The sequence below is a fragment of the Streptomyces sp. NPDC002055 genome, from assembly GCF_040296705.1.
In the GTDB taxonomy this organism is placed as follows: domain Bacteria; phylum Actinomycetota; class Actinomycetes; order Streptomycetales; family Streptomycetaceae; genus Streptomyces.
Genome location: NZ_JBEOXS010000007.1, coordinates 113,861 through 170,925, shown reverse-complemented (window position 1 = coordinate 170,925; position 57,065 = coordinate 113,861). Strand labels below are relative to the sequence as shown.

General features: G+C 72.0%; 48 protein-coding genes, 1 tRNA gene, 2 pseudogenes and 1 riboswitch (2 of these 52 running past the window's edge). Of the genes and pseudogenes, 20 read left to right on the top strand and 31 right to left on the bottom strand.

Translation table 11 applies throughout. The annotated features are described in order from the left end of the window. Window positions 1-16: the start of an NAD(P)/FAD-dependent oxidoreductase gene (locus ABT112_RS06310; protein WP_351506118.1), read on the bottom strand. It extends 1,376 nt beyond the left edge of the window; only the first 16 of its 1,392 coding nucleotides appear in the window; it begins with the start codon at window positions 14-16; its stop codon lies beyond the left edge, outside the window. A gap of 570 nt (window positions 17-586) precedes the next feature. Between ABT112_RS06310 and ABT112_RS06305 the strand changes: the two genes are divergently transcribed. Both ABT112_RS06305 and ABT112_RS06300 read left to right on the top strand, forming a co-directional pair. Further along, complete coding sequence (locus ABT112_RS06305) at window positions 587-859, top strand: type II toxin-antitoxin system Phd/YefM family antitoxin (protein WP_351506116.1); 273 nt, start codon at window positions 587-589, stop codon at window positions 857-859. Beyond that, complete coding sequence (locus ABT112_RS06300) at window positions 856-1,125, top strand: type II toxin-antitoxin system RelE family toxin (protein ID WP_351506114.1); 270 nt, start codon at window positions 856-858, stop codon at window positions 1,123-1,125. Before ABT112_RS06305 ends, ABT112_RS06300 begins: the two co-directional genes overlap by 4 nt. Before the next feature lie 93 nt (window positions 1,126-1,218). On the opposite strand, the gene ABT112_RS06295 is transcribed toward ABT112_RS06300, so the two are convergent. From ABT112_RS06295 to ABT112_RS06240, 12 genes and pseudogenes are all read right to left on the bottom strand, one after another. Then, the gene (locus ABT112_RS06295) at window positions 1,219-2,193 is read right to left on the bottom strand and encodes a Ppx/GppA phosphatase family protein (RefSeq protein ID WP_351506112.1); all 975 of its coding nucleotides are present in this window, start codon (window positions 2,191-2,193) and stop codon (window positions 1,219-1,221) included. After that, on the bottom strand, window positions 2,190-2,744 hold the full coding sequence (locus ABT112_RS06290; protein WP_351506110.1) for a DUF501 domain-containing protein: 555 nt from the start codon (window positions 2,742-2,744) through the stop codon (window positions 2,190-2,192). The genes ABT112_RS06295 and ABT112_RS06290 overlap by 4 nt, the downstream gene beginning before the upstream one ends. A 59-nt stretch (window positions 2,745-2,803) precedes the next feature. Continuing rightward, entirely contained in the window at window positions 2,804-3,289 is a 486-nt protein-coding gene (locus tag ABT112_RS06285) for an FtsB family cell division protein (RefSeq protein ID WP_351506108.1), read from the bottom strand. Between the two features lie 134 nt (window positions 3,290-3,423). Beyond that, window positions 3,424-4,713 carry a phosphopyruvate hydratase gene (gene eno / locus ABT112_RS06280; protein ID WP_351506184.1) on the bottom strand — a complete coding sequence of 430 codons (1,290 nt, stop codon included), beginning with the start codon at window positions 4,711-4,713 and terminating at the stop codon, window positions 3,424-3,426. 215 nt (window positions 4,714-4,928) lie between these two features. Beyond that, window positions 4,929-5,603: a transglycosylase family protein gene (locus ABT112_RS06275; RefSeq protein ID WP_351506106.1), complete on the bottom strand. Its 675-nt coding sequence runs from the start codon at window positions 5,601-5,603 to the stop codon at window positions 4,929-4,931. A 4-nt stretch (window positions 5,604-5,607) separates the two neighbouring features. After that, window positions 5,608-5,779, bottom strand: a riboswitch (cyclic di-AMP (ydaO/yuaA leader). A 255-nt stretch (window positions 5,780-6,034) separates the two neighbouring features. Continuing rightward, entirely contained in the window at window positions 6,035-7,051 is a 1,017-nt protein-coding gene (locus tag ABT112_RS06270) for a transglycosylase family protein (protein WP_351506104.1), read from the bottom strand. 104 nt (window positions 7,052-7,155) lie between these two features. Next, complete coding sequence (locus ABT112_RS06265; RefSeq protein ID WP_351506102.1) at window positions 7,156-8,541, bottom strand: cytochrome P450 family protein; 1,386 nt, start codon at window positions 8,539-8,541, stop codon at window positions 7,156-7,158. 188 nt (window positions 8,542-8,729) lie between these two features. Then, window positions 8,730-9,500 carry a lysoplasmalogenase gene (locus ABT112_RS06260; protein ID WP_351506100.1) on the bottom strand — a complete coding sequence of 257 codons (771 nt, stop codon included), beginning with the start codon at window positions 9,498-9,500 and terminating at the stop codon, window positions 8,730-8,732. A 186-nt stretch (window positions 9,501-9,686) separates the two neighbouring features. Continuing rightward, window positions 9,687-10,091: a DUF6479 family protein gene (locus ABT112_RS06255; protein WP_351506098.1), complete on the bottom strand. Its 405-nt coding sequence runs from the start codon at window positions 10,089-10,091 to the stop codon at window positions 9,687-9,689. A 28-nt stretch (window positions 10,092-10,119) separates the two neighbouring features. Beyond that, window positions 10,120-11,091, bottom strand: a complete 972-nt coding sequence (locus tag ABT112_RS06250; protein ID WP_351506096.1) for a nucleoside triphosphate pyrophosphohydrolase — start codon at window positions 11,089-11,091, stop codon at window positions 10,120-10,122. Between the two features lie 330 nt (window positions 11,092-11,421). Further along, window positions 11,422-12,081 (bottom strand): SurA N-terminal domain-containing protein, encoded by a 660-nt coding sequence (locus ABT112_RS06245; RefSeq protein WP_351506094.1) that lies wholly within the window; start codon window positions 12,079-12,081, stop codon window positions 11,422-11,424. 438 nt (window positions 12,082-12,519) lie between these two features. After that, a pseudogene (locus tag ABT112_RS06240) lies at window positions 12,520-12,942 on the bottom strand (HNH endonuclease family protein); the annotation flags it as partial. Between the two features lie 122 nt (window positions 12,943-13,064). Here ABT112_RS06240 and ABT112_RS06235 point away from each other — a divergent pair. From ABT112_RS06235 to ABT112_RS06225, 3 genes are read left to right on the top strand one after another with little or no spacing between them, the layout of a single operon-like run. After that, complete coding sequence (locus tag ABT112_RS06235) at window positions 13,065-14,195, top strand: tyrosine-type recombinase/integrase (RefSeq protein WP_351506092.1); 1,131 nt, start codon at window positions 13,065-13,067, stop codon at window positions 14,193-14,195. Continuing rightward, window positions 14,192-16,396: a tyrosine-type recombinase/integrase gene (locus ABT112_RS06230; RefSeq protein ID WP_351506090.1), complete on the top strand. Its 2,205-nt coding sequence runs from the start codon at window positions 14,192-14,194 to the stop codon at window positions 16,394-16,396. Before ABT112_RS06235 ends, ABT112_RS06230 begins: the two co-directional genes overlap by 4 nt. After that, a complete protein-coding gene (locus ABT112_RS06225; protein ID WP_351506087.1) occupies window positions 16,393-16,992 on the top strand; it encodes a DUF6262 family protein in 600 nt (199 codons plus the stop codon). Before ABT112_RS06230 ends, ABT112_RS06225 begins: the two co-directional genes overlap by 4 nt. A gap of 90 nt (window positions 16,993-17,082) precedes the next feature. Here ABT112_RS06225 and ABT112_RS06220 read toward each other — a convergent pair. The 6 genes and pseudogenes from ABT112_RS06220 to ABT112_RS06195 all read right to left on the bottom strand — a co-directional run bounded on the left by ABT112_RS06220 (window position 17,083) and on the right by ABT112_RS06195 (window position 24,331). Further along, window positions 17,083-17,639, bottom strand: a pseudogene (locus ABT112_RS06220) (DUF6183 family protein). Continuing rightward, the gene (locus ABT112_RS06215; protein WP_351506085.1) at window positions 17,584-17,982 is read right to left on the bottom strand and encodes a DUF6183 family protein; all 399 of its coding nucleotides are present in this window, start codon (window positions 17,980-17,982) and stop codon (window positions 17,584-17,586) included. Before ABT112_RS06215 ends, ABT112_RS06220 begins: the two are co-directional and overlap by 56 nt. Before the next feature lie 247 nt (window positions 17,983-18,229). Then, window positions 18,230-18,991: an HNH endonuclease family protein gene (locus ABT112_RS06210; RefSeq protein ID WP_351506182.1), complete on the bottom strand. Its 762-nt coding sequence runs from the start codon at window positions 18,989-18,991 to the stop codon at window positions 18,230-18,232. Between the two features lie 19 nt (window positions 18,992-19,010). Next, window positions 19,011-19,463, bottom strand: coding sequence for a hypothetical protein (locus ABT112_RS06205; RefSeq protein ID WP_502975255.1), 453 nt, complete (start codon window positions 19,461-19,463; stop codon window positions 19,011-19,013). Between the two features lie 321 nt (window positions 19,464-19,784). Next, window positions 19,785-23,333 (bottom strand): transcription-repair coupling factor, encoded by a 3,549-nt coding sequence (gene mfd / locus ABT112_RS06200; protein ID WP_351506082.1) that lies wholly within the window; start codon window positions 23,331-23,333, stop codon window positions 19,785-19,787. Between the two features lie 356 nt (window positions 23,334-23,689). Next, window positions 23,690-24,331 carry a hypothetical protein gene (locus tag ABT112_RS06195; RefSeq protein ID WP_351506081.1) on the bottom strand — a complete coding sequence of 214 codons (642 nt, stop codon included), beginning with the start codon at window positions 24,329-24,331 and terminating at the stop codon, window positions 23,690-23,692. Window positions 24,332-24,865: 534 nt separating this feature from the next. Between ABT112_RS06195 and ABT112_RS06190 the strand changes: the two genes are divergently transcribed. Then, window positions 24,866-26,425 carry an MDR family MFS transporter gene (locus ABT112_RS06190; protein ID WP_502975254.1) on the top strand — a complete coding sequence of 520 codons (1,560 nt, stop codon included), beginning with the start codon at window positions 24,866-24,868 and terminating at the stop codon, window positions 26,423-26,425. 204 nt (window positions 26,426-26,629) lie between these two features. Here the strand turns inward: ABT112_RS06190 and ABT112_RS06185 are convergent, their stop codons facing one another. The 3 genes from ABT112_RS06185 to ABT112_RS06175 form a co-directional block, all read right to left on the bottom strand. After that, a complete protein-coding gene (locus tag ABT112_RS06185) occupies window positions 26,630-27,559 on the bottom strand; it encodes a coiled-coil domain-containing protein (RefSeq protein WP_351506079.1) in 930 nt (309 codons plus the stop codon). Between the two features lie 308 nt (window positions 27,560-27,867). Next, window positions 27,868-30,669 (bottom strand): SUKH-4 family immunity protein, encoded by a 2,802-nt coding sequence (locus ABT112_RS06180; protein ID WP_351506178.1) that lies wholly within the window; start codon window positions 30,667-30,669, stop codon window positions 27,868-27,870. Between the two features lie 5 nt (window positions 30,670-30,674). Next, window positions 30,675-31,652 (bottom strand): SMI1/KNR4 family protein, encoded by a 978-nt coding sequence (locus tag ABT112_RS06175; RefSeq protein ID WP_351506077.1) that lies wholly within the window; start codon window positions 31,650-31,652, stop codon window positions 30,675-30,677. A gap of 313 nt (window positions 31,653-31,965) precedes the next feature. Here ABT112_RS06175 and ABT112_RS06170 point away from each other — a divergent pair, with 313 nt between their 5' ends. Further along, window positions 31,966-32,472: a YwqJ-related putative deaminase gene (locus ABT112_RS06170; protein WP_351506075.1), complete on the top strand. Its 507-nt coding sequence runs from the start codon at window positions 31,966-31,968 to the stop codon at window positions 32,470-32,472. A 1-nt stretch (window position 32,473) separates the two neighbouring features. Then, window positions 32,474-32,977 (top strand): SUKH-3 domain-containing protein, encoded by a 504-nt coding sequence (locus ABT112_RS06165; RefSeq protein ID WP_351506073.1) that lies wholly within the window; start codon window positions 32,474-32,476, stop codon window positions 32,975-32,977. 544 nt (window positions 32,978-33,521) lie between these two features. Here the strand turns inward: ABT112_RS06165 and ABT112_RS06160 are convergent. After that, window positions 33,522-35,090: a sensor histidine kinase gene (locus ABT112_RS06160; RefSeq protein ID WP_351506071.1), complete on the bottom strand. Its 1,569-nt coding sequence runs from the start codon at window positions 35,088-35,090 to the stop codon at window positions 33,522-33,524. Between the two features lie 155 nt (window positions 35,091-35,245). On the opposite strand from ABT112_RS06160, the gene ABT112_RS06155 reads away from it, so the two are divergent. The 7 genes from ABT112_RS06155 to ABT112_RS06125 all read left to right on the top strand — a co-directional run bounded on the left by ABT112_RS06155 (window position 35,246) and on the right by ABT112_RS06125 (window position 41,020). Beyond that, a complete protein-coding gene (locus ABT112_RS06155) occupies window positions 35,246-35,926 on the top strand; it encodes a helix-turn-helix domain-containing protein (RefSeq protein WP_351506070.1) in 681 nt (226 codons plus the stop codon). A 42-nt stretch (window positions 35,927-35,968) separates the two neighbouring features. Next, window positions 35,969-36,040 (top strand) — tRNA-Gln (locus tag ABT112_RS06150). 117 nt (window positions 36,041-36,157) lie between these two features. Then, on the top strand, window positions 36,158-37,621 hold the full coding sequence (gene glmU, locus ABT112_RS06145) for a bifunctional UDP-N-acetylglucosamine diphosphorylase/glucosamine-1-phosphate N-acetyltransferase GlmU (RefSeq protein ID WP_351506068.1): 1,464 nt from the start codon (window positions 36,158-36,160) through the stop codon (window positions 37,619-37,621). Between the two features lie 89 nt (window positions 37,622-37,710). Continuing rightward, window positions 37,711-38,688, top strand: coding sequence for a ribose-phosphate diphosphokinase (locus ABT112_RS06140; protein WP_351506066.1), 978 nt, complete (start codon window positions 37,711-37,713; stop codon window positions 38,686-38,688). 417 nt (window positions 38,689-39,105) lie between these two features. Continuing rightward, complete coding sequence (locus ABT112_RS06135) at window positions 39,106-39,690, top strand: 50S ribosomal protein L25/general stress protein Ctc (protein WP_351506064.1); 585 nt, start codon at window positions 39,106-39,108, stop codon at window positions 39,688-39,690. Between the two features lie 140 nt (window positions 39,691-39,830). Then, window positions 39,831-40,421: an aminoacyl-tRNA hydrolase gene (pth, locus tag ABT112_RS06130; RefSeq protein ID WP_351506062.1), complete on the top strand. Its 591-nt coding sequence runs from the start codon at window positions 39,831-39,833 to the stop codon at window positions 40,419-40,421. Window positions 40,422-40,513: 92 nt separating this feature from the next. Then, the gene (locus tag ABT112_RS06125; protein ID WP_351506060.1) at window positions 40,514-41,020 is read left to right on the top strand and encodes a hypothetical protein; all 507 of its coding nucleotides are present in this window, start codon (window positions 40,514-40,516) and stop codon (window positions 41,018-41,020) included. 271 nt (window positions 41,021-41,291) lie between these two features. Here the strand turns inward: ABT112_RS06125 and ppc are convergent, their stop codons facing one another. Continuing rightward, window positions 41,292-44,027 carry a phosphoenolpyruvate carboxylase gene (ppc, locus tag ABT112_RS06120; RefSeq protein ID WP_351506058.1) on the bottom strand — a complete coding sequence of 912 codons (2,736 nt, stop codon included), beginning with the start codon at window positions 44,025-44,027 and terminating at the stop codon, window positions 41,292-41,294. A 212-nt stretch (window positions 44,028-44,239) separates the two neighbouring features. Here ppc and ABT112_RS06115 point away from each other — a divergent pair, with 212 nt between their 5' ends. Together ABT112_RS06115 and ABT112_RS06110 are read left to right on the top strand one after the other, a co-directional pair. Next, window positions 44,240-45,229: an acyl-CoA desaturase gene (locus ABT112_RS06115; protein ID WP_351506056.1), complete on the top strand. Its 990-nt coding sequence runs from the start codon at window positions 44,240-44,242 to the stop codon at window positions 45,227-45,229. After that, entirely contained in the window at window positions 45,226-45,912 is a 687-nt protein-coding gene (locus tag ABT112_RS06110; protein ID WP_351506054.1) for a TetR family transcriptional regulator, read from the top strand. The genes ABT112_RS06115 and ABT112_RS06110 overlap by 4 nt, the downstream gene beginning before the upstream one ends. Before the next feature lie 306 nt (window positions 45,913-46,218). Here ABT112_RS06110 and ABT112_RS06100 read toward each other — a convergent pair whose 3' ends face one another. Further along, on the bottom strand, window positions 46,219-47,034 hold the full coding sequence (locus tag ABT112_RS06100; RefSeq protein ID WP_351506052.1) for a trans-aconitate 2-methyltransferase: 816 nt from the start codon (window positions 47,032-47,034) through the stop codon (window positions 46,219-46,221). 133 nt (window positions 47,035-47,167) lie between these two features. On the opposite strand from ABT112_RS06100, the gene ABT112_RS06095 reads away from it, so the two are divergent. Continuing rightward, window positions 47,168-47,665 (top strand): MarR family winged helix-turn-helix transcriptional regulator, encoded by a 498-nt coding sequence (locus ABT112_RS06095; protein ID WP_351506050.1) that lies wholly within the window; start codon window positions 47,168-47,170, stop codon window positions 47,663-47,665. On the opposite strand, the gene ABT112_RS06090 is transcribed toward ABT112_RS06095, so the two are convergent. From ABT112_RS06090 to galT, 4 genes are all read right to left on the bottom strand, one after another. Next, window positions 47,624-48,397: a LuxR C-terminal-related transcriptional regulator gene (locus ABT112_RS06090; RefSeq protein WP_351506047.1), complete on the bottom strand. Its 774-nt coding sequence runs from the start codon at window positions 48,395-48,397 to the stop codon at window positions 47,624-47,626. The two genes, ABT112_RS06095 and ABT112_RS06090, sit on opposite strands and share 42 nt — an antisense overlap. Window positions 48,398-48,741: 344 nt before the next feature. Then, the gene (galK, locus tag ABT112_RS06085; protein WP_351506176.1) at window positions 48,742-49,899 is read right to left on the bottom strand and encodes a galactokinase; all 1,158 of its coding nucleotides are present in this window, start codon (window positions 49,897-49,899) and stop codon (window positions 48,742-48,744) included. A gap of 5 nt (window positions 49,900-49,904) precedes the next feature. Beyond that, a complete protein-coding gene (galE, locus tag ABT112_RS06080; protein ID WP_351506045.1) occupies window positions 49,905-50,921 on the bottom strand; it encodes a UDP-glucose 4-epimerase GalE in 1,017 nt (338 codons plus the stop codon). Then, complete coding sequence (gene galT / locus ABT112_RS06075) at window positions 50,918-51,976, bottom strand: galactose-1-phosphate uridylyltransferase (protein WP_351506043.1); 1,059 nt, start codon at window positions 51,974-51,976, stop codon at window positions 50,918-50,920. The genes galE and galT overlap by 4 nt, the downstream gene beginning before the upstream one ends. Window positions 51,977-52,236: 260 nt before the next feature. On the opposite strand from galT, the gene ABT112_RS06070 reads away from it, so the two are divergent. Then, a complete protein-coding gene (locus ABT112_RS06070; protein WP_351506041.1) occupies window positions 52,237-53,907 on the top strand; it encodes a sodium:solute symporter family protein in 1,671 nt (556 codons plus the stop codon). Between the two features lie 18 nt (window positions 53,908-53,925). Continuing rightward, complete coding sequence (locus tag ABT112_RS06065) at window positions 53,926-54,228, top strand: hypothetical protein (protein ID WP_351506039.1); 303 nt, start codon at window positions 53,926-53,928, stop codon at window positions 54,226-54,228. Between the two features lie 132 nt (window positions 54,229-54,360). Here the strand turns inward: ABT112_RS06065 and ABT112_RS06060 are convergent, their stop codons facing one another. Beyond that, entirely contained in the window at window positions 54,361-55,047 is a 687-nt protein-coding gene (locus ABT112_RS06060) for a helix-turn-helix transcriptional regulator (protein ID WP_351506037.1), read from the bottom strand. Between the two features lie 205 nt (window positions 55,048-55,252). Beyond that, window positions 55,253-57,065: the 3' portion of a hypothetical protein gene (locus ABT112_RS06055; RefSeq protein WP_351506035.1), read on the bottom strand. Its footprint extends 221 nt past the window's final position; 1,813 of the gene's 2,034 nt are visible here — the last part of the coding sequence; its start codon lies off the right edge, out of view; it ends in the stop codon at window positions 55,253-55,255.

Sequence of the window (57,065 nt, the reverse complement as noted above, 5' to 3'; positions counted from 1 at the left end):
GCTCCGTGGTGCTCATGATTCGAGTATCCAGCACCCCTCGGGGGGGTGCTCGTGAGCCCCTTCACAAGCATCGGGCACCCCTCTGCTACACTCCGCCGCCGCCGTGACCGAGGTCATGGCGTCGGACGGAACATCAGTGTAGGCAAGGGCGTTGAACACCCTCCTGAACTGGCCTTGTGTCCGCCGACACACCCTGCGGCCCGAAGCGGACCGACGCGGCGCAACACTCCCGAAACAGGGCGGCGACCCTGGCTTCGGAGGCGGAGCGGGCACTTATCCGGGGTTTACAGCCCTCCGAGGCGGCCGCGGGGGCACTTTTTCATGTGAAGAGTTTCACGAAGCTTTTTCGGCAGGGGTCTCCCGGACCCCCTCCGGGGGCCCTGACGGGGCGGTTTCCACCCCCGGCACCGGCACGTCGGGAGAGGTCAACGGGCCGTTCACCAGAGGCCCGGAGGGGTGCGGGAGCGTTGCGCCGCCGACGCACCTCCGGCCCTCCGGCCCCCGGGGGGCGCGACGGCCGGCAGCCCTCCCGCCGGAGGGGCCGACCGACCGGGCCGGTGTACACGATCCCGCGTACACTTTCTCCATGGATGAGAACGCGGTGACGGTGCGCGAAGCCCGCGCACACCTTGCGGACCACATCAACCGTGCCGAGCAGGGCACCCCGACCGTCATCACGCGCAACGGCGCTCCCGTGGCGGCTCTCGTACCGATCGCGGACTTCGACGCACTGGAGGAAGCGGCCGACGAGTTGCTCGCGCGCCAGGCCGAAGCGGTGCTGGCCGAGGGCGGCCCGACCGTGACCATGGCCGAGCTGCTGGCCGACCTGTTCGACGAGCGCGGCCACGACGCGGCATGAAGTACGCGTTCCGGTTCACCGCGGCGGCACAGCGGCAGCTCCGGGCCATCGACCGGCCCGCCGCCATGCGCATCCTCGCCGCCCTGACCGCACTCGGCGACGACCCGTACCGCGAGGACGCCGACATCAAGAAGCTCACCGGACCCTCGGGGCTGTACCGGCTCCGGGTCGGCAGCTACCGGGTCGCCTACCAGGTCCTGGACGGCGAGCTGGTGGTCCTCGTCGTCAAGGTCGGCGACCGTCGCGACGTCCACCGCGCCCTCTGAACATCAAGGCCCTCTGGGCGCCGGGCCCGCTGAACGCCGAGGGCCGCCCCCGAGCCCGTGGCTCCGGGGCGGCCCGTACGGCGCTGTGAATTGTCAGTGCGCGTCGGCCGCCACGCTCCACGCGATGCCGTCGAGGATGTCGTGCTCGCTGACCACGACGTCCCGGGCGCCGGTCCGCTCCATGATCGAGAGCAGTACCAGGGCGCCCGCGGCGATCACGTCGACCCGGCCCGGGTGCATCACCGGGCTCGCGGCGCGCTGCTCGTGGGTCGAGGTCAGCAGGTCGCCGGTGATCTCCCGGACCTTCTCCACCGGGATGCGCGCGTGGTGGATCGCGGCCGGGTCGTAGGAGGTCAGGCCCAGCGCGACGGCGGCGACCGTGGTCACCGAGCCCGCCAGTCCGACGAGGGTGCGGGCCTCGTGCAGCGGGACCGTCTCCTCGACCAGGTCCAGGGCGGCGGCGATGTCGGCCTTGATCGCGGTGACCTGGCCGAGGGTCGGCGGGTCGACGACCTCGCCGTCCCGGACCAGGTGCCGCTCGGTCATCCGCACACAGCCGATGTCGACCGAGCGGGCCGCGCGGACCGTGCCGTCACCCACCACGAACTCGGTCGAGCCGCCGCCGATGTCCACGACCAGGTACGGCTCCTCGAAGGGCGACGCCCCGTCGCCCGCGCCGCCGAGCTCCTTGGTGGCACCGGTGAAGGAGAACTCCGCCTCCTGGTCGCCGGTGATCACCTCCGGCTCCACCCCGAGGATGCCGACCACGCCCCGGACGAAGTCCTCGCGGTTCTCCGCGTCACGGGAGGCGGAGGTGGCGACGAAGCGGAGCCGGGCCGGGGCCTCCACGCCGAGCTCGCGTATCACCTCGGCGTACTCGCGGCAGGCGGCGAAGGTCCGCTCCAGCGCCTCGGGCGCCAGCCGTCCCGTCCGGTCCACGTCCTGCCCCAGCCGGACGATCTTCATCCGGCGGTCCAGCTCGGTCAGGCTCCCGGTGGCCGGGTCGGCGTCCGCGACGAGGAGCCGGATGGAGTTCGTCCCGCAGTCGATCGCGGCGACCCGGGTCACTGCGCCTCCTCCGCCGCCTCGGCCGGACCGTCGGCGGGGCCGCAGCCCGCGCACGGGCCCTTCCGCCACCACTCGGGCAGCATCGCGATGGCCTCGTCGCCGAGCGGGTTCACCCCGGGGCCGGCCGCCAGGGAGTGGCCGACCAGCACGTGCAGGCACTTCACCCGGTCCGGCATGCCGCCCGCGCTGGGGAAGCCCTGGAGCACCTCGATCGCGTCCCGGCGCCGGATGTAGTCCTCGTGCGCGGCCCGGTAGGCGGCCGCCAGCTCCGGGTCCTCGGCGAGCCGGGCCGTCATCTCCTTCATGACGCCGTCCGCCTCCAGCGTGCCGATGGCGGAGGCGGCGCGCGGGCAGGTCAGGTAGTACAGCGTCGGGAACGGGGTGCCGTCCTCCAGGCGCGGCGCGGTCTCCACCACGTCGGGGAGCCCGCACGGGCAGCGGTGGGCGATCGCCCGCAGCCCGCGCGGAACGCGGCCGAGCTGCTCGCCGATCGCCGTGATGTCGGCGTCGGTCGGCGGGGTGGGGTCGGTCGGGGGAGGGGGCGTGTCCATGCCTGCGCAGATCTCTTCGTCGGTTCGGTCGGTTGATCGGGAGCGGTGTCCCGCGTCGCCTATCGGGTTCGGTGCCCCGCGTCGGCGCGGTCGACGCCGTCCCAGAGCTCGCTGTACCAGGGGCGGGCGGCCGCCTCCTCGTCACGGCTGCGGACGGGGTCGGGGCCGCCCTCGCGGACCACGGTGTAGCCGGTCTCGCCGGGGCGCACATAGTGCAGGTGCTCGCGGGCCTGCCGCTCGACGTACGCCGGATCCTGCCAGCGGGCCTTCTCGTCGCGCAGCCGCTCGACCTCGGCGCGCGCCCGCTCGGCACGGCGCTGCTGTTCGGCGATCAGGGAACGCTGCGAGACGAACTGCCGCATCGGGTAGGCGAGCGCGACGACGAGGGAGCAGACCACCAGGGCCAGCAGTGCCGCCCGGCCGGTGAGCCGGCTGCGGCGCGGCGGTCCGGCGCGCCGGCCGGCCCGGTAGACCCGGGCGGCGGCCTGCTCGCCGAGAGCCTTGAGTCTGGTCGCGGTGGAGAACCGCTCCCGGTCTCCGGCCACGTCGCCTCCCCTGTCGCTCCCCGCACCGGCTCTCCGTGTCCAGTACGAACGTCCCCGGCCACGGTACGGGACCGGGGACGGGGACGTCCGGATGCCGGGCGGGGCCGTGTGCGGCGGCCCCGCCGTGGCGCGTCCTACTGGAAGCGGAACCGCGGGAAGGCGGAGCGGCCCGCGTACACCGCGGCGTCGTCGAGGATCTCCTCGATGCGCAGCAGCTGGTTGTACTTGGCGACGCGCTCGGAGCGGGCCGGGGCGCCGGTCTTGATCTGGCCGCAGTTGGTGGCGACGGCCAGGTCGGCGATGGTGACGTCCTCGGTCTCGCCGGAGCGGTGGGACATCATGCACTTGTAGCCGTTGCGCTGGGCCAGCTCGACGGCGTCCAGGGTCTCGGTCAGCGAGCCGATCTGGTTGACCTTCACCAGCAGGGCGTTGGCCGTGTTGCTCTCGATGCCGCGGGAGAGGCGCTCCGGGTTGGTGACGAACAGGTCGTCACCCACCAGCTGGACCTTGTCACCGAGCTGCTCGGTGATGGTCTTCCAGCCCTCCCAGTCCTCCTCGTTCAGCGGGTCCTCGATGGAGACCAGCGGGTACGCGGCGACCAGCTCGGCGTAGTAGGAGGTCATCTCGGCGGCGGAGAGCGACTTGCCCTCGAACGCGTACGCGCCGTCCTTGTAGAACTCGGTGGCGGCGACGTCGAGCGCGAGCGCGATGTCCTGGCCGGGGGTGTAGCCGGCCTTCTTGATGGCCTCGACGATCAGGTCGAGGGCCTCACGGTTGGAGTCCAGGTTCGGGGCGAAGCCGCCCTCGTCGCCGAGGCCGGTGGACAGGCCCCGCTCCTTCAGCACGGACTTCAGCGTGTGGTAGACCTCGGCGCCCCAGCGCAGGGCCTCGGAGAAGGACTCCGCGCCGATCGGGGCGATCATGAACTCCTGGATGTCCACGTTGGAGTCGGCGTGCGAGCCGCCGTTGAGGATGTTCATCATCGGGACCGGCAGCAGGTGGGCGTTGGGGCCACCGAGGTACCGGAAGAGCGGCAGGTCGGACGCCTCGGAGGCGGCGTGCGCGACGGCGAGCGAGACGCCGAGGATGGCGTTGGCGCCGAGCGAGGACTTGTCCGGGGTGGCGTCCAGGTCGAACATCGCCTGGTCGATCAGCCGCTGCTCGGTGGCGTCGTAGCCGACGAGCTCCGGGCCGATCTGCTCGATGACGGCGAGGACGGCCTTCTCGACACCCTTGCCGCCGTAGCGGCTCTTGTCTCCGTCGCGGAGCTCGAGGGCCTCGAACGCTCCGGTGGAGGCACCGGAGGGGACGGCGGCACGACCGGTGCTGCCGTCGTCGAGGCCGACCTCGACCTCGACCGTGGGGTTGCCTCGCGAGTCGAGGATTTCCCGGGCTACGACGACGTCGATGGACGGCACGAGCATCTCCTTCATGGGTGTGACGCAGATTCGCAGTGCCTCAGTGGCGCTGCGCCACGAGCCTAACCGGACCGGCCGCATCGGTCGGCCTCTGCCCGCCCGACGAGACAAAAAGGCGCCCATAGGCCCGCAAAGCACGCCCCGGCCGGGCGCGTCCGGGGGCAGGGCGCTCGGCCGGGGGTGGCCCGCCGCCCGGCCGGGGCCGGGCGGCGGGAGGCGGGTCAGCTCAGGTGGAGCCGCTGGCCCGGGTAGATCACATCGGCGTCGTCCACGATGTCCTTGTTCAGGTCGTAGACCTTCTTCCAGCCGCCCTTGACGTCCTCGGCCTTCGCGATGGTGCCGAGGGTGTCGCCGGACTTGACCTTGTACTCGCCGTCACCCTTCTTGACGGCCTTCGGCGCGGCCTGCTTCTGCGGGGCCGCGGCCGGGCGGTCGCTGCGGTCGGCGTGCTCCGGGGCACCGCGGTCCTCCGCGGCGCCGCCGCCGGAGGAGGAGCCGGTGTCGACACCGGCGGCCGGGCCGCCCGCGGTGAGGCCACCGGCCCCGGCGCAGGACCAGGCGCCCGGACCCTGCTGGGCGAGCAGCTTCTCGGCAGCGGCGATCTGCTGCTCCTTGGTGGCCTGGTCGGCGCGCGGGGCGTACTGGGTGCCGCCCGCGGCGGCCCAGCTGGACTGGGAGAACTGCAGGCCACCGTAGTAACCGTTACCGGTGTTGATGGACCAGTTGCCACCGGACTCGCACTGGGCGACCTTCTCCCAGGTGTCCACGGAGGCGGCGGAGGCCGAGGTGGCGCCGATCAGCGGGGCGGCCACGGCGGTGCCCGCCAGACCGGCGAGCGCGGCCATACGGACGGCCTTGGACGGACGGCGATGCTTGTTCTTGCCGGAAAGCAGCATGGAACGGTCTCCTCACCGACGCCTGCGAGGTGAGCTGTCGGGTTCGGGCTGTGAGTGCCCGGCCCGGTGCCTGCGCACCGGGCTTCACCCCTAGCCGGTCGGCCCGTTCATCCTTCAACGGACGTGTCCGGCACTTACCTTGGGTCCCCCGCTCCTGCCTACGGCGCTTTCGCGACGATTCCCTCCGGCCGCCGGCAGGATTCGGCGTGACGGTCGAAGGCGCCCGCGGTGGCGAGCGGACACGACGGTAAGCACACCGGCCCCGTGGGTTCAAAGTGCGACATCCCGCCCACCGAACCCCTCCCTGCCCGCCCGTCACTCACATCACCGCAGGTGAGGGCGGGTACAGGGACATCCGGCCGTCCAGACAGGCGCGTTGGGCCGATGAGATGCTTCTCTCACGCACCCACAACGGGCGGAAAGGGCTCGAACTACCCTTCGGAATCGCTCAGATCGAGGTCCTGGCCTGGGCGAATCATGTCCGCGTCGGAGCCGACGACGTCCTCGTTCGACGCGTACAGCGCGCTCCAACCACCGGGAAGGGCGTACTCCTGAGCGATATCCGACAAACTGTCACCCGGTTGGACGGTGTACCGGCCGTCCGCGGACGTGTCGGCCCGGTCCTCACCGCGTGAGGCGTGCCGTCCGCCGTCGCGCTCCCCGTCCCCGGACTCCTGCTCGTCGGCGGGGGCGCCACGGTGCCGGCCGGCGCCTTCGCCGCCCTGGTCCGAGCCGCCCTTGCCCGAGCCGTCCCGGTCCGAGCCGCCCTGGCCCGAGCCGTCCTTCCCGCCGGACGCGCCGTCGCCCTCGTCGGACCGGTCGGCGTCGGCCTTGTCGTCGCCGCTCTTGCCGCCGTCCGCGTCGCCGCTCTTCCCGTCGCCGCTCTTCTCGTCCTCGCGCTGCTCGCCGTCGCCCTTGTCGGTATCGGCGTCGTCGCTCTGCGCACGGTCCGCGTCGTCGTCGGCGCCGTCGGACGACGACGCGCCGTCGGAGTACTCCGGGTCGAGCGGCAGCAGGGACTCCAGCGGGCCCGGCGGCTCGGTGCTGCCGGGGTCGACATCGGGGGCCTCACCCCCTTCCTGCAGCCCCGCGTTGGTGGCGCAACTGGGCCAGGCCTCCGGCCCGCGCTCGGCGAGGATCTTCTCGGCCACCGATATCTGCTGGGAGCGGCTGGCCAGGTCGGCGCGCGGCGCGTAGTCCCGGCCGCCGTGCTCCTCCCACATCTCCTGAGTGAACTGCAGGCCGCCATAGAAGCCGTTGCCGGCGTTGGCGCTCCACAGCCCGCCGCTCTCGCACTGGGCGACCCGGTCCCAGGTATCGGCGTCCGCCGCCTGGGCGCCGGTGGCCCCGAGCAGCGGCATCGCGATGCCCGCGCCGGTCATGCCGACGGTGACGAAGATGGCGGGTGCCTGGCGGGGGCGGCGGTGTCGACCGTTCCCGGAACGCATGCGGTTGCCTTTCGAGCGAGTGACAGGGAGCCGTGGGGGGACCGCTTGAAAGTAGCGGCGGCCCACGGCAGTCACAAGACGATGTAGCCGAGATCACGTATTGGTCACGTAGTTGACAAACCTTCACTTCCTGTAGGGGTGAACTCCACCGGAAGGGTCCGCAGTCCCCGCATGATGAGCCCGCCACGCCACCGCAATTCATCTGTTTCCACCGCAAGTCGCATATCCGGCAGGCGGCGCAGCAGGGTGGCCAGCGCGGTCTGCGCCTCCAGCCGGGCGAGCGGTGCGCCCAGGCAGTAGTGGATGCCGTGGCCGTAGCCCAGGTGCTGGTTGTCGCGGCGGGCGAGGTCGAGGGTGCCGGGCGCGTCGAAGCGCTCCGGATCGCGGTCGGCCGCGGCCAGCACCACCAGCACCGGCTCCCCGGCGGCGATCCGCTGCCCGCCGAGGGTCAGCGGCTCGGTGGCGAAGCGCCAGGTGGCGAGCTCGACGGGGCCGTCGTAGCGCAGCAGCTCCTCGACGCCGGTGGCGAGCAGCTCCGTCTCGCCGGCCGCCAGGGAGCGCTGCAGCCGCTCCCGTTGAACGGGATGGCGCAGCAGCGCGTACATACCGTTGCCGATGAGATTCACCGTGGTCTCGAAGCCGGCGAACAGCAGGATGAACGCCATCGCGGCCGCCTCGCCCTCGGTCAGGTGCTCACCGTGGTCGCTGGCGCGGATCAGGCCGGAGATGAGGTCGTCGCCCGGTTCCGCCCGTTTGCGGTGGATCAGTTCGGCCAGGTAGGAGCGCATCTTCTTGACCGAGCGGGCCACTCCCCCGCGCGGTCCGCCGCCGTGCCGGATCATCATCCCGGCCCAGTCGCGGAAGTCGTCCTGGTCCTCGGCCGGTACGCCCAGCAGGTCGCAGATGGCGTAGATGGGGAGGGGAAAGGCGAAGTCGTGGATGAGGTCCGCGGAGCCGTTCCCGGCGAAGCCGTCGATGAGCCGGTCGGTCAGTTCCTGCACCCGGGGCGCGAACTCCGCCACCCGGCGCGGGGTGAAGGCCTTGGAGACCAGGCGGCGCAGCCGGGTGTGGTCCGGCGGGTCGATGTTGAGCAGATGGGTCATCAGATCGGCGCTGCGCTCGCCGGGAATGCCGACCTTGCCCTTGGCGTGGGCGGACTCGCTGTGGTGGACGGGGTTCTTGGAGAGCCGGGCGTCCGCGAGGGCCTGCCGGGCGTCGGTGTACCGGGTCACCAGCCAGGCCTCGACGCCGCTGGGCAGCGCGGTCCGGTGCACGGGACTGTGCTCGCGCAGCCAGGCGTACGCCGGATACGGGTCCGCGGCGAACTCCCAGCCGAAGAGCTGGGGCGGGGAGTCCGGGTCCGAGGCGTCCTGGGCCCGAGCGGCGGAGGTCTCGGGGGCCGGGGCGGTGGCGTCTTGGGCGGTGGCGTCCGGAGTCGAGGCGTCCGGGGCGGTGGCGTCCGGGGTCGGATCGGGGTTTTCCTGGGGCACGCTCCACCGTAACCGCCCGGCCGGGAGGCCCCGCCGCCCCGTCCGCGGGGACGCCGGAGCCGGGGCCTTGCGAGCCGGGCCGGGAACGGGGGTCCTGGGAGCCACGGCCGGAGGCCGGTGTCCCGGGAGCCGGGGCCGGGATCCCCGGGAGGCTTGGGAGGCTTGGGAGGCTTGGGAGCCGGAGGACGTTACGCGGTCTGCCGGGCGTCGTGGTGCTCCAGCCAGCCGGAGGTGAGGAGGTACTGGCCGAGGAGGTACCCGGCCATGATCAGCACCTCCTGGGAGGGGACCTCCCGGCCCGCCTCCTTGAGCCCGATCAGCAGGTCCGAGCCCAGGAAGGCGGCGGCGCCCGCACCGACCCGGCCCCCCACGCCGAGCGCGGTGACCGTCATCGCGACCAGCGCGAGGCTGTAGCCGGCCACCGGCAGCCGCAGCTGCTTGTCGAGGGTCGGCGCGAGGGCGGCGTTCACCGCGGCCCAGCCCGCCAGACAGCCGACCGCCGGCCAGGGCTTCCGCGCGATGCCGCGGAGTGCGCCGAGTCCGGTGCAGCCCGCGGTGTAGCTGACCTGGGTGCCCAGGAACGCCGCCATTCCGAGGAGGAAGGCGGGCTTGTGCTCGTCGAAGAGAAGCGCCGTGTCACCGGCGGCGGCGAAGGCGAGTCCGGCGACGAGAGCCTTGGGGACCGGCGCGGAGGTGTCGGGGCGGCGGCGCAGCACATGGACCGCGAGCGCGGGCATGAGCAGCGGCTTCGCGGCCCGGCGCAGGCCACGCGGGCTGCTGTTCACGCCCACCAGGTCGGCCGCGGAGAGCACTCCGAACGCCGCGAGCGCACCGCGCCCGTGGCCGTCGGGCCGGGTCAGCTGCTGTGCGGCCGCGGCCGCCGCCCGGAGTACGCCCTGCCGCCGGAAGCCGCCCTGCCCGGTCCGCCTGCGCTGCCCGCCCTGCCCGAAGATCGCCATGGCAGGCAGTCTCGCGATGCCGCTGATGCCCCGTCAACGGTGGGGTGATGTGATGTGCCGCTCCCACCGGGCCGTCGGGCGGGTGGGCCGTCGGCCCACGGGCGCAGCTCTCCCCCGGCCCGCGGCCCGAGGCGGCCGGGGTCCCGCCGGGCGTGCGTGCCGTCCGGGCGCGTCACGCGCGCCGGGTCATCCCGTGCCGTGGCCGCTGCCGCCGTGGTCCCACTTCCGGGGCTCCCCGTCGTCCTTGGTCCGCGACCCGGAGCCGAATTCGTACGGCATGTGCCGGATGCCGTCCCGCGGGACCTCGTCCCCTTCGCGGTACTCGGACACATCCGTGCGCGGCCGGGCCACGTCCTGGTGGCCGGGCCCGTGGTTGGGCGGGGCCTCCCCGCTCCGGTGTTCGCCCTGGGTCTCCCAGGCACCGCCGCGCGGCTGGGGCTGCTGCGGCGGGTCGGGCTCCCGCGAGCGGATGCGGTAACCCAGCCACACGGCCCCGATCAGCAGAATCACCACGATGATTCCGACCACCAGCGGGGCGATGCCGACCAGGTAGTCCCGGAGTGCGATGTCCGAGCTCAGCTGCTGGTACATATCGGACGAGTACCCGGGTCGCGGGGGGTCAGTCGACTTGTTCGGCCATCCGGATGGCGTCCCGGTAGGCGCGGGCCGCCGCCCGCAGCGCCGATTCCGGATCGACGCCCTCCGCCTCCGCCCGGACGGCCAGGGACAGCAGCCGCTCGCCGAGATCGCCGCCGCCCACGGACACCGGCGCGGCCACCTCCAGCCCCGCCGTCCGTACCCGGGAGGCCAGCTTGGTGGCGAGGGCCAGCGCGGGCTGCCCCAGCGGGATGCCGTCCGTCACGGACTCCCGCTGCTTCTCGGCGGCCTTCGTGCGGCGCCAGTGCGCCTTGACGTCCTCGGCGCTCTCGGCGGTCTCCGTCCCGAAGACATGGGGGTGCCGGTGGATCAGCTTCTCCACGATGGTGCCCGCCACGTCGTCGATGGAGAACGGCTCCTCCGCGTCCTCCTGCGCGATGCGCGCATGGAACACGACCTGGAGCAGGACGTCGCCCAGCTCCTCCCGGAGCTCCTCGCGGTCCCCCGCCTCGATGGCCTCCACCAGCTCGTAGGCCTCTTCGATGCCGTACTTCGCCAGGCCCTCGTGGGTCTGGGCGCTGCTCCACGGGCACTCGGCCCGGATGGTGTCCATGACCTGCACCAGGTCCAGGAGGCGGGCGCCCGGCAGGTCGTAGGAGGCGGGGAGCAGTTCCAGGTCGGGCATCTGCACCCGCCCCGATCCGGCGAGCCGGGCGAGCCCGTCGGTCAGCCGGGCGTCGCCCTCACCAGGCGGGATGACGACGAGGGTGCGGCCGCCCGCGCTGTCGTCGACCAGCTCCTGGGCGTCCGGTGCCGCCTCCTCGACCATGACCCCGGCCTCGCGCAGATACGGCAGCTGCGGGTGGGCCGGGTCGGCGCACAGCACCCGGTCGGCGCCGTGCAGCACCTGCCAGGCGGGCCAGGACAGCAGCCCGGGGGCGACCCGGTGGCTGGTGGTGAGAAGGACGATTCGGCCGGGGGCATCTGCAGTCACGCGTCGAACGTAACCCACCGGGCGGGGGCGCCAGGCCCCCGGTCGGGGCCGGGCCGGGTGCCCGGTGATCGCGGTGCGCCCTCGGGCACGGGTGCTCCGCGGGCCCTGCGTTCCCCCCGGCCCCTGCGTTCCCCGGTCTCTGCGTTCCCCGGTCCCGGTGCGTGCGGTGGTCCGGGGGCCACGGGCCCGATGGCTGGTGGTCCGGGGCCCGGTGCGGTCCGGGGGCCGGTGCGGTCCGGGGGCCGGTGCGGTCCGGGGGCCACGGGCCCGCAGTGCGGTGACCCGGGGCCCGGCGGCTGCGGCGGCTGCGGCGGCTGCGGCGGTGCGGCGTCAGGCCGGCTCGGCGGGGGCCGGCGGGGCCTTGCGGAGCCAGCTCTCCTTCACCGTGCCGAGCAGCACCTTCTTCTCGTCCCAGGTGCCGTAGCGCGGATTGACGTCGATGCCCATCGTGGCGGAGGCCCGCTGCAGGGCCCGGCCGAGCTTGCTCTGGCCCTTCGGGTCGTTGGGCTCCACGCCGAGCGAGCGCGCCAGCCGGTCCATCACCAGCTGGTTGCGGACGGTGTCCGTCACCTGGCCGGGGCCGATGGCGTACTGCTGGAGCCAGAGGGCCCGCAGCCGCGCCGCGCCGCCCGCGCCCTGTTCGGCTGCGGTCTGCGCCTGCTGGATGTCGCGCCGGCTGACCGCGATCCCGGCGTCCTCGGCCGCCCGGGCCAGCACCTTGTCGAAGATCATGCTGTTCAGGGTGGCCCGGCTGAGCTGCCCGGTGTCCTGGATGAGCTGCGCGGACTGCGGGACCTTGCGCTGCGCCTCCCGTACGCCCTCCACCGTGTCCTGGAGCTGGGACACCGTGATCCGGTCGCCGTCGACCACGGCCGCGGCCCCGGGGTGCGGAGTGCTGCCGCAGGCGGTGAGCAGCGGGGACGCGGTGAGCAGTGCGGCGGCGGTCACGGAGAGCGCGGTCCGGCGGTTCCTCGGGCGGTACGGCAGCATCAAGCCTCCCGGCAAAGATCGGCACAGCGTGCGGGCGAAACCCTCCATGAGGGAGGTGGCGTGCGACGAGCGGGCATATCGATCCGGCGTTGATCGATGTTAGGGAGTCCGCGGGACCGTAGCCACTGATTCGACCAACGATTCCGCGGTCACTTGGGTACGCGGCCCGTCCGGAACGCCCGGTACCGGTGCAGGGGCCGGTCCGGGGACCGGGCACGGGGGCGGTACTCGGACCGGGCACGGGGTGGTACGTCCGGGCACGGGACAGTCCGGGCACCGGGCACCGGGCGGTACTCGGACCGGGCCGGCTCAGGGAGCTCCGCCGGGTCGGGGCGGGGGCCGTGCCGGATCCGGGGCAGTACCGGACGGGAAGCCCGGTGCCGGACGCCGGGCGCACCGGCACCCGGGGTGCCGCTCACCGGGTCCGGCGTGCCCGGGTCACCCGCCGCACTGCCGCAGCATCATCCGCTTGTCGGCCGGCGTCACCGGGAGGTCGTACTTCAGCGACACCTGGGCGAAGCGCACCGCGTAGGAGCAGCGGATGCGCTTGTTCGGCGGGAGCCAGGACGCGGGGCCGGAGTCGCGCTTGGCGCTGTTGGCCGGTCCGTCGACCGGTATCAGGTTCAGCGGATCGTTGGCGATGGCCTGGCGCCTGCCCTCCGGCCAGCGGGCGGCGCCCAGCTGCCAGTCGTACGAGAGCGGCATGACGTGGTCGATCTGGACGGCGATGGCGCGGGACTTGGTCCAGTCGATCGTTCTGCCGGTGTACGGGTCGTGCAGGGTCAGGGAGGTGACGACGCAGTCCGAGCCGGCACGGAAGCGGACCCGCTCCCCGTCGCGCTGGAGGAGATCGTTCCGGGTTATCTGCAGCTCCTTCATCGCTGCGATGCACATGAGGCACAGCCGTAACCCACTCCTGTCCCTCACCGTTATCGGTCATGCCGTGAGGGACATGAGCGACTTCGGAGACAGGAAGCAGGTCCATGACGTTATGCACAGAGAAGGCCGTCTCGCCCACCACCGGCGAGACCACCTGGCTCCTGGTCGACGAAGAGACGTACGCGCCTCACCCCGAAGCCCGTGAGTTCTCCCTGTACCTGCGCGGAGCCGGGCGGTCACCGCAGACACAGCGCGCGTACATCCCTAGAATCGGCCGCTTCCTCAATTGGTGCGCAGAGCGGGGTACCGACTGGACGGCCGTCCGGCTCGGGGACATGAGTCTGTTCAAGTTCCACGTCGAGCAGACCCCGACCCAGTACGGGCGGCCTCCCTCCGGCAAGACGGTCAACGCCACGCTCACTGCGGTGTGTGAGTTCCTCCGCTTCTGCGCGGTTCAAGGACATGTGGCTCACGAAGTCGCCGAGCGTCTCAGCGAGCCGCGCTTCCTCTCCCACGCCCCGGCTGGCTTCGATCCCGGCGAGGGCGGCCAGCACCTGATGGTCAAAGCCCGCGTCCTGAAGGCGCCGGAGATCGAGCGGGCACCACAGACGCTTACTGGCGTCCAGACGGAGCAGGTCATCGACGCCGCTCGCACTGCGCGTGACCGGCTGCTGCTGACCGTCCTGGTGGAAGCGGGCCTGCGCATCGGCGAAGCCCTTGGACTGCGGCGTGAGGACATGCATCTGCTCCCCGACTCCACGCGCCTGGGCTGTCGAACCGGTGGCGCGCACCTGCACGTCAGGCCCCGTCAGGACAACGTCAACGGGGCGCGGGCCAAGGCCGGACGCCCTCGCATGGTTCCGCTCACACCGGAAGTGGTGCACCGATACCGCGATCATCTCGCCGAGCGTGAACAGGTAGTCGGCGCCACCGACTGTGACTACGTCTTCCTCAACCTCGTCGGCGTCCACGCGGGGCGTCCGCTCTCGTACTCCAATACCAAGCAAGTGATTGAACGGATCGGGAGGCGCTGTGGTCTGACCGCCCGGCCGCACATGATGCGGCACACAGCCGCCACCCGCTGGATCCGCAACGGGGTCGCCCCGGACGTCGTACAGACCCTCCTGGGGCACGCCTCCTCGGCGAGCACGGCCGTGTACCTGCACGCCCAGGACGAGGATCTCCGCACGGCCGTCGAGGCCGTCGAAAGTCTCGCGTCGGAGCTGCTGCGATGACCATTGCGCTCCTCCGCTCCCCTGCCCTTCCTGCCCTCCCCGGTGACCCGGAGTGGCCGTCGTGGCTCGCGGCACGCCTGCCGTCGGGCTGGCGCACGCGTGAGTGGGACCCCGTTCAGGCGCTCTTCACCGCCGATCCCGGCAACCCTACGACCAGCGTGTTCGTATGTTCCGTAGGCGCCTGTTGCACCCATGTGGCGAGTAACGGATCCCGCTGCGACGCCTGCCGTAAAGCCCGCTACCTTCTGGGCAATCCCGCGGACTTCGACGCCACGCACATCCCGGACCCGTCCCGCCGCCGACCCAACACCTCCGCGAACGGGGCCATGCCGGGCGTCTCCCAGTTCTCGCTCGCGGGTGTGAGCCCCGCCGTCCGCCAGGAGCTCTTGTACGGGCTCCAGCAGCGTGACGACGCCGGAATCAGCCTGGTCCCCCAGCGGGTACGCCGCATTGTGGCCGCCCTCCCCGCCGGACTCGGCTCGCTCCTCGACCTGGACGCCTCATTCCCCTCCGGGCTTCCGGCTGCGGCCTCCGGCGTCCTGAACGGTGTTCTCCTGCACGTCCGACGCGCACGCGTCGAGTTCGAGGGCACCGATCCGACCTCGGGCGACGTATGGGAGTGCGCTCTCATCGGGCTGACGGCAGGGCGCGGTCGCAAGTACGCCGCTGTCCACGGCGGCATCGACTTCCGTCCGGTACGGCAGCAATGGCTGCGGGAACTGGTCAAGGAGTACGGCCGCACGGCACGCCCCAACGTCATGGACCTACGGCAGACCGTCTACGCGGCGACCATCGCGTCCTCCGCGCTGGCAGGCCGCCCCCACGGGGATAAGCCGGGGCTCCTCGCCATGGCCGACATGAACGCCGTAGTGGACCTGTTCCGGATCACCAAGCGTCCCGAGGACGGTCACGACTACTCCACCAGCCACCGCAGAGCCCTGCTCCGCCACTGGCGCACGTTTCTGGACTACGCCCGTCAGGCCGGGATGATGGACCACGTGCCAGGCGGGTTCGCGCTCAACCCCCGCTTCCACAGCATCGCCGCCGTGGAAGTGACCGAAGACGATCTCGGCCGTGCGATCCCCGAGCACGTCATCGCCCAGCTCGACGTGCACCTCGGTCTACTGGGCACCTCGACGGGGTACGCGAGCGGCGGCTGGACGGCCGCCGACTTCGCGCGGATGTACCAGGTGGTCTACGCGGTCCTCCGGGACACCGGCCGCCGTCCGGGCGAAGTCACCAGCCTGCACCGCGACTGCCTGGAGCGGGTCGACGGCAAACCGACGCTGATCTACGACAACCACAAGCGGCGACGTCACGGCCGTCGGCTGCCCATCTCGGAGAGCACCGCCCAACTGATCGAAACCTGGCAGAAAGAGCTCGATGCGCTACCGGCCGTGCCAGCCTGCGCCCAGTGGCTGTTTCCTTCGCCGGGACAGCGCAACCGTCCACGCCGCGGGCATCTGAACACTTCGCATTTCTGCAACCGGATCTTCCGGAACTGGGTCGACGAACTGATACCTGACCTTGTGGACGACCGGCTCGACGAGGCCGGCGCCCCGCTCGCCTACGACCGCACCCAGGTCGTGCCGTACGGCTTTCGCCATGCGTACGCCCAGCGCCATGCGGACGCGGGCACCCGCCCCGACGTTCTGCGGGAACTCATGGACCATCGTTCACTGGACGTGACCATGGGCTACTACAAGGTCTCACTCACCCGGAAACAGGAGGCCGTACGAACGGTCGCGGCGCTCGCCGTCGACCGGCACGGCACAGCTCACGGCTTCAGCGATCCTCTCGCCTACGAGGTGGAGAGCGTCGGGGTGCCGTACGGCGGCTGCACCGAACCGAGCAACGTCAAGGCCGGCGGCGGGCACTGCCGCATCCGCTTCCAGTGCGCCGGATGCGACTTCTACCGCCCCGATCCCTCCTACCTCCCCGCCCTGGAACAGCAGATCGCGGACCTGCGCGCCGACAAGGAAGCCGCCCTCGCGATGGAGGCCGCCGACTGGGTCGTGCGCAATCTCGATGACCAGATCGGCGCCTACTCGAAGTCGGCCGGCGAGATGCGGCGGAAACTCGACGCGCTGCCCGCCGAGGAGCGGGCCGTTGTCGAATCCGCCTCACGCGAGCTGCGCAAGGCACGTTCGGCAGCGGCCTTCATCCCTCTGCAGACGCTGACGACACGGAGCTCCGAATGAAAATCCCTGCTGCTTCCGGTGGCAACGACCGGAACGCCCGGATCGAGCGGCTGCGCGTCAGCCGCTCCAAGGACAGCGAAGACAAGACCAGGCGCGCGCTCGACGCCGTGGACGGTCTTCTCCGCTCGGGACGACGGATCACCGTCGCCCAAGTAGCCCGGGAAGCCTCGGTATCCACGTGGTTCGTCTACAACCAGCCTCAGGTGCACCAGGCCGTTCAGGACGGCATCACCGCCCAGCGAACGCGGGGTCGCCAGAACTCCCACACTCCGGAGGCGCCTCAGGTGTCCCCGGCCGGGTTGCGGACGGACCTTGCACTGGCCCGCGAAGAGATCAAGGACCTCAAGAAGGAGCGCGATCGGCTCCGCAACCGGGTCAGGCTGTCTCTCGGCGCCGAATTGGAGGGCGTGAACCAGCACGAGCTGATCGAGCGGGTACAACAGATCGAGCAGCGGAATACCGCGCTGGAGCAAGCGCTGTCAGAGGCCAGAGATCAGATCGCCGCCCTGGAGGGCCAACTGCGTGAGGCGGAGGACGACCTCACCGCCGCGCGAGCCAGTCTCCGCCGTGCCATGCGGTCCGTTCCGTCCCCGTAACCCGTGCTGCATGGCCACACTTTGTGGTTGTCCGGTACTCACCCCGTTAACCGGACAGCCACAAGGCACGTCGTCCCCACGGTCAGGACTTCACCGAAGCGGGTTCCGGACATGCTCAATCGGTGTCCGTCGCGGCCAACACCGCCCAGTCGTCGGCGTCCTGGAGAGAGGCGAGACCAGGCCGACGTCCCAGGCCACGCGCTCGAACCACTTGGTGTCGGCGCCGAAGCCGTACCAGGCGCACTCCCGTGCACATGCCTCGACCTCCTCCGCGGGGGCGCCTTCGGCAGTACCGGAGAGGCCGGCCAGGGACTGCCACGCGGCCAGCCGTCCGTAAGCACCGCGCGCGCCGGAGTCATAGGCACCTCCTGTGAACGCGGCGGCGAAGAGGACCCTCCATGCTGGTCCGGTGGGCAGGCCGCGACCGAGAAGGTGGTCCTCTTCCCTGCACCCTTCAGGCATTCCAGGCCCAGTCCCAGCAACATGCTCGGTACCGACTCGGCTGCCAGAGGGGCTGCCAGGTCGAAGACCCGCGCCTCGATCCGGCCGTTCGGCTCCTCAGCCCAGCTCGCCACAGCGGTACCGATGCCCTTAGTGGCGGCTTCGGTCGTCGTTTCCTCGACCGACGGCACATGCGGCCCCGGCATCAGCCCGCATCTCGCGATTCGCCGACGAGCCGAACGGCATCGAGTGGCTGCCACCGCGAGCGCTGTAGCTCGGCAAATCCGGCTGCCCTGCCACATCGGACAGCGTCAAGGGCAGCCATCCCAGCGGGTGGTGTCTCCAGTGCGGCGACGTCGCCCACCCTGCGATCCCCGGAGTCTCCGTGACGTCAGCGCCCCTGAACATCAGTTCGTGGACGAGGCAAGCGCGCAGCTCCTCCGAGGCGTTCCCGCTGAACGACACGGCCAGTTCCTCCACCGGTTGGCTGGAGGCCAGCAGGGAGGCCGCATAGCGGTCAAGTAGTCGAAGACGCTCCGGTACTGCCATATCCGCCCGGCGTCAGAGCCGTAAGCCCCAGCGAGAGCGATGCCGAGGTCCGTAAGTCCGTAAGTCCGTAAGGAAGGCAGAGTCCCCCAGCGCCAGCTTGCGGTCAGCCGTCTTCCACACGTCGGTGACACTCTTCAGTCCCGGTGCAGCTTCTTCACGATCTTTTGTATGTGGTCAGCCACGGTAGGCAGCGTATCTGTCCTACAGTCCGGAAGCGATGGCATTCTCCCAGGTCACTGCGGCTCGATCAGCCTTCGCACTGCTTCAGCATCATCGCCTTGTCCGCCGTCGTCACCGGGAGCTCGTACTTGTCGGCGACCTGCGCGAACCGCACCGCGTAGGAGCACCGAATCTGCTTGCTCGGTGGCAGCCAGGACGCGGGCCCCGAGTCCCGCTTCGCCGAGTTGGCGCGCCCTTCGACAGGAAGCAAATTGAGCACGTCGTTCGCCAGTTGCTTGCGCTTTCTCTCCGGCCATCGGGCGGCGCCCATTTGCCAGCTGTAGGACAGCGGGACCACGTGGTCTATCTGCACCTCGTTGGCCTTCGCCTTCTTCCAGTCGATGTCCTTGCCGGTGTACGGGTCGTACAGGTCCATCGCAACGACCACGCAGTCGGAACCTGAACGGAACTGCACGTGCCGCCCATGGAGTTTCAACAAGTCGTTCCGCGTGTCACAACCATTCCGCGCCAGCGGCACCCCATCCGCCGTGTCCATCCACGCGTAGCCGAACTCATCCCGCTCGTAGCCCGTCTTCGGCCCACGCCCCTTTGTGGTGAGTCCTTGGATGAGCTTGCGTGCGCCGGCCTTGTCCGCTTCCGACGTGAGCGCGCCGAGCCCCGGCTTCGTCCCGTCGGGATTCATCAGCGGGTTCACCGCTTGGCCGGCAGCTACGTCCGGTCCGGATCTTGCGGAGCTTCCGCCCGGCTCCAGGCCATCACAGCCCGCGACGAGCGCGGCGGCAACGGCGACCGTAAGGACGGCCCTCTTCCTGCGAGTAGACAAGGGCATGTGCCTCACGTGCCTCTCACTACGCACAGCCGACCACACCCCACGTACGCTGCGAGAACAGTCTCATCACGGCGTGAAGCATAGAGATAATCCGGGTGTCGCAGCCGTTGCGCGCGAACGGGATGCCGCCGGGCGCGGAGTCCATCCACGCGTAGCCGAACGCGTCCCGGTCGTATCCGGTCCGCGGGCCGCGGCCCTTCGTCGTCAGCTTCTCGATGACGGCTCTGGCCTGCGCCTTCTCGGCCGCCGAGGTGATGGCGGCGAGCCCCGGCTTCGTACCGTCGGGGTTCCGCAGCGGGCTGACGGCCCGTGCGGACCCGGTGGTCGGGGCCGATGCCGAGGAGCCGCCGTCCCCGGACGGGTCGATCCCCTTGCAGCCGGTGAGCAGGAGCCCCGCGGTCAGCAGCACGGCGGCGCCTGCCGCGCCGTGCCGCGCGGCCCGTCCGCGATCCGTGAACCCCTCGGTGTGCATGGCCCGGCCCCCCACGATGAGCTGCGACGATCCAGCGATCCGAAGGCAGCATAGAGCGGGCGCGTCTGCGTACGGCGGCCGCCGGTCGATACTGCGGCGCGGCTGTTGCGGGAGCGGCTGCAGGGGGATTACGGGAGCGGCTGCAGCGGTGTCGGCGGGTGCCAGGCCGACGGCCCGTTCAAGCCGATTGCCCTGCCGGGGAGTTGGTGCCGGAGAGGTCCTGACGAGCCCCGCCCCTGAGGAGCCCTCCTCCCGAGGAGCCTGCCGGGGCGAGTCCAGCGCACCACCGGGGCAGGACGCCCCAGTGGTGCACCCCCGGGATCAGGAGCCGAGGATCGTCGTCAGGAACTCGCCCGTCCAGGCCAGCAGATCGCGGCCGACCAGCGGCTTGCCGCCGATGCGGGCCGTCGCCGGGCGGGGCACCAGGATCTGCTGCGTGTTCGGCTTGAGCACCGTGCGCGGGTGCAGCCGCTTGAGCCGCAGTTCCTGCGACTCGCGCAACTCCACCGGCGAGAAGCGGACGTTGGAGCCCTGGAGGGTGATGTCGGTGACTCCGCAGGAGCGGGCGAGCATCCGCAGTCCGGCGACGAGGAGGAGGTTCTCCACCGGCTCCGGCAGCTTGCCGTAGCGGTCGGTGAGCTCCTCGCGGACCGCGGCGATGTCCTCCTCCGAGGTGGCGGCGGCGATCGCCCGGTAGGCCTGGAGCCGCAGCCGCTCGCCGGGCGCGTAGTCGTGCGGGACGTGCGCGTCCACCGGCAGCTCGATCTTGACCTCCAGCGGCGGTTCCTCCTCGGCACCGCCCTCGATGGAGGCCCGGTAGTCGGCGACGGCCTCGCCGACCATGCGGACGTACAGGTCGAAGCCCACCCCCGCGATGTGGCCGGACTGTTCACCGCCGAGCAGGTTGCCCGCGCCGCGGATCTCCAGGTCCTTCATCGCGACGTACATGCCCGCGCCCATCTCGGTGTGCTGGGCGATGGTGGCCAGCCGCTCGTGGGCGGTCTCGGTGAGCGGCTTCTCCGGCGGGTAGAGGAAGTAGGCGTAGCCGCGCTCCCGGCCCCGGCCCACCCGGCCGCGCAGCTGATGGAGCTGCGAGAGGCCGAAGTTGTCGCCGCGCTCGACGATCAGGGTGTTGGCGTTGGAGATGTCGATCCCGGACTCCACGATGGTGGTGGAGACCAGCACGTCGAACTTCTTCTCCCAGAAGTCGACCACGACCTGCTCGAGGGCGCCCTCCGTCATCTGTCCGTGCGCGGTGGCGATCCGCGCCTCGGGGACGAACTCCCGCAGCCGCGCCGCGGCCCGGTCGATCGACTCCACCCGGTTGTGGATGTAGAAGACCTGGCCCTCGCGCAGCAGTTCACGGCGGATCGCCGCACCGATCTGCTTCTGCTCGTACGGGCCGACGAAGGTCAGCACCGGGTGCCGCTCCTCCGGCGGCGTGGTGATCGTCGACATCTCGCGGATGCCGGTGACCGCCATCTCCAGCGTCCGCGGGATCGGGGTCGCCGACATGGTGAGGACGTCGACATTGGCGCGGAGCTTCTTCAGCTGCTCCTTGTGCTCGACACCGAAGCGCTGCTCCTCGTCGACGATGACCAGCCCCAGGTCCTTGAACTTGGTCTCGGACGAGAACAGCCGGTGGGTGCCGATCACGATGTCGACCGAACCGTCCTTCAGGCCCTCCAGAACGGCCTTGGCCTCGGTGTCGGTCTGGAACCGCGACAGGGCGCGGGTGACCACCGGGAACTGGGAGTACCGGTCCGAGAAGGTGCCCATGTGCTGCTGGACGAGGAGTGTGGTGGGGACCAGGACGGCCACCTGCTTGCCGTCCTGCACCGCCTTGAACGCGGCACGGACCGCGATCTCCGTCTTGCCGTAGCCGACGTCGCCGCAGATCAGCCGGTCCATCGGGACCGACTTCTCCATGTCCTCCTTGACCTCGGCGATGGTGGTGAGCTGGTCGGGCGTCTCCGCGTACGGGAAGGCGTCCTCCAGCTCGCGCTGCCAGGGGGTGTCCGGGCCGAAGGTGTGGCCGGGGGCCGCCATCCGCGCCGAGTACAGCTTGATCAGGTCGGCGGCGATCTCCTTGACGGCCTTCTTGGCCCGCGCCTTGGTCTTCGTCCAGTCTGCTCCGCCGAGCCGGTGCAGCGTCGGGGCCTCGCCGCCGACGTACTTGGTGACCTGCTCCAGCTGGTCCGTCGGCACGAACAGCCGGTCGCCGGGCTGGCCGCGCTTGGCCGGGGCGTACTCGACGAGGAGGTACTCGCGGGTGGCGCCCTGGACGGTGCGCTGCACCATCTCCACGTACCGGCCCACGCCGTGCTGCTCGTGGACGATGAAGTCGCCCGGCTCCAGGGTCAGCGGGTCGATGGTCTTGCGGCGGCGGGCCGGCATCCGGCCCATCTCCTTGCCCGCGGCCTTCTGCCCGGACAGGTCGGTCTCGGTGAGCACCGCCAGCTTCAGGCCCGGGTCGATGAAGCCGTAGTCGATGGAGCCGCAGGCCACATGGACCACGGACGGGGCGATCTCGCCGAGGTCGCCCGCCCGGCCCCCGGCGTCGGCGAGCCGGGCGGCGATGCCCTCGCCGCCCAGGACCTCGACGGTACGGGCCGCCGGACCGTGCCCCTCGGTGACGTAGACGGTGCGCCAGCCCTCGGCCAGCCAGCCCTTGGTGTCGGCCAGCGCCCGGGCGGTGTCGCCACGGTAGCTCTCGGGGGCGTGCATCCCGAGCCGGAGCGCGTCCCCCTCCAGCTCGGTGTCGGTGGTGAACGGGCTCACCGTCCACCACATCATCCCCAGCTCGCGCGCCCGGTCCCGGACGTCGGCGATGCCCCACAGCGAGGCGGCGCCGACATCGATGGGCGCCTCGCCGCCGCCGGCGGTGGCCGCCCAGGACGCCTGCAGGAACTCCTGGCTGGTGGCGACCAGGTCGGCGGCCCGGGTGCGCACCCGCTCGGGGTCGCTGACGACGGCCATGCTGCCCGCGGGCAGCACGTCCAGCAGCAGTTCCATCTCGTCGACCAGGACGGGGGCCAGCGACTCCATGCCCTCGACGGCGATCCCCTCGGCGATCTTCCCGAGGAGTTCGGTGAGCTCGGGGTGCTGCTCAGCGAGGGCGGCGGCGCGGGCGCGCACCTCCTCGGTGAGCAGCAGCTCGCGGCAGGGCGGCGCCCACAGACCGTGTTCGGCGACTTCGAGGCTGCGCTGATCGGCGACCTTGAAGTAGCGGATCTCCTCGACGTCGTCGCCCCAGAACTCGATCCGGAGCGGGTGCTCCTCGGTGGGCGGGAAGACGTCGAGGATGCCGCCGCGCACCGCGAATTCTCCGCGCTTCTCGACCAGCTCGACCCGGGAGTACGCGGCCGCGGCGAGGGCGTCCGTCACCTCGCCGAGGTCGGCGCTGTCCCCGCCGCGCAGGCTCACCGGCTCCAGGTCGCCCAGGCCCTTGACCTGCGGCTGCAGGACGGAGCGGATCGGCGCCACCACGACGCTGACGGGCCCGGCGGACGGGTCGTCCGGGGCCGGGTGCGCCAGCCGCCGCAGCACGGCGAGGCGCCGGCCCACGGTGTCGGACCGGGGTGAGAGCCGCTCGTGCGGCAGCGTCTCCCACGACGGGTACTCGACCACGCCGTCCGCCGGCAGCAGCGACCGCAGGGCGGCTGCGAGGTCCTCGGCCTCACGCCCGGTGGCGGTCACGGCGAGAACGGGCCGCCCGGCCGAGCGGGCCAGAGCGGCGATGGCGAAGGGACGGGCGGCGGGCGGGCCGACGAGATCCACCTGCGGGCGGTTGCCGTCGGCGGCTGCCTTCACCGCTTCCGCGAGCGCGGGATCATTGACGACGACGTCGAGCAGACCGTGCAGGCTCATGAAGGCTTTCCCGTCCCGGGGTGGACATGACGAACGTGTGGACATGACGAACGCGGCGGACAACGCACACCGCCCGACACGTGGAAACGGGCCGGGTTGGTCCAGAGTACGTCGCTGCACCGACAGCCGGGGGCGGGCAGCGGGAGAGGGGCGGGAGCCTGGGCTGTGACCTGCGGGGATACCGGGCAGCGGGGGCCTGGGGACGGGCTCGCGCCCTTACGCTCCGGGGTGGCGGGCGCGGGGAGCCGGGTGCGACGGTGAATCCCGAGCCTGCAGCCGACGCCACGCGGCGAGGAGTGGGGGGACTCAGCCGACCTCGTCGACATGACCGACGGCGCTCGGCGCCGTGCGGACGGTCACGGCATGCATTCCTTCACCCCCTCGGTCACGTAGACGGAGGAGACCTTCCAGACTCCCTCGGCGCCCTTCTCCAGACGGAGCGTGTAACGGCTGTAGCTAGTCTTCGGGTCAGGGGCGTTCCTGTAGACCTTATTCGTCTTCTTATTCTTGCTGAACACCTTGCTCTGGTCCCGGCACGTCACCAGTCCGGCGGTCCCGTCCTTGATGGCCACCTTGCCGTCGAAGTACCGGTCCTTCCCGGTGGGAGCCAGGTTTTCCTTGATGTTCAGACCGATCTGCGTAGCGGCGTATTTCGTTCCGCCGGCCGTCGAGTAGAACAGGTAGGCAGGGTCCTTGAGGTCATTCCGTGCGCTGGCTCGCTTCATTCCCCGGAAGAACTGCTCGGCGTCCCTGTAAACGGCATCCTCAGCAGGTTTCCCGGTTCCGCCCCAGGCGAAGTTCATTTCGAGGTCGTCGGGCAACCCGACGCTCGGCCTGCCCGCAGGGGCCGAGGGCGACGCACTCGGAGTCTCCGATCCGGCCTTCTTCGCCCCTTCGATCCCCTTCGGGGAGGGTTCGGACTCCCCTCCGCAGGCTGCCAGCAGCATCGCCGAAGCCGCCAACAGGGCCGCCGCGGGAATCCGTGCTCGCTGTCGCATTTTCAACTTCCGTACTCTCGCTGGTAGTTGGACTGTCCAGCACGCTACTGCAAGCACATCCGAGCCGCCCCTGAGGCCTCTCGGGAACTCGACCGGGACGCGACCAGGAAGTGGCGAGTCCGCATCGTGGGAAACCCGGGCCCACGAGACGACGCGGCCCGGGTGCGCTCCCCCGCAGCGCACCCGGGCCGTCGTGATCGCGTTCAGTGGCGGCTTTGCCCGGCACCGAATGCGCCCCCGGTCGGGCCCCACCTCCGGGTCGGGCCCGCTCCACAGGTTAGGGAGCGGCGGACATCGCAGACCTCCTCCGCCGGGACGAGCCACGGGAGGGGAGAAGCCGCATGCCTCCCCCTAAGGGATGACCGCCAGGGGAGGACCGGCGGCCGGAGATGAGCCGCACGAGGTGACCGACAGGACGCGTCGCCCGCCCGCCGCTGACGGCCCGGGCCTCCCGAGCCACGCCCCTCCGGCCCGTTCTCCGGACTCATCCGGCATGGAAGGGTGTGGGGTACACAGACCGACGGAGGGGGAAGCGTGGGCGGGACCGCAGGACGTACCAGCCGGGACGCGGCGCCTGCCTCCGGCTCCCCGCCGGCGGCCCGCCGCGGGCCCGTGGTCGCCGCGCTGATGCTCGCGATGGCACTGGCCGCGCTCGACGGCACCATCGTCTCGACCGCCGTCCCGCAGATCGTCGGCGACCTCGGCGGCTTCTCCGTCTTCTCCTGGCTCTTCTCCGGCTACCTGCTGGCCGTCACGGTCACGCTGCCCGTCTACGGCAAGCTGTCCGACACCTTCGGCCGCAAGCCGGTCCTCGTCTGCGGGATCAGCCTGTTCCTCCTGGGCTCGCTGCTGTGCGCCGGCGCCTGGGACATGGCCGCCCTGATCGCCTTCCGGGTGGTGCAGGGGCTGGGCGGCGGGGCGATCCAGGGCACCGTCCAGACCGTCGCCGCCGACCTCTACCCGCTGAAGGAACGGCCCCGGATCCAGGCCCGGCTGTCCACGGTCTGGGCCGTGTCGGCCGTCGCCGGCCCCGCCGTCGGCGGGCTGCTCGCCGCCTACGCGGACTGGCGGTGGATCTTCCTGATCAACCTGCCGGTCGGCGCGGTCGCGGTGTGGCTGATCCTCCGTCACCTGCACGAGCCCCGCCGGGCCCGCGACCGGAAGCCGCGCATCGACTGGGCCGGCGCCCTGGGCGTGTTCGCCTGCGGCGGGCTGCTGCTCACCGCCCTCGTCCAGGGCGGGGTCGCCTGGCCCTGGCTGTCCGCCCCGTCGCTCGCCCTGTTCGGCGCCGGAGCGCTGTGCGCGGCGGCCACCGTGGCCACCGAACGGCGGGCGGCAGAACCGATCATTCCGGGCTGGGTCTGGAAGCGGCGCACCATCGCGGCCGTCAACCTGGCGCTCGGCGCGCTCGGCCTGCTCATGATCGCCCCGACGGTCTTCCTGCCGACCTACGCCCAGTCCGTCCTCGGCCTCGGCCCCATCGCCGCCGGATTCGTCCTCTCCGTCATGACGCTGAGCTGGCCGCTGTCCGCCGCGCTCAGCAGCCACGTCTACAACCGCATCGGCTTCCGGCGCAGCGCCCTCGTCGGCATCGGCGCGGCGGCCCTGATCCTGCTCGCCTTCCCCCTGCTGCCCTACCCCGGAGCCCCCTGGCAGCCCGCCCTGATCATGCTGCTGCTCGGCGCCGCCCTCGGCATCTTCCAACTGCCGCTCATCGTGGGCGTGCAGTCGACCGTGCGGTGGGCCGAACGCGGCACCGCCACCGCATCCGTCCTGTTCTGCCGGCAGGTGGGCCAGAGCGTCGGAGCGGCGCTCTTCGGAGCCGTCGCCAACGCCACCCTGGCCCGGCATCTCGCCACCGCACCGGCCGCGATGCGCTCCGGGCTCCCCGACGACCTCGACTCCGTCTCCCACGCCCTGGAACACCCCGGGTCGCTCAGCGCCCCGGCAGCGGACTACCTGCGGCGCGCGGTCGACACGGCCGTCGACCATGTGTACGTGGGGGCCGCCGCCGCAGCCGTCCTCGCCTTCCTCGTCCTGCTGTTCCTGGCGCCGCGCCGCTTCCCGGTCCTGCCCGACGGCGAGACGGACTGAGCACGGGCCGGCCCGGCCCCCGTGACGTCCACGCCCCACCGGGCCTTCACCGCCGGGAGCCCGACGGAGCACGGCGTCGGCACAGCGCCGCCGGGACCGGCACCCTCACGTCCCGGAGAACGCCCCGCGCAGCCGCCCGGAGCCCGGAGCCCCCCGAGCACCCGCCCGGAGCCCGGAGAACCCGCCCGCCGCACCGACCCCCCGTCAGCCCTCCGGGCGCGGCGCCGGCCCGGGCACCGCGCCCGGGTCCCGTTCCATCCCGCCCGCGAGCCCCGACAGCGTGCTGCGTACCCGCGCCATGTGCTCCCGCAGCTCCTCCCGCTGCCCTTCGTGCTCCTGCAGCAGCCGCTCGGTCTCCTGCTCCACCCGCTCCTCCCACGCCCGGGCCCGCGCCACCAGCTCCGCGCCGCGCGTCTCCGCGTCCTCCTGCCAGGCGCGCGCCGCCTGCTCCACCTCGGTGTGCGCCCGCTGCGCCTCCCCCAGCGTCGCCTCCGCCCGCTCGAAGAGGCTCTCGATCCGGGCGTCCGACTCCGCCTCCGCGTCGGCGATCGCCCGTTCGGCCTCCGCCGCCCGCTCGGCGATCTCCTGCTCCTGCGCGGCGAGCAGCGCGGCGGTCCGCCGGCGCACCTCCGTCAGCACCGCCGTCGCGTCCGTACGCCACTCCTGGGCGTCCTGCCGGGCCCCGGTCCGCAGATCGTCGACCACCCGCTGGGCCGCCACCGCGCACCGTTCGGCCCACGCCTCCGCCTCGCCCCGCACCTCGACGGCATAGGTCCGCCCCCCGTCCTGGACCGCGAGCGCCTCCTCCTCCGCCTCCTCCCGGAACTCCCGCGCCGCGACCTCCGCCCGCTCCCGCAGACCCGCCGCCTCGGCCTCGGCGATGGCGAGCATCTCCTGCGCCCGCGGCCCCAGCGCCTCGTACGTCTGCGGTGGCAGCGCCGCGACCTCGGCCTGCAGCCGCTGGACTTCCTCCTCCAACTCCTTGGCGAGGACGGTGAGCCGCGCCGCGCGCTCCCAGGCCTCGTCCCGGTCGGCCGACAGCCGGCCCACGGCACGGTCGACCTGCGCGGGACCGTAGCCGCGTTCCCGGCCGCGAACGACGGCGAAGCCGTGAGGTGACACAGACGCACTCATCTTGAAGCCCCTTTTGGTCCGTCATGCAACGCTCTGCGCGCCATCTTTCTGGATCGGAGCGATCCACTCATAACGCGACACTCCGCCACACTCCTGCCCAAGGATGCGCCGAGAGCACCCGAGTACGGAACCGCCCCACCGGCCGCACCACGGCCGGACGGGCATCCGGGGCACCCACGGCCCCGGGCCCACCGGACAGCGGCAGCACGAACCGGCAGCACAAAAGGACCGGGCGTCCGGCCTGTTTCCACAGGCCGGACGCCCGGTCCGGCACACCCGTTCGTCGGGGCGACACGAGTCGAAAGGGCCTACAACAGCCCGTCCCACATCTGCTCGAGCAGCACCGCCCACCAGTTGTCCGGCGACGACAGGGCCGCCGGGTCCAGGGCGGCCAGCTGCGCCTGGAAGTCGACGGTCCAACGGCCCGCCTGGTCCGGCGTCAGCCCGAACCGCAGCCGCCACATCCGGCCCAGCAGCGCCAGGCAGCGGACGAACTCCGGCAGCCCGGAGTTGACGAACTGCGGCGCCACCGGCTGCCCGCCCGGGCCCGCCTCCACCGGCACCGCCACGATCGCCGCCGTGCCGTACTGCACACACAGCTGACGGCCGAAGTCGCTGCCCATCACCAGGTACGACGCCGCGTCCGGAGCCGGCTGCACCGCACGCTCGGCGGCGAGCTCCGCCAGCGTGGGCACCGGGCGGCCCGGCTGGGCCTGCGCCCAGAAGAACGGGCCCATGTCCAGCGGCAGCCCGGCCCAGACGAGGGTCTGCCCGACCACGTCCGGAACGCCCTGCCGGGACACCGCACGCTGGTCGAAACGGAACACGCCCTGCGGACCGAACGCCTGCATCAGCTCCTGCGCCAGGCCCTCCGCCGGAACCGGGGGAACCCGTTGCACCTGGCTCGGGTGCGGCAGCGGCACCCGGTTCGGCGCCGGCCGCGCGGGCCCGTCCGCCACCTGGTGCAGCTCACCCTGATGATCGATCAGATGCCGGACGCCCTGCTGACGGGAGGCGTGATCGAGGCCGTACGCGGCGGTGTGGCTGATCCGCACCTGCGGCCAGGTCTCCCGGATCATCCGGGCGCAGTAGCCGCCTGGCAGATCACAGGACTCCAGCTCCGTGTGCAGCTCCAGCACCTGCTGCGGCGGCACCCCCATGGCGCGCAGCTCGTGCAGGATCTGCCACTCCGGGTGCGGGGTGCCCGGCGCGGAACGGCGGATGAGCTGCTGCTCCGAGCCGTCCTGCGCGCGGTAGCGGAGGACGGCCATGTAGCCGGGGCCGACCATGGGCTGACCGTTCGGGGCCTGCGGGTAGCCGTACCCGCCCGGCGGCACACCGGGCGCACCCTGGGGCACGCCGGGCGCGCCCTGGGGCGGCTGGGCCCCGGGCGGCACACCGGGAGCACCGGGCGGCTGCGGCGCGCCGGGACCGCCCTGCGGAGGCATCGGCGCGCCGGGCGGCGCGAACACGGTGGCGGCGGCATGCACCCCACCCGGCGCACCCTGCTGTCCCTGCGCACCCGTCGGCCCCGGTACGCCCTGCTGCCCGGGAGCGCCCGGAGGGCCCGGAGGCTGCGGGGCGGCCGGGCCCGGAGCGGCCGGCGGCGGACCGGGAGGCTGCGGAGCACCCGGACCACCCGTACCCGGACCGGCCAGCATCGTCGCCGCATGATGCACACCACCCGGACCACCCGACTGACCGGGAGCACCCGGAGGCCCCGGAGGCTGCGGAGCACCCGAACCCGGCACCCCGGGAGCGCCCGGAGGCTGCGCGGCACCCGCGCCCGGAGCGCCCGGCGGCGGACCGGGAGGCTGCGGAGCACCCGGACCACCCGTACCCGGACCGGCCAGCATCGTCGCCGCATGATGCACACCACCCGGACCACCCGACTGACCGGGAGCACCCGGCGGGCCCGGAGGCTGCGGAGCACCACCCGGCCGGCCGGACTGCCCCGGCCCGGCGGGGGGCTGCGCGCCCGCACCGGGAACGCCCGGAACACCCGGAGGCCGCGGACCGTTCGGGTCCGCGCTCTCCGGCGGCAGCGCCGGAGCCAGCTGCGTCGGGATGTAGCCGCCCGCCGGCGCGCCCGGAGCACCCGGGCCCGACGCCGGAGCGCCCGCTCCCGGCGTGCCCGGCGCACCGGGCGGCGGAGTACCGGGGCCCGCACCGCGCGGAGCACGCGCCGTGTCCGCGTCCGCGATGTCCGCGGCGTTCGGCCCCGGCCGCCGGCCCGCGTCCGGAGGGCCCGGCGGCCGCTGCGGAGCGCCGGCGGCCGGCTCGCCCCAACCCGGATCCGCCTCACTGCCCAGCGCCGGGGACACCGCCGTCGGCGGCAACTGGCTGCCGCCCGACATCAGCGCGGTCTTCGCCTCGGCACTCGCCGCGGGCGGCGGAGTGCCGCCCCCGTCCACACCGGACAGCGGCGGCGCGAACACCGTCTGCGGCAGGCCCACGGACCGGTCGTCGTCATCGCCCCGCGGCGTCGCGTCGGCCCACGGCGTACCCCCCGACGACGCACCCGCGCCGTCCGAGGAGCCGCCCGGCCGCGCGGGAACACCGTCCGAGGCCGTCGGCTCGGAGTCCGCCGACGCGCCCCCACCGGACCCGGCGCCCGAACCCGCCTCCGGCCACTGCGACGCACCCGCGGCCGAGGACGAACCGCCCCCGCCCGCCGTCGGCGCACCGCCCGCGGCCGACCCGGACCCCTGCGACCGCTGATCCGGAATACCGATCGCGTCCGCCGCGTCCTGCAGCCACTGCGGCGGCGTCAGCAGGAACGACGTCGCCTCCAGATCGATCCGCTGCGGCGGCACATCCGCCGCGGCGTCGTCATCGGCCACGCCGTACAGCTCCTCGTACCGGCGGATCACCTCGCCCACCGGCAGCCCCGGCCACAGCGTGGCCTCCCCGCTGTCCCGGGCGATCACCATCCGGGCCCGGCAGCCGTCCGAGGAACCGCCGTCCCCCGGACCGCCCTCCCGGCCCTCGGCCCACACCACGAAACCCAGGTCGAACTCCCGCACCCGCACCTCACGCTGCTGGTACGGAGCCACATCGGTGTTGACCCAGCGCTCCCCGCGCTCCTGCGCCTGCGCGAACGTCACCATCGCGCTCACCCCTCCACCGGGACGGCACGCGCGAAGCCGCCGTCCACCATCAGGTTCGCGACGGTCTCCAGCTCCGGCGGGCTGCCCGCCAGCCGCTGGAGGAAGTCGTCGAAATCGTCACCGCAGGGCAGCAGCAGCGACTCGACCCGCTCCTGCACCGACAGGCCGTCCCGGTCCCGCGCGTCGTCGTACGCGCAGAACCACACCGAACCCGTCGCCTGCCCCTTCACCTTCACCGCGACCACGCCGCCCTGCACGAAGGCCACGCCCAGATAGTCCTTGGTCAGGTGGTCCCGCAGACACTTGTTGGCATACACCAGGTCATTGACCGCGGCCTCGTCCCGCACCGCCAGGAACGGCTGGTCCACCAGCAGCCCCAGCTCCGCGTCGAGCGCCACCCCCACCGGCGCGCAGCCGCCCGCCGCCTTCAGGAACGCCCGGTACGCCCCCGGCAGCCGGTAGCCGAGATCCTCCTCGACACCGGCCACCTGCTCCTCGGTGACCGCCAACGACCGCGCCGGCAGCCCGAAGTGCGCCGGACGGGTCTCCTGCAAAGGCCGCGTGCCGCGCTTGGTCTGGTCCACCGCGGCCGTCGCCAGCCCGCCGTGGTGCCGCAGCAGCGCCTTCACCTCGACCGGGACCAGCTCCATCCGGCGCGTGCCCGCCACGTGATGCCACGTCCAGCCGTGCGGCGTGGCCACCGGCGACAGACTGGCCCAGAGCTCGTGCCCGTCGGCGTGCAGCGCGGCGTTCGCCGACACGTAGTCCGTCAGCCGCAGCTCGTCGACACCGAAACCCTCCGGAGGGTCGGCGATCTCCGCGGCAGCGCGGGCATACGGGGAGAAATCCGGGAAACCGTCCCCGTCCACCTGCACGCCCTTCGGGTGCCGAGCGGCCCGGACCGGGTCCGGAAAGTGCACGACCTGCCCGGCGTAGGCCGTGTTCGGTGGCGCGGCCTGCTGCCCGAGCCGACCTGTCGTCATGGCGGATGCCCCCTGCTGCGTCTGGCTGAATGCGCACAGCCTATGCGCTGCCGACGCAGGCGGGCCCGCCCCCGCGGACCACGGCCCGCAGCCCGCCCCGGGGCACCCGCACCGGCCGGACGGCTCCCCACCCCGCATCGCACCGGCCGGCACGGCCCACCCGGATGAGCATCCATCGGTGACGTCCCGTCACCCACCCGTGACCACCGGTCGAACGACGCGCCGCAGCCTCCCCCTCGGCTTCCCCATCCGCCTGCCCATTTGGCAGGCTGTCCCCGCAACTCGGGGGATTGCACGGGAGGGAAGCACCACCATGAGCGCAACCGAAGCAGCACCACCACCGGGCGACCCCCGGCTCAGCTGGAGCAGCACCGACGACACCGTCGGCCCGCCCCCGCTGCTCCACCGCCGCGACGGCATCCTGCCCGCCGTCGCAGCCGCCCTCTCCGTCCGCGGCGAAACCCTCACCGCCACCGCCCCCAAAGTCGGCCGGCCACCCGCCCTCCACCCCCTGGTGCAGGACTTCCTCGACACCCTCCCCACCGACCGGCGGGAACGCTTCACCGGCCGATGTCCCGAAGCACTGCTGCTCTCCCGCTACCTGACCGGCACCGAATCGGCCCGCAGCAAACGCGCCTCCCGAAAACCTCTCACCCACGGCGAAGCCCGGCGCGCCCTCAAACAGTCCAAACTCACCGCCCGGCGCATCCGCGAGGACGGCGACCCGCAACACGGCGCCTACGCCCCGCCCTGCCGCTCCTGCGCCTCACTCCTCGCCCACTTCGGCGTCCGCGCCATCGACCCGACGAACGGGAGCTGATGTGCGCGCCTTCGACCGCACCGCCGCCACCCGCTTCCCCGTACCCGTCGACGCCGCCCTGCGCGAAGCCGGCTGGGAACCCGGCCGCTGGAACATCACCCAGGCCGAGATCTGGGCCGACGCGCTGCGCGCCCACACCTCCCCCGTCGGACACCGGCACACCGTCTTCCCCGCCGCCGTCGAGGCCTGGGCCGAATTCGGCGGCCTGCGCATCGTCCCCGCCGGACCCGGACGCCACATCGCCCCCACCCCGCTCGTCTTCGACCCGCTGCGCGGCCTCCACCTCGCCCGCACCCTCGCCGACCTCGGACGCGCCCTCGGCACGGAGATCTGCCCCCTCGGCGAGGAGACCGGCGGCACCGGAGCCGCCCTCGCCATCGACACCGAAGGCCGCGTCTACAGCCTCGACCACACCGGCGACTGGTACCTCGGCGCCGACGTCGACCAGGCCCTCGCCACCCTCCTCACCGGCACCGCCCCCACCCGCCTGACCGCAAGCCGCTGACCGACCCACCGAACCCCGGACACAAGCAGGGAATAAGCGCCGGCATTCAGCCACACGCCCCCGCACCAAGACCCGAACGCAAGAAGCGGAGCAGCAGGGCCGGGTGACACCACCCCGGACTCAAGGGCGCGGGCCCGCAGGACTGAGCGAACGCAAGGGCGCGGCACCACCGGCCCGGCCCGGACACGACGGCAGCGGGCCCCGCAGGGCGGGATGAACGTCAGACGGCGCGCCACGACGGGCCGAGCGGTCCGGACGCAAGGGCCCGGGCCCGCAGGACTGAGTGAACACAAGGGCGCGGTGCCACCGACCAGGCCCGGACATGACGGCAGCTGGGGCCGGCAGGGCGGGGTGAACCCAAGGGGGTGGGGGCGCAGGGGTGGGGGTTCCGGAAACTTCCGTGTATTTGTGGGCCCCCAGGGCCCGTAAATATACGTTCCGGAACCCCCACCCCGGAGCCCCCACCCCCGAAACCACCCACACACCCGCACCCACACAACCAAGGCCCGCACAAACGAACCGCACGCGGCCCCCGCACGAAACCTCACGCCATACGCGGCGCGCCACCCCCCACACCCGAACCGGCACCGGCACCGGCGCCCGCACCCGCCCCCCGATCCGGCAGCACCGCCGACACCCGGAACCCCCCCGCCTCAGTCGGACCCGACACGAACCCCCCGCCCAGCGCCCGCACCCGCTCCCGCATCCCCACCAGCCCATTGCCCCCGCTCGGCAAACGCGCATCCGAACCGCCCTCCGCAGCAGGCCCGTTCTCCACCAGCACCGCCACCTCGGCCTCCCGGCGCGCCAGCCTCACCCGCGCCCGCGCCCCCGCCGCATGCTTGTGCACGTTCGTCAACGCCTCCTGCACCACCCGGTACGCCGTCTGCTCCACCTGCGGCGCATACGACCGCTCCTCCCCCTCCACCGACAGCTCCACGACCATCCCCGCCGCCCGCGACTCCCCCACCAGCGTCCCCAACTCGCTCAACTGCGGACCGTCCCCCACCGGCACCCCCGCCGACATCCCCGTCGACATCCCCGCCGGAACCCCCGGCGACGCCCCCTCCGGCACCCCGCCCACAGCCCCCTCAGCCACGACCGGCCGCACCACACCCGCAGCACCCGCCGCACCCGCCGCACCCGCCGCACCCGCAGCACCCGCCGCACCCGCAGCGCCCGCCAAGCCCCCCGGCCCCCCGGCACCCCCGACCGCAGCGGCACCCGCAGCGGCCCCCGGCACACCCACGGCAGCCCCCTCCGGGTCCGCCACGGACACCGACCCCTCACCCGTCCGCAGCACCCCCAGCATCTCCCGCAACTCCGTCAGCGCCTGGCGCCCCATGTCCCCCACCAGAGCCGCGTTCCGCGACGCCCGCTCCGGATCCTTCAACGCCACCGCCTGCAACGCCGCCGCATGCACCACCATCAACGACACCCGGTGCGCCACCACGTCGTGCATCTCCCGGGCGATCCGCGTCCGCTCCTCGCTCCGCGCCCACTCCGCCCGTTCCTCGGCCCGCTCCGCCAGCAGCGACAACTCCCGCTCCAGCCCGTCCGCACGCTCCCGCAGGCTCTCCACCAGCCGGCGCCGCGCCCCGACGTACAGGCCCAGCAGCAGCGGAGGAGCGGTCAGCCCCAGCGCCATCAGCACCGAGACCAGCACCGTCACCCAGACCGGCGGCGCATAGCCCTCCTGCTGCACGTCCTGGTGGAAACGGATGAACGTGATCAGCAGCGTGCCCGCCAGCGACATCCCCGCCACCGCGACCGTCACCCGGCGCGGCACCTCCGAGGCGGCCAGCGTGTACAGCGCGACGATGCCGAGCAGAAAGCCCATCTCCGCCGGGATCACCGCGATCGAGACCAGCACCACCGCGACCGGCCACCGCCGCCGCAACACCAGCGACGCCCCGGACACCAGCCCCAGCAGCACCCCGAGCGTGACCGGAATCCGTACCTCGTGTGCGAAGGCCATCCCCTCGAACACGCACTCCACGGCAGCGACGACGGCGAGCACGATGTCCAGCACCATGCTCCGCCGTCTGGCCCACCACCACGGACCTCCCGGCACCTGCGCACCGCTCTCCGTGACTACCCCCGTTGTGGTCATACGCACCAGCGTACGGGCGGGTGCCGGCCTATTCCGGGTCCCCGTCGGCACCGACAACCCCGGTGAACACCCGCGATATCCATGTCTTCCACCCGAAACAATGAATCAGGCAGATTTTCGATACATGACGGGGAATACACCGGCAGGCTGAGCATATGGTTCAAGCCAAAACCGAATTACGGGAGCGCGCCCGGGAGCTCCGCCGGGCCGGAGAGACGTACGACGCGATCGCGGCCCGGCTGGGCGTCTCGAAGAGCTCGGTCTCGCTCTGGGTCCGGGACCTCCCGAAGCCCGACCGCCGCGCCGACCACGCCCGCCTGATGGCCGAGGCCCGCTGGGCACCCCACCGGCGAGCACGGGACATCACCCGCCAGCAGACGAAACTCGCGGCCGCGCAGCAGGTCGGCCGGCTCACCGACCGGGAGCTGTTCCTGATCGGGGTGGGGCTCTACTGGTCGGAGGGGACGAAGTCCAAGCCCGCCCGGCCGAGCGAACGCGTCCGGTTCATCAACAGCGACCCCGACATGATCCGCGTCTATCTGGCCTGGCTCCGGCTCCTCGGGGTGGGCCGGGAGCGGTTGGGCTTCCACGTGGCGATCCACGAGTCGGCCGACGCGGCCGCCGCCGAGCGCTACTGGGCGGAGCTGGTCGGCGCCGACGCAGCGGCGTTCGGGGCGACGACACTCAAGCGGCACAATCCACGAACGGTGCGGACGAACACCGGGCCCGCCTATCGCGGTTGCCTGACGGTCTCCGTCCGGGACGGCGCCGACCTTTACCGTCGCATCGAGGGCTGGTGGTACGGCATAGTGGTGGGGGCCGGATCGACGATCTAGGCAACCGGTCCGGACACTTGTCCTGATTGGCCAAGTTTGCTATCCGCTGTGGTGTAATCGGCAGCACTGCTGGTTTTGGTCCAGTAAGTCCGGGTTCGAGTCCTGGCAGCGGAGCTCGCCTTCCCCTTCCTCGGGTCCTGACCGTTTCCGGTCGGGACCCGCCCGCGTTTCCGGCCCGAATCACCCCGGTATCCTGCGGGTGTCCACCACCCGAAGCCGAAGGGCACACCCGTGAGCGCCAACCGCCCGGCAGCCGTCGTCGTTCTCGCAGCGGGTGAGGGCACCCGCATGAAGTCGGCGACCCCCAAGGTCCTGCATTCCCTCTGCGGTCGCTCCCTCGTCGGCCACGTCGTCGCCGCGTCCCGTGAGCTCGACCCGGAGCACCTCGTCGTGGTCGTCGGCCACGCCCGTGAGCAGGTCTCCGCTCATCTCGCCGAGATCGACCCCGCCACCCGTACCGCCGTGCAGCACGAGCAGAACGGCACCGGCCACGCGGTCCGCATGGGCCTGGAGGAGCTGGCCGGAGGCGGTGACGCGGCGCCGGCCGGCGGCACCGTGGTCGTCGTCTGCGGCGACACCCCGCTGCTGACCGGGGAGACGCTCCAGCGCCTCTCCGACGTCCACTCCGCCGACGGCAACGCCGTGACCGTGCTCACCGCCGAGGTCCCCGACTCCACCGGCTACGGCCGCATCGTGCGGGACCCGGCGGACGGCGCGGTCACCGCGATCGTCGAGCACAAGGACGCCACCGAGGCGCAGCGGGCGATCACCGAGATCAATTCGGGGGTGTTCGCGTTCGACGGCGCGCTGCTGTCGGATGCGCTGGGGAAGGTCCGTACGGACAACAGCCAGGGCGAGGAGTACCTCACGGATGTGCTCGGCATTCTGCGGGAGGCGGGGCACCGGGTGGGTGCCGCGGTGGCGGCGGATCACCGGGAGATCCTGGGGATCAACAACCGGGTGCAGCTCTCGGAGGCGCGCCGGCTGCTGAACGAGCGGCTGCTGCGCGAGGCGATGCTGAGTGGTGTGACGGTGGTGGATCCGGCGTCGACCTGGGTGGATGTGGCGGTGACGTTCGAGCCGGACGTGGTGGTGCATCCGGGGACGCAGTTGCACGGTGCGACGCATCTGGCCGCGGGCGCCGAGGTGGGGCCGGGCTGCACGCTGACGGACACGGTGGTCGGTGAGGGCGCCCGGGTGATCAATACGGTGGCGGACGGTGCGCACGTCGGCGCGGAGGCGAACGTGGGGCCGTATGCGTATCTGCGGCCGGGGACGCGGCTGGGCCGGAAGGCGAAGGCCGGGACGTATGTGGAGATGAAGAATGCCGAGATCGGGGAGGGCGCGAAGGTGCCGCATCTCTCCTATGTCGGTGACGCCACGATCGGTGAGTACACCAATATCGGTGCGGCGAGTGTGTTCGTGAATTATGACGGAGAGCACAAGCACCACACGACGGTGGGCTCGCATTGCAGGACGGGCTCGGACAATATGTTTGTGGCTCCGGTCACGGTCGGGGACGGTGCCTACACCGCTGCCGGCTCGGTGATCACCAAGGATGTGCCCCCGGGTGCGCTGGCGGTCGCGCGCGGCCAGCAGCGCAATATCGAGGGTTGGGTCGCGCGTAAGCGCCCGGGTAGTGCCGCCGCGCAGGCCGCTTCGGCTGCTCGCAAGGAGCCTGACGGCGAGCAGTGACCGTCAAAGGGTGCGCCGTGCGGGGCGTACCGTGATAAGCACACGAAAAGTGTCCCCACCATTTTTCAGCTGGCAAGGAGACTGTTGCTGTGACCGGGATCAAGACGACCGGCGAGAAGAAGTTGATGCTCTTCTCCGGCCGCGCCCACCCAGAGCTGGCCGAGGAGGTCGCGCACCAACTGGGTGTGGGCCTGGTCCCGACGAAGGTTTTCGACTTCGCCAACGGTGAGATCTATGTCCGCTACCAGGAGTCGGCGCGTGGCGCGGACTGCTTCCTGATGCAGAGCCACACGGCTCCCATCAATAAGTGGATCATGGAGCAGTTGATCATGATTGACGCTCTGAAGCGGGCTTCCGCGCGGAGCATCACGGTGATCCTGCCGTTCTTCGGTTATGCCCGTCAGGACAAGAAGCACCGTGGCCGTGAGCCGATTTCGGCGCGTCTGGTGGCGGACCTGCTGAAGACGGCTGGTGCGGACCGGGTGCTCACGGTCGACCTGCACACCGACCAGATCCAGGGCTTCTTCGACGGCCCGGTGGACCACCTCTTCGCGCTGCCGGTCCTGGCGGACTACGTGGGCGCCAAGGTGGACCGGTCGAAGCTGACCGTGGTGTCGCCGGACGCGGGCCGGGTGCGGGTGGCGGACCGGTGGTGCGACCGGCTGGGCGCGCCGCTGGCGATCGTGCACAAGCGGCGGGACAAGGACGTCGCGAACCAGGTGACGGTGCACGAGGTCGTCGGTGATGTGGAGGGCCGGGTGTGCGTCCTGGTCGACGACATGATCGACACCGGTGGCACGATCTGCGCCGCGGCGGACGCGCTGTTCGCGAACGGTGCGGAGGACGTCATCGTGACGGCGACGCACGGTGTGCTGTCGGGTCCGGCGGCGGACCGGCTGAAGAATTCGAAGGTGAGCGAGTTCGTCTTCACGAACACCCTGCCGACGCCGGGTGAGCTGGAGCTGGACAAGATCACGGTGCTGTCGATGGCACCGACGATCGCGCGTGCGGTGCGTGAGGTGTTCGAGGACGGTTCGGTGACGAGCCTGTTCGAGGAGCAGGCCTGACGGTGCCGCCTGCCTGACGGTGCGTGCTGCCTGACGGGTGCCGCCTGCCTGGCGGTGCGTGCTGCCTGACGGTGCCGCCTGCTTGACGGTGCCGGTGCGGCTGTCGCTGCGGCTGCCGACGAGTACGGCTGGCATTGGGCGTCGAGTCCTGCGGGAAGCCCCCGGTTCCGGAGTTCTGCACTCCGGAACCGGGGGCTTCCGTGTGTGCGGGGTCCCCTGCCTGACGGGTGCGGGTGATCGGTTTGGGGGGCGACCGGGCGGCCGGGTAGAATCAGCGGGTTGCTCGGCGAGGGACACCGCTTCACATGAGTGGTGGTCCGTTATCGACGCGCTCTTCGTAGCAGGTCTGTCGTGGGCCGGGTGACGGCCGTCGGATCCATGCTTCCCCTGGAAGCACCACCTGCGAGGAGCGCAGTCATGGCTGAGTACAAGATTTCCGCTGAGGCCCGTACGGAGTTCGGCAAGGGTGCTTCCCGCCGCAACCGTGTCGTCGGCAAGGTCCCGGGTGTCATCTACGGTCACGGTGCCGAGCCGTCGCACGTGCTGATCCCGGCGCACGACCTGATGATGGCCCTGAAGACCCCGAACGTCCTGATCAACCTGCAGGTCGACGGCAAGTCCCAGCTCGTCATCCCGAAGGCCGTCCAGCGTGAGGCCATCCGCGGCTTCCTGGTCCACATCGACCTGCTGGTCGTGCGGAAGGGCGAGAAGGTCACCGTCGAGGTGCCGATCCACGTCGAGGGCGACCTGGCGCCGGGCGGCAACCTGCTCGAGCACGTGCTGAACGCGCTGCCGGTCGAGACCGAGGCGACCCACATCCCGGAGGGCGTGACCGTCTCCGTGGAGGGCCTGGAGGCCGGTGCCTCGATCCACGCCAAGGACATCGACCTGCCGAAGGGCACCTCCCTGGCCGTCGAGGAGGACGCGGTGGTCCTCCAGGTCCTGGCCGCGCAGGCCGAGGAGCCGGCGGGCGAGGAGGGCGAAGAGGCCGCCGAGGCCTGATCGTCCCGGATTCTTCCGAGGTGTCGGCAGCCGCCCCGCTCCGCTGGAGCGGGGCGGTTGTCGTGCAGGGCGGCCGGAGCGGTGGCACCGTACGATCCGGCCGGTACGGGACGGTTCGATCCGCAGCAGGAGAGACGTAGATGAGCGACGTGGACAGCCCCTGGCTCGTGGTGGGTCTGGGCAATCCGGGGCCGGAGTACGCGGCGAACCGTCACAATGTGGGCTTCATGGTGGCGGATCTGCTGGCGGAGCGGATCGGCGGCCGGTTCAAGGCGCACAAGTCGCGTGCGCAGGTGGTGGAGGGGCGGTTCGGCCCGCCGGGGCCGTCGAGCCGCCGGGTCGTCGTGGCGAAGCCGATGTCGTTCATGAACCTGTCGGGCGGCCCGGTGTCGGCGCTGCGGGACTTCTACAAGGTTCCGCTCGCCCATGTCGTGGCGGTCCACGACGAGCTGGACATCGACTACGGGGCGCTGCGGCTGAAGCTGGGCGGCGGGGACAACGGCCACAACGGTCTGAAGTCGATCACGAAGGCGCAGGGCCCGGACTACCACCGGGTGCGCTTCGGGATCGGGCGGCCGCCGGGCCGGATGGATGTGGCGTCGTTCGTGCTGAAGGACTTCTCCGGCGCGGAGCGCAAGGAGCTGGGGTACTTCGTGGACCGGGCGGCGGACGCGGTGGAGTGTCTGATGCTGGACGGTCTGGAGCGGGCTCAGGGTACGTACAACACCTGATCAGGGTACGTACAACACCTAAGGGGACAGCCCCGCCCAAGCTGCAGACCGAAGGTTGACCCAGCGCTTAGCTATGGCCAAGGATCGCCGCCATGGTCAGATCCACGACGAAGCGCAGCCGGGTGAGACGGGCGGGCGAGAGCGCCTTCGGGCTGCTGCTGCTCGGCAGGAATCTGCTGATGGCGGCGGTCGCCCTGGTCATTCTGGTGGCGGGAGTCTGGACGTCGTGGGGGACGGCGCAGTACTCGATGCTGACGAAGGGCCGGGAGCTGGGCACGATGACCGTGGCCCGGTGCGGTGAGAAGTCGTGCACCGGCCCGTTCGTGGCGACGGGGCCCGGCGAGGACCGGCGGACGGTGTCGGTCGACGAGGCGGTCACGCACCGGGAGGGCGAGCGGCTGCTCGTCGCGGTGAAGCCGGGGACGGACGAGGTGGTGCGGACCGGCTGGGGCGGGGTGCTGCACGCCTGGGTGCCGCTGGCGGGCGCGCTGATGCTGGCGGCCGTGGTGGTGGCGGGGGGCTTGCGGATGCGCCGGACGGCGTGGGGGCTGGGTCTCGCGGGGGTGGCGCTGATGGGCGCGTCATTCGCGGTGCTCTGAGCGGACATCCCTGAGCGCTCTGAGCAGACATCCCTGGGCGCACGGCCCTGAGCGCCTGTCCCGGAGCGCCCATCCCTGAGCACACAAGCCCTGATCGCGCATCCCAGAGCGCATATGGCTGCACACGCTTCCCCCAGCGCCGGCCTCTCCGACCATGCCTCTCCGACCACGCGTCACCGATCGCCCGTCACCGGTCGCGCAGTGCTCCCGGCACGCATCAGGGGCCGGCCCACCCGGGCCGGCCCCTGATCCATGTCGCCCGGACGGCGCGTCAGCCGGTGTTGCGGAGGCCGGCCGCCACGCCGTTGACGGTGAGCAGCAGGGCGCGGGAGAGCAGCGGGTCGGGCTCCTCGCCACGCTCGGTCTCGCCGCGCTGCCGGTGCAGCAGGGAGACCTGGAGGTAGGAGATCGGGTCGAGGTAGGCGTCGCGGACCCGGAAGGTCTGCTGGAGCTCGGGCTGGGAGTCGAGGAGTTCCGTGCCGCCGGTGATGCGGAGGACTTCCTTGACGGTGAGCTCGTGCTCGGCCCGGATGACGTCGAAGACGTGCTTGAGGTCGTCGGGGACGAGGGTGTCGACGTAGTGCTGGGCGATCCGCAGATCGGTCTTGGCCAGGGTCATTTCGACGTTGGACAGGAAGTTGCGGAAGAAGTGCCAGTGCTGGTGCATCTCGTCGATGACGGTGTCCAGGCCGGCTTCCCGTGCGGCCTTGAGGCCCGATCCGACGCCGAACCAGCCGGGGACGATCTGCCGGGACTGGGTCCAGCCGAACACCCACGGGATGGCCCGCAGTCCGTCGAGTCCGGCGCCGCTGTCGGGGCGCCGGGAGGGCCGGGAGCCCAGGTGCAGGTCGGCGAGCTGGTCGACGGGGGTGGAGGCGAAGAAGTACGCGGGGAGGTCCGGGTCCTCGACGAGCCGGCGGTAGGCGTTGTGGGCGGCGTCGGAGACGGTGTCCATGGCCGCGTCCCAGCGGGTCAGCGCCTCGTCGGACTGGCGGGGCGCGGTGTGCAGCGCGGAGGCCTGGAGGGTGGCGGCGACGGTGAGTTCCAGGTTCTCCCGGGCCAGGGACGGCACGAGGTACTTGTCGGAGATGACCTCGCCCTGCTCGGTGACCTTGATCTCGCCGTCGAGGGTGCCCCACGGCTGGGCGAGGATCGCGTCGTGGGAGGGGCCGCCGCCGCGGCCGACGGTGCCGCCGCGGCCGTGGAAGAGGCGCAGCCGCACGCCGTAGCGGTGGGCGACGTCGCGGAGCCGGCGCTGGGCGCGGTGGATCTCCCACTGGGAGGTGGTGATGCCGCCGAACTTGGAGGAGTCGGAGTAGCCGAGCATCACTTCCTGGACGTCGCCGCGGAGGGCGACGAGCCGCCGGTAGGAGGGGTCGGCGAGCATCTCGTCGAGGATGCGGTCGGCTTCCTTGAGCTCGTCGGTGGTCTCCAGCAGCGGGACGATGCCGATCCTGGCCCAGCCGGCGTGGAGGTCGACGAGTCCGGCCTCGCGGGCGAGGACGGCGGCGGCGAAGACGTCGTCGGCGCCCTGGCACATGGAGATGATGTAGGACTCGACGACCTCGGGGCCGAACTGTTCGAGGGCTTCGCCGATGGTGGTGAACACGCCGAGGGTCTTGGCGCCGCCGGCGTCGAGCGGGGCGTGCTGCGGGGCGAGCGGGCGGCGGGAGCGGAGCTCCTTGGCGAGGAGCTTGCGCCGGTAGTCGCGCGGCATGTCGGCGTACCGCCAGGACTCCTCGCCGAGCCGGTCGAAGAGCTGACCGAGGGCGTGGTGGTGGGCGTCGGCGTGTTCGCGGACGTCCATGGTGGCGAGCTGGAGCCCGAAGGCGGCCAGGGTGCGGATGGTGCGGTCCATGCGGCCGTCGGCGAACAGCCCGCCACGGTGGGCGCGCAGGGATTCCTGGACGAGGGTGAGGTCGTCGAGGAGTTCGGCGGTGCCGAGGTAGTCGCGGCCGGCCTCGTGGGGGGTGCCCTTGGCGAGCCGTTCGCGGGTGTTGAGGAGCTTCTGCCGGATGCAGGTGACCTTGAGCCGGTAGGGCTCCTCGGAGTTGAGGCGCTTGTAGCGGGGGCTGATCTCGGGGAGCAGCTCCAGGTCGGTGCGGAGCGAGGTGGTGAGTTCCTCGGTGGCGCCGGTGTAGCGGATGGAGTTGGAGAGCAGGCCGCGGAGCTGGTCGACGAGTTCCAGTGCGTCGGTGATGCCGTGCTCGTGCTGGAGGATCAGCACCTCGCGGGTGACGGCGGGGGTGACGTTGGGGTTGCCGTCGCGGTCGCCGCCGATCCAGGTGCCGAAGGTGAGGGGGCGGGTGCCGGACGGCAGCTCGACGCCGACCCGGTCGAGCTCGGCGGCGAGGTCCTCGAGGACGTCGCCGACGGCTCCGGCGTGCAGCTCGTCGAGGTAGTAGATGGCGTTGCGGGCCTCGTCGGCCGGCTCGGGGCGGGCGACGCGCAGCTCGTCGGTCTGCCAGACGAGGTCGATGTTCTCGGCGAGGCGGAGGTCGGCGCGGCGGCGGTCGCCGCCGTCCGCGGGCTCCTCCAGCAGGGCGGCGATCCGGCGGAGCTTGTTGAGGACGCTGCGGCGGGCGGCCTCGGTGGGGTGTGCGGTGAAGACGGGGCGCACGGTGAGATGCGCCACGGTGGCCCGCAGGTGCTCGGGGTCGGCGTCCTTGAGCCGGTCGGCGGTGCGGGCGAGGAGGCTGCCCTCGGCGGCGCGGCGGGAGCGGAGCTCCTTGCCGCGGTGGACCTGCTCGGTCACGTTCGCGAGGTGGAAGTAGGTGGAGAACGCGCGTACGAGCTTGCCGGCGGTCTCCAGGTCGGTCTTCCCGAGCAGCTGCGCGGCGGCCTCACCGTCCGTACGGGTGAGGGCACGCACACGTTCGACGAGGTCGAGGAGTGCGGGGCCCTCCTGGCGCACGAGGGTTTCCCCGAGCAGGTCTCCCAGGCGGCGGATATCGGCTCGCAGCGCGGCGTTGTCGCTGGTCTCGGGGGTGATGTCGGCACTGCTCACAGGTGCGGCTCCTTGCAGGGGATGAGCATCTCTGGCGGGGTGCGGACCGCGCTGTCCGACGGTCACCAGGATAGGCGGCCGTTGCCACGCCGTTTCACAGCCCTCTTGCCCGTTCATCTGGCCCTGCCATACTTACGAAGCCGTAGGTTACGGTTCCGTAGCCAGATTCCGTTTCCATAGCCCGAGCATCCAGCCCGACGAGGGACGCCCGCATGACCACAAGCCCCGATGTGATCGACGACGCCCCGACGTCCGCCGACACCGACCTCGCCACGCTCGGCGGGGACAGCAAGAGATCGATCGAGCAGCTCGCCCTGCTGCTGTTCATCACGGTTCCGTTTGTGGCGCTCGTCGCCGCGGTTCCGCTGGCCTGGGGCTGGGGGGTGAGCTGGCTGGACCTGGGCCTGATGGTGTTCATGTACTACCTGGGGTGCCACGGGATCACGATCGGTTTCCACCGGTATTTCACCCACGGCTCCTTCAAGGCGAAGCGCCCGCTGCGGATCGCGCTGGCGATCGCCGGGTCGATGGCGGTCGAGGGACCGCTGGTGCGCTGGGTGGCCGATCACCGCAAGCACCACAAGTTCTCCGACGCCGAGGGCGACCCGCATTCGCCGTGGCGGTTCGGCGAGACGGTGCCCGCGCTGATGAAGGGCCTGTGGTGGGCCCACATCGCATGGATGTTCGACGAGGAGCAGACGCCGCAGCAGAAGTACGCCCCGGACCTGGTCAAGGACCCGATGATCCGCCGGATCTCCCGCCAGTTCGTCTACTGGACGGTGCTGTCGCTGGCCCTGCCGCCGCTGGTGGGCGGTCTGGTGACGTGGTCCTGGCAGGGCGCGCTCACCGCGTTCTTCTGGGGCTCGCTGGTGCGGGTCGCGCTGCTGCACCACGTGACGTGGTCGATCAACTCGATCTGCCACGCGGTCGGCAAGCGGCCGTTCAAGTCCCGGGACAAGTCGGGCAACGTCTGGTGGCTGGCCGTGCTGTCGTGCGGTGAGTCGTGGCACAACCTGCACCACGCGGACCCGACCTCGGCCCGGCACGGCGTGATGCGCGGGCAGATCGACTCCAGCGCCCGGATCATCCGCTGGTGCGAGAAGCTGGGCTGGGCGTACGACGTCCGCTGGCCGAGCGCCGAGCGCATCGACTCCCGCCGCAAGACCGCCCCGGGCAAGGCCGAGGACGCGAAGGCGGCATGATTGACGGCGTGGCGATCGACAGCAGCAGTGAGAAGGACCGGGCCTCCGCCTCCGGAGGCCGCCGCGCCCGCCGGGTGCGGATGACCGGCAAGGAGCGCCGGGAGCAGCTGCTGGACATCGGCCGCACGCTCTTCGCCGAGAAGGGCTTCGAGGGCACGTCGGTGGAGGAGATCGCGGCCAAGGCCGGGGTGTCCAAGCCGGTGGTCTACGAGCACTTCGGCGGCAAGGAGGGGCTGTACGCCGTCGTGGTGGACCGCGAGATGCGGCAGCTGCTGGACATGGTGACCGGGGCGCTGACCGCGGGCCATCCCCGGGAGCTGCTGGAACAGGCGGCGTTCGCGCTGCTGGACTACATCGAGACCTACACGGACGGCTTCCGCATTCTGGTGCGGGATTCCCCGGTCGCCCAGTCCACGGGCACCTTCGCCTCCCTGATCAGCGATATCGCCACGCAGGTCGAGGACATTCTGGGGCTGGAGTTCAAGGCCCGGGGCTTCGAGCCGAAGCTGGCGCCGCTGTACGCGCAGGCGCTGGTCGGCATGGTGGCGCTGACCGGCCAGTGGTGGCTGGATGTGCGGAAGCCGAAGAAGGCCGAGGTGGCGGCGCATCTGGTGAATCTGGCCTGGCACGGTCTGGACGGCCTGGAGCCCAAGCCCCGGCTCGTCGGTCACCGGCGGAACTGAGGCGGCACCGGAAGCCGGGGCGCGAGCGGCTAGGGCCGCGCCTGTCCGGCTTCCCGCAACGGCTGCACCGCCGGTAGCGACTGCACCGCGCCGGCGGCGGACCGGCAACCGCCGCGGGCGGCGAGCACCGGCGGTTCCGGGGTCCCGGTCATCGCGAGAGCCCCGGCGCGGAAGGCGCGGAGCCGGCCCTCGGCTCCGGGCGGCGCGGCCGGACGGACGGGGTCGGCCGGACGGACGGGGTCGGCCGGACGGACGGGGTCGGCCGGACGGACGGGGTCGGTCGGACGGGGTCGACGGCGCTGACCATCAGGCGATCCTCCGGGCGACGGCGAAGATCCGCCGGAAGGGGAAGACCGTGCCGTGCGGGCCGGGCGGGTAGGCCTTGCGGAGCAGGTCGCGGTACTGGCCGAGGAATTCCTCGCGGGCCGGGCCGTCGTCGGCGAGGACGGTGAGCACCGGCCGCAGGGCGGTGCCCTTCACCCAGTCCAGGACGGGGTCCTCGCCCTGGAGCAGCTGGATGTAGGTGGTCTCCCAGGCGTCGGCGTCGAAGCCGAGGTCGGTGAGCCGGGTCAGGTACTCCCAGGGTTCCAGGACGTGGACGAAGCGCCGTCCGTGGCTGCCGAGCCGGTCCCGCCACTGAGGGGTGTCGCAGAGCTCGCCGAGCAGCGCGTGGCTGGGGGAGACGAAGTTGCCGGGGACCTGGAAGGCGAGGACGCCGCCGGGGGCGAGGGCGTCGGCCCAGGCGGGGAAGGACTCGGTGTGCCGGGGGACCCACTGGAGGGCGGCGTTGGAGACGATCAGGTCGTACGGCTCCTCGGGAGCCCAGCAGGCGGCGTCGGCGGCGCGGAAGTCGAGGCTGCCGCCGCCCGGGGTGGGGCCTGCGTACCGGGCGGCCTGGGCGAGCATTTCGGCGGAGTTGTCGAGGCCGGTGATGCGGGCGTCGGGCCAGCGGTCGGCGAGCAGCGTGGTGACGTTGCCGGGGCCGCAGCCGAGGTCGGCGATGCGGGCCGGACGGTTGCCGGACGGCAGCTCGGGTATGCGGTGGAGCAGGTCGTGGAACGGGCGGGTCCGATGGCCGGAGTGGCGCAGGTACTGATCCGGGTCCCATACGGGTTCTGGCACAGGTGTTGCCCCCTTGCTGAGCGGACGGGCCGGAAGCGGAATCGCTTCACGCGCCGACGATGCCCATACGTTGACCAGAATATCTCTTGACGTCAAGAGACTTCACGTCGACAGACCTACTACACTGATCGCCATGGAGGACGAGGTCGATCGGCTGGTCGCGGCGTGGCGCCGGGAGCGCCCTGATCTCGACGTGGAACCCCTGGAGGTGCTGAGCCGGGTGAGCCGGCTCGCGCGGCACCTCGACCGGGCCCGTCGGCTGGCGTTCGCCGAGCACGGCCTGGAGCCCTGGGAGTTCGACGTGCTCACCGCACTGCGCCGGGCCGGGACCCCGTACCAGCTCTCACCGGGGCAGCTGCTCACCCAGACCCTGGTCACCTCCGGCACCATGACCAACCGCATCGACCGGCTCGCCAAGAAGGGCCTGGTCGAGCGGCTGCCGGACCCCAGCGACCGGCGCGGTGTGCTGGTCCGGCTGACCGCGGAGGGGCAGGACCGCGCCGACCGCTCGCTGGCCGGGCTGCTCGACCAGGAACGGGCCATCCTCGCCCGGCTGTCCCGCGGTGAGCAGGGCGAACTGGCCGGGCTGCTACGCCAGTTGACCGCCCCGTTCGACAACGTCCCCGGCTAGGTCGACCGGTCCCACGCCGGCCCGACGGGCCAGGGCCACCGCCGCGAGGGTGGAGTGCACCCCGAGCTTGCCCAGCACGTTCTGCATATGGGTGCGGACCGTGTGCGGGGAGAGGAAGAGGCGCTCGGCCACGGCCTTCCGGCCCAGCCCGGCCACCATGCAGCGCAGCACCTCGCGCTCCCGCGGGGTCAGCGACTCCACCAGCCGCTCGCTCTCCGTCCGGTGCTTGCGGGCCGCGGTCAACTCCCGCAGCACACCGGTGAGCAGGGCCGGCGGCAGATGCGTCTCCTCCCGCAGCACCCCGCGGATGACGGAGAGCAGCCGGGACAGCGAGCAGTCCTTGGCGACCCAGCCGGAGGCACCGGCCTGGAGGGCCGCGGCGGCGCGGCGCGGGTCGTCGCGCTCGGCGATGACCACGGTGCGCACTCCCGGCTGGCCCGAACGGACCCCGGCGACCAGCGATATCCCGTCCACCGCGCCCTCGCCGACGGCCTCGGGCACCGTGCCGAAGGCTCCGCGGCCGTCCGGGGGTGGGACGGCGCCGAGGTCGGCGTCGACCAGCAGGACGTCGAACCGGCGCCCCTCCGAGGCCGCGCGGTCCAGACAGCGCAGCGCGGCGGGACCGCTGCCGGCCGCCGACACCTCCACATCCGACTCGGCCGCCAGCGCCGCGGCGAGCGACTCGGCGAAGATGCGGTGGTCGTCCACCACCAGGACCCGGATCCGTGACATAAAGCCCCCCATGTCTCGGGGTGACGGGCAGAGTGGGTACGGCGCACGGAACGGAGAACCACATGGGTCGCACGGCCGCCGCCGTGCTGTGACTGCCCCGCCCCGGGCGCCGTACCGACTGTCTCGCCCCCTGAACAGCACCGGCCCCCACCGGTGCTGAGCATCAGAGTACGGCGGCTCCGGTGCGAGGGAAGGCGATTGGGAAAACTGTTTGCGCTGGCCGCCCCGGGTGAGCCGGATGCCCGGCCCCGGGTCGCCGCCGGCCGGCGCCCGCCGGACGCCGGTCCCGGAACGACCGGGCGCGACGGATACGGGTCTCTCCCCCGGCGTCAGGCCGCCGGACGTCAGGCCAGGCGGCGGGCGCCCGCCGAGGGCACGGCCGGGAAGATCCGCGGGGCCCGGAGCCCCGCGGCGGCGAAGGACTCGGTGACGGCCGCGGCGACGGCGTCCGCCTCGGCCTCCGTGACCAGGACGACGGCCGAACCGCCGAAGCCACCACCGGTCATCCGGGCGCCCAGCGCGCCCGCCGCGTTCGCCGTCTCGACCACCAGGTCCAGTTCGGCGCAGGAGACCTCGAAGTCGTCGCGCAGCGAGGCGTGTCCGGCGGTGAGCACCGGCCCGATGGAGCGGGTGTCCCCCGCGTCCAGCAGGCCGATGACCTGCTGCACGCGCGCGTTCTCGGTCACCACATGACGGACGTAGCGGCGCACGGTGGGGTCGTGCAGGTCCGCCAGGGACTCGTCCAAGTGCTCCGGTGCAACGTCCCGTAGGGCGTGCACGCCCAGCGCACGCGCCCCCTCTTCACAGCCCTCGCGCCGCTGGGCATACGCCCCGTCGCCGAGTTCGTGCTGCACCCGGGTGTCGACGACGAGCAGCCGCAGGCCCTCGGCGGCGAGGTCGAAGGGGACCTGCCGCTGGGAGAGGTCGCGGGTGTCCAGGTACAGGGCGTGGCCCGCGGTGCAGCAGGCGGCGGCCGTCTGGTCCATGATCCCGACGGGCACGCCGACGAAGACGTTCTCCGCGCGCTGGCAGAGCCGGGCCAGCTGCCAGGGCTTCAGGCCCAGTTCGAACAGGTCGTTGCAGGCGAGGGCGGTGACGACCTCCAGGGCCGCGGAGGAGGACAGCCCGGCGCCGGTGGGCACCGTGGATTCGAGGTGCAGGTCCAGGCCGGTGACCGGGTGGCCCGCGTCGCGCAGCGCCCACACCACGCCGGCCGGGTAGCCGGCCCAGTCCTTGCGCCCGCCGGGGGTGAGTTCGTCGGCGCGGAGCTCCACGACGCCGCCGGGCACGTCGGCCGAGTGCAGCCGCAGGAGTCCGTCGGTGCGCCGGGAGACGGCGGCGACGGCGGTGCGGGGCAGGGCGAGCGGCAGCACGAACCCGTCGTTGAAGTCGGTGTACTCACCGATGAGGTTCACCCGCCCGGGAGCGGCCCACACCCCCTCGGGGGCGGCGCCGTACAGCTCCCGGAACGTGGCCGGCTCCCGGAACGCGGCGGCGAGCAGGTCGGTCACGCTTCGTTCTCCCGCTTCTGCGCGAAGGTCCACGCGTCGGCGACGATGGCCGCGAGGTCGGCGCGGCCCGGCTGCCAGCCGAGGAGGGCGCGGGCCCGGTCGGCGGAGGCGACGAGGACGGCCGGGTCCCCGCCGCGGCGGGGGGCGACGACCTCGGGGATCGGGTGGCCGGTGACGCGGCGGACGGTCTCGACGACCTCGCGGACGGAGAAGCCGTTGCCGTTGCCGAGGTTGCAGATCAGGTGCTCGCCGGGGCGGGCGGCGTCCAGCGCGAGGAGGTGGGCCTCGGCGAGGTCCGCGACGTGGATGTAGTCGCGGACGCAGGTCCCGTCGGCGGTCGGGTAGTCGTCGCCGAAGACGGAGATGGCCTCCCGCCGGCCCTGGGCGACCTGGAGGACGAGCGGGATCAGGTGCGACTCGGGGTCGTGCCGCTCGCCGTACTCGCCGTACGCGCCGGCGACGTTGAAGTAGCGCAGCGAGACGGCCGCCAGGCCGTGTGCGGCGCACTCGCCGCCGATCATGTGGTCGACGGCGAGCTTGGAGGCGCCGTAGGGGTTGGTCGGCGCGGTGACGGCGTCCTCGCGGATGGGGGTGGTGTCGGGCTCGCCGTAGGTGGCGGCGGTGGAGGAGAAGACGAGGGTGCGGACGCCGGCCTCCCGCATCGCGGCGATCAGCTCGGTGGTGCCGCCGACGTTGTTCCGCCAGTACTTCTCCGGGTTCACCACGGACTCCCCGACCTGCGAGAAGGCCGCGAAGTGCAGGACGCCGTCGTAGGAGGCGTCGAGCCGGGCCGTGCCGTCCGGGGCGGTCAGGTCCTGGACGCGCCCCTCGATGAACTCGGCGTCCGCCGGAACCGCCGCGCGGTGGCCGGTGGACAGGTCGTCCAGCACGGTGACCTGGTGGCCCGCCTCCAGCAGATGCGCCGCGACGACGCTGCCGACATAGCCGGCGCCCCCGGTGACCAGGTACTTCCTCTGCCGTTCCGGCTGCTCGCCCTGCTGCCCGTTGCTCACTGGTTCGCTACCTCTCGCAGTCGCTCGGCCGCGGCCTCCGGCGGCACATCGTTGATGAACACATTCATGCCGGATTCGGAACCCGCGAGAAACTTCAGCTTGCCGGAAGTGCGGCGAATGGTGAAAAGCTCGAGGTGGAGTGCGAAGTCCGCGCGGTCCACGCCCCGGCCCTCCCAGCCGCCGAACGGCGCCTGGTGCCAGGCCGAGATGTAGGGGGTCGGCGGTTCGCCCGCGCCGAAGATCCGGTCGAAGCGCCGCAACAGTTCCAGGTAGAGCTGTGGAAACTCTGTGCGCGCGGCGTCGTCCAGCGCGAGCAGGTCCGGCACCCGGCGCCGGGGGTAGAGGTGCACCTCGTACGGCCAGTGGGCGGCCCGGGGCACGAACGCCGTCCAGTGCTCCCCCTCCAGCACGATCCGCCGGCCGTCGGCGCGCTCGTCCGCCACCACGTCGTCGAAGAGGTTCCGGCCGGTGCGCTCCCGGTGCGCGGCGAGGGAGCGCAGCATCAGCTCGGTGCGGGGCGTGGTGAAGGGATAGGCGTAGATCTGGCCGTGCGGGTGGCCGAGGGTGACCCCGATCTCCGCGCCGCGGTTCTCGAAGCAGAAGACCTGCTCGACGGCGGGCCGTCGGGACAGTGCGGCGGTGCGGTCGGTCCAGGCGTCGAGGACGAGACCGGCCCGCTCCTCGGTGAGGTCGGCGAAGGAGGCGCGGTGGTCGGGGGTGAAGCAGACGACCTCGCAGCGGCCGGAGTCGCCGGCCAGGGAGGGGAAGCGGTTCTCGAAGACCGCGACGTCGTAGTCGTCGGCGGGGATCTCGCTGTCCCGGCCCGGGCGGGACGGGCAGAGCGGGCAGGCGTCAGCCGGGGGGTGGTAGGTGCGGGTCTGCCGGTGCGAGGCGATGACGACCCGGTCGCCGAGGAGCGGGTCGTGGCGGACCTCGGAGGCGGTGGCGACCTCGGGGAGCGGCCTGCGGTCGGGGGTGTCACGCACCGCGTCGTCGCGGAGGTCGTAGTAGATGAGCTCACGGCCGTCCGCGAGCCGGGTCGCCGTCTTCTTCATCCGAGGCCCCTTCGGCCACACCTTGCCAACATAAACAAACACAGTTAATCACAAGCCAACAGCCGGACCAATGCCGTGCGGCAGCCCTGCGGCCGCCCCGGGCAAAGCCCCGCATAGGGTGCGCGATCATCACGGACGAACAACAGGTCCCATCAGAACCGTTCACGTTCGGACCGCATGGGCGTACGTTTCTGTTCGTTCCGGTCCCGGCCTGCGGGCTGCGGCCGACGGGCGTCCCGTCCTCCCGAAGAGAGTGATCCATGGACCATCTGGCCGCAGGGCTCCGGCTCCCCACCAACGCGCTCGACTACACCATCCTCGGCATCTACTTCGCCGTCGTGCTCGGCGTCGGATTCGCCGCCCGGAGAAGCGTGCGGACGAGCCTCGACTTCTTCCTCTCCGGGCGGTCCCTCCCCGCCTGGGTCACCGGTCTCGCGTTCGTCGCCGCCAACCTCGGCGCCCTGGAGATCCTGGGCATGGCGGCGAACGGCGCCCAGTACGGCGCCTACACCGTGCACTGGTACTGGGTCGGCGCCATCCCGGCGATGGTCTTCCTCGGCCTGGTGATGATGCCCTTCTACTACGGCTCGAAGGTGCGGTCCGTCCCGGAGTTCCTGCTGCACCGCTTCGGAACGTCCTCCTACCTGCTCAGCTCGGTCATCTTCTCCGTGGCGTCCGTGCTGGTCGCGGGCGTCAACCTGTACGCGATGGCGATCGTGATCGAGGCGCTGATCGGCTGGCCGCAGTGGGTGGCGATCGTCGTGGCCGGCTTCTTCGTCCTGGCCTACATCACCCTCGGCGGGCTCTCCTCCGCCATCTACAACGAAGTGCTGCAGTTCTTCGTGATCCTCGCGGCGCTCATCCCGCTCACCGTCGTCGGCCTCAAGCGGGTCGGCGGCTGGGACGGGCTCACCGACAAGCTCACCGGCGCGCACGGGGACGACTTCATCAGCGCCTGGGACGGCACGGGCATCGGCTCGTCCAACCCGCTGGGCGCCAACTGGCTCACCATCGTGCTCGGTCTCGGCTTCTGCCTGAGCTTCGGCTACTGGACGACCAACTTCGCCGAGGTGCAGCGCGCGCTCTCCGCCAAGAACCTCTCCGCCGCCAAGCGCACCCCGCTCATCGCCGCGTTCCCCAAGATCTTCATTCCGCTGATCGTGGTCCTGCCCGGCCTGATCGCCCTGGTCATGGAGCCGGACCTGGGCAAGGAGGGCAGCGGGCTGGAGTACAACGACGCGATCCCGGTGCTCATGCGCGACCTGCTGCCGAACGGTGTGCTGGGCGTCGCCGTGACCGGTCTGCTGGCCGCCTTCATGGCCGGCATGGCGGCCAACGTGTCGTCGTTCAACACGGTGTTCACCAACGACATCTGGGCCGCGTACATCGTGCGGGGCCGGGAGGACCGGTACTACCTGGCGACCGGGCGCGTGGTGACGGCGGTCGGCGTGCTCGGCGGCATGGGCACCGCGTTCATCGCCTCCTCGTTCAGCAACATCATGAACTACCTGCAGACGCTGTTCTCGTTCTTCAACGTGCCGCTGTTCTGCGTCTTCATCATCGGCATGTTCTGGAAGCGGGCCACCGCCGCGGCCGGGTTCTGGGGGCTGCTCACCGGCACCGTCGCCGCGATGATCAACTACTTCTGGCTCTACAAGGAGGGTGTCATCGACCTCCCCAGCGACCAGGGGGCCAACTTCGTCTCCGCGATCGTGGCGTTCGTGGTCGGCGGCGTGGTGATGGTCGGGGTGTCCCTGTTCACGAAGCCCAAGCCGGTGGAGTCGCTGGCCGGCCTGGTGTACGGCACCACCTCGCCCGGTATGGCGGAGCCCCCGGCGGCGGGCGACGAGGCCTGGTACCGCAAGCCCGCGCTGCTGGGCTGGGGCGCGATCGTCCTCGCCGCCCTCTGCTATGTCCCGTTCTCCTTCTGAGGCCGAGGTAACCACACCATGAGCGAGTACCAGTACCAGCAGCAGGTCGAGGAGCTCGAGCAGAAGTCCGCGACCGCGGCCCGGCTCTTCGACGTGCGGCGCATCATCGGCGGACTGTTCGTCGTCTACGGCGTCATCATCACCGTCGCCGGCATCACCGCCTCCGAGGCGGACCTGAAGAAGGCCGAGGACATCAACATCAACCTCTGGACGGGCCTGTCGATGCTCGCCCTGGGGCTGGCGTTCCTGCTCTGGCTGAAGCTGCGGCCCGCGGTGCCTCCGCCGCCGCTGCCGGAGGCCGAGGAACAGGAGGCGCCGTAGCGGAGCGGCCCGGTGCGGGGCGGTCCGGGGCAGCGGGGGCCGGCGCGGCCCGGGGCGGAGCGGTCCGGAGCAGTGCGGCGCGGGGCCGGCGCGGGGCCGGTGCGGCGCGGGGCCCGGCGGTCGGTCCGGCGGTCAGTCCGGCCGGGGGCCCGCCGGTGCGCCGGCCCGCTCCAGCAGGCCGGTGCGGGCGGCGAGCGCCGCCGCCTCCAGCCGGGAGCCGACCCCCAGCTTCATCAGCACCCGCTGCACATGGGTCCGGGCGGTGCTCGACGCGATGCCCATCCCGGCCGCGATCAGCCGGGTGTCCTCGCCCTCCGCGACCCGCACCAGCACCTCGACCTCGCGGGGGGTGAGCATCTCCAGCAGCCGCGCCGCCTCGTCGTCCGGCTGCACCGCCGGGTTGAGGAGCTCGGCGAAGGCGCCCTGGAGCAGCTGCGGGGCGACGGCCGCCTCCCCCGCGCGGGCCTTGACCATCGCACGCTCGACGCCCTCGATCCGCTCGTCGTGCCGGACGTAGCCGGACGCGCCGGCGGCGAACGCCGCGGCGATCCCCCGCGAGCTGGTCACCGGCCCCAGCACCACCACGGCGACCTGCGGCCGCTCCCGCTTGATCCGGACCACCGGATCGAACGCCCCCGGGTCGGCCGGCGCCGCCGTCCCCAGCAGGCACACCTCCGGCGCCCTGCTGACCACCAGCTCGGCCGCCCCCGCACACGGCGCCGCCGCGGCCAGCACCCGGTGGCCTCTTAACTTCAGAGCCGAGGCCAGTGCCTCGGCGAGCAGCCGGTGGTCGTCGACCACCATGAGCCGTACGCCCATGAGCTCTCCCCCCAATCCCCCGAAGCCCCTGGGCCTCGTGTCCCCGGAAGCTACACGCTCGGCCGGAGCCACGTGCCCGATACCGGGGAGAAGCCTCACCGAATGCCGAAATCCCTGCTCTTCAGGGCCGATAGGGGCCGGAACCGGACCGGCCCCGCCCGTACCCGGAGGCACGGACGGGGCCGGCGGAGCACCGCGGCGACGGCTACGGGGCGCCGAACACCAGCCCCGCGTACTCCTTCTGACCGGGCAGCGGCTCCCGGTCGGAGGCGTACTTCTGGGTCATGTACAGCCGGTTGCCCTCGTAGACGAACGTCTGGTTGTCGGGCGAGTAGGCGCTCTCCGTCCGGGCCTCGGACTTCGGCATCTTCAGCAGCACCGACACGTCGTACGAGTCCGGGTCGATGCTCACGACCTGGCCGCCCTTGTCGAAGGTGGGCTTCACGTAGGCGATGACGCTGCCGTCGTCGTCCGTCCGCAGCGGCTGCATGGTGCGCTGGTCGCCCGCGGAGGCCTTGCCCGTGGACTTGCCGCTGTCCAGCCCGAATCCGACGATCTCGTTCGTCCGCCCGTACTCGGCCTGCCCCTGGTGCTCGCCGGTCGGCAGGTACAGGGAGTCCTTGCTCACGGTCACCAGCCGGCAGCCTTCGACCTCGGCGCCCCGGCAGCTGGGGGCGTACTCCCCGTTGCGCGTCCCGATCTTGCTGCGCAGCTTGCCCGCCTTGCCGCTGTCGTCGATCGCCAGGAAGTGCGAGACGGCGCTTCCGGTGTCGTCACCGGCGTTGATGCCGATGACCAGCGGATCGGTGGACACCACAAAGACGCCGTCGATGCCGCTGGGCAGCTTGTAGACCGAGGTCGGCGCGCCGGTGGCGGGGTTGAGCGACTGGACCTCCATATTGGGCTTGCTGTAGTCGCCGCAGCGCCGCACCGCGACCAGCCTGGTGCCGCCGCCGTAACCGTCGTCGTCGCAGTCGGAGTCGGCCTTGGGCTGCCAGAGCCGCTTGCCGCCGAGGCTCCAGGCGGCGCCGCCGCTGGTACCGCCGGCAGCGACCGTGCCGCCTCCGACGGTCACCTGGGCGAAGCGGACCTTTTCGTCAGCGACCTTGACCGACTTCTGCCAGACCTTCGTGCCCTTCTTCAGGTCGAACACCCCGACCTCGGTGCAGCCCTGGTGCACCGTCTTCTTGGTGACCTTGGCCCCCTGGAAGAGGACCGCCACCTTGCCGTCCGCGGTGATGTGCGGCGACGCCCAGCAGATCGAACCGTCCAGCGGGATCCGCCACTTGTCGTCGGTGCCGGTGACGTCGTAGCCGACGATCTTGTCGACGTCGCCCTTGGCGAAGACCGTGTCGGTGACCCAGAGGCCGTCGGTCGTCACCTGCTCCTCGACCTCGGGCCGGGGGAGCTTGGCGAGCAGTTCGGCCTCGACGGCGGGGCCGGGCTTGCCACCGCCCGAACCGCCGCTCTCGCCGCCGCTGCCGCCGGAGGAGGTGCCGGCCTCGTGCTTGGGGTCGTCGTCACCGCCGGCGGCCACGAACACCCCACCGACGACCAGCAGCAGCACGGCGACGACCGCGCCGACCACGAGGAACAGCGTGCGGCGGGAACCACCGGACTGCGGCGGCACACCGCCGCCCGCGAACTGCGCCGGGGGCGGGTACATGCCGTACGCCTGCTGACCGTAGGGCTGCTGCGGCGGCTGGCCGTACGGCTGCTGGGGGTTGGGCTGCTGACCGTACGGCTGCTGCGCGTACGGCTGTTGGGGCTGCTGGCCGTAGGGCTGGGGAGCCGGGTAGCCGTAGGCGGGCTGACCGGGCTGACCGGGCTGGCCGGGCTGCTGCGGAGCCGGGTATCCGTACGCCGGCTGGCCGGGCGCGCCGAAGCCACCGCCCTGCTGCGGAGCCGAGGGCGGCGGGCCCTGCGGCGGCGCGGGGGGCGGTCCCTGCGGCGGCTGCGGAGGCGGCGGGGTCTGGGGTGCCGGGGCCTGGGGGGCCGGGCCTTGAGGTGCGGGGCCC

Bases quoted from the DNA above. Each gene is read 5' to 3' on its own strand.
- ABT112_RS06305 (WP_351506116.1), top strand. From the start codon at position 587: ATGGATGAGAACGCGGTGACGGTGCGCGAAGCCCGCGCACACCTTGCG.
- ABT112_RS06300 (WP_351506114.1), top strand. From the start codon at position 856: ATGAAGTACGCGTTCCGGTTCACCGCGGCGGCACAGCGGCAGCTCCGG.
- ABT112_RS06290 (WP_351506110.1), bottom strand. From the start codon at position 2,744: ATGGACACGCCCCCTCCCCCGACCGACCCCACCCCGCCGACCGACGCC.
- eno (WP_351506184.1), bottom strand. From the start codon at position 4,713: ATGCTCGTGCCGTCCATCGACGTCGTCGTAGCCCGGGAAATCCTCGAC.
- ABT112_RS06275 (WP_351506106.1), bottom strand. From the start codon at position 5,603: ATGCTGCTTTCCGGCAAGAACAAGCATCGCCGTCCGTCCAAGGCCGTC.
- ABT112_RS06270 (WP_351506104.1), bottom strand. From the start codon at position 7,051: ATGCGTTCCGGGAACGGTCGACACCGCCGCCCCCGCCAGGCACCCGCC.
- ABT112_RS06260 (WP_351506100.1), bottom strand. From the start codon at position 9,500: ATGGCGATCTTCGGGCAGGGCGGGCAGCGCAGGCGGACCGGGCAGGGC.
- ABT112_RS06255 (WP_351506098.1), bottom strand. From the start codon at position 10,091: ATGTACCAGCAGCTGAGCTCGGACATCGCACTCCGGGACTACCTGGTC.
- ABT112_RS06245 (WP_351506094.1), bottom strand. From the start codon at position 12,081: ATGCTGCCGTACCGCCCGAGGAACCGCCGGACCGCGCTCTCCGTGACC.
- ABT112_RS06235 (WP_351506092.1), top strand. From the start codon at position 13,065: ATGACGTTATGCACAGAGAAGGCCGTCTCGCCCACCACCGGCGAGACC.
- ABT112_RS06230 (WP_351506090.1), top strand. From the start codon at position 14,192: ATGACCATTGCGCTCCTCCGCTCCCCTGCCCTTCCTGCCCTCCCCGGT.
- ABT112_RS06225 (WP_351506087.1), top strand. From the start codon at position 16,393: ATGAAAATCCCTGCTGCTTCCGGTGGCAACGACCGGAACGCCCGGATC.
- ABT112_RS06215 (WP_351506085.1), bottom strand. From the start codon at position 17,982: ATGGCAGTACCGGAGCGTCTTCGACTACTTGACCGCTATGCGGCCTCC.
- ABT112_RS06210 (WP_351506182.1), bottom strand. From the start codon at position 18,991: ATGCCCTTGTCTACTCGCAGGAAGAGGGCCGTCCTTACGGTCGCCGTT.
- ABT112_RS06205 (WP_502975255.1), bottom strand. From the start codon at position 19,463: ATGCACACCGAGGGGTTCACGGATCGCGGACGGGCCGCGCGGCACGGC.
- mfd (WP_351506082.1), bottom strand. From the start codon at position 23,333: ATGAGCCTGCACGGTCTGCTCGACGTCGTCGTCAATGATCCCGCGCTC.
- ABT112_RS06195 (WP_351506081.1), bottom strand. From the start codon at position 24,331: ATGCGACAGCGAGCACGGATTCCCGCGGCGGCCCTGTTGGCGGCTTCG.
- ABT112_RS06185 (WP_351506079.1), bottom strand. From the start codon at position 27,559: ATGAGTGCGTCTGTGTCACCTCACGGCTTCGCCGTCGTTCGCGGCCGG.
- ABT112_RS06180 (WP_351506178.1), bottom strand. From the start codon at position 30,669: ATGGTGACGTTCGCGCAGGCGCAGGAGCGCGGGGAGCGCTGGGTCAAC.
- ABT112_RS06175 (WP_351506077.1), bottom strand. From the start codon at position 31,652: ATGACGACAGGTCGGCTCGGGCAGCAGGCCGCGCCACCGAACACGGCC.
- ABT112_RS06170 (WP_351506075.1), top strand. From the start codon at position 31,966: ATGAGCGCAACCGAAGCAGCACCACCACCGGGCGACCCCCGGCTCAGC.
- ABT112_RS06160 (WP_351506071.1), bottom strand. From the start codon at position 35,090: ATGACCACAACGGGGGTAGTCACGGAGAGCGGTGCGCAGGTGCCGGGA.
- ABT112_RS06155 (WP_351506070.1), top strand. From the start codon at position 35,246: ATGGTTCAAGCCAAAACCGAATTACGGGAGCGCGCCCGGGAGCTCCGC.
- ABT112_RS06135 (WP_351506064.1), top strand. From the start codon at position 39,106: ATGGCTGAGTACAAGATTTCCGCTGAGGCCCGTACGGAGTTCGGCAAG.
- pth (WP_351506062.1), top strand. From the start codon at position 39,831: ATGAGCGACGTGGACAGCCCCTGGCTCGTGGTGGGTCTGGGCAATCCG.
- ABT112_RS06125 (WP_351506060.1), top strand. From the start codon at position 40,514: ATGGTCAGATCCACGACGAAGCGCAGCCGGGTGAGACGGGCGGGCGAG.
- ABT112_RS06115 (WP_351506056.1), top strand. From the start codon at position 44,240: ATGACCACAAGCCCCGATGTGATCGACGACGCCCCGACGTCCGCCGAC.
- ABT112_RS06110 (WP_351506054.1), top strand. From the start codon at position 45,226: ATGATTGACGGCGTGGCGATCGACAGCAGCAGTGAGAAGGACCGGGCC.
- ABT112_RS06095 (WP_351506050.1), top strand. From the start codon at position 47,168: ATGGAGGACGAGGTCGATCGGCTGGTCGCGGCGTGGCGCCGGGAGCGC.
- ABT112_RS06090 (WP_351506047.1), bottom strand. From the start codon at position 48,397: ATGTCACGGATCCGGGTCCTGGTGGTGGACGACCACCGCATCTTCGCC.
- galT (WP_351506043.1), bottom strand. From the start codon at position 51,976: ATGAAGAAGACGGCGACCCGGCTCGCGGACGGCCGTGAGCTCATCTAC.
- ABT112_RS06070 (WP_351506041.1), top strand. From the start codon at position 52,237: ATGGACCATCTGGCCGCAGGGCTCCGGCTCCCCACCAACGCGCTCGAC.
- ABT112_RS06065 (WP_351506039.1), top strand. From the start codon at position 53,926: ATGAGCGAGTACCAGTACCAGCAGCAGGTCGAGGAGCTCGAGCAGAAG.
- ABT112_RS06060 (WP_351506037.1), bottom strand. From the start codon at position 55,047: ATGGGCGTACGGCTCATGGTGGTCGACGACCACCGGCTGCTCGCCGAG.